Raw genomic sequence first — 57,671 nt, forward strand, 5'->3', positions numbered from 1 at the left:
CAGGCCGCAGCAGTTATGCCCTATTATACGATTGCTTACGGACAAGATCCTTCCGGAAACAATATGGCCAATGGTTACAGTAAATATATGATCACAGATTTGCTAAGAAAAAAGTACAATTACGACGGTGTCGTTTGCACAGACTGGCTGATTACAGCAAATGAGGGTGCTACGCCAGATATTTTTGCCGGTAAACCCTGGGGTGCAGAAGCTTTATCAATCAATGAGAGACATTATAAGGTAATCATGGCTGGTGTAGATCAGTTTGGCGGTAATAACGAGGTAAAACCTATACTGGCAGCTTATCAAATGGGTATCAAAGAATATGGAGAACAGTTTATGCGGGCCCGTTTTGAAACCTCAGCAGTCAGATTACTGAAAAACATTTTCAGAGTAGGCCTTTTTGAGAACCCCTACCTTGACCCTCAGGAAAGTAAAAAGATTGTAGGGAATACAGAATTTATGAAAGCGGGTTACCAGGCACAATTGAAATCTGTTGTCTTACTTAAAAACAAAAGTGCCATCCTGCCAATAGCTAAAAACAAAACCGTATTCGTCCCTAAAATTTATTATCCGGCCTCCAAAGACTGGTGGGGAAACCTGTCGGCGCCCAGATTTGATTACCCTGTAGATATCAATTTAATAAAAAAATATTATAACCTAACTGAAGACCCTGCTAAAGCCGATTTTTCTATTGTATTCGTATCCAGTCCATACAGTGCAAACGGAGGATATGACCTGAATGATAGAAAATCAGGTGGAAATGGCTATGTTCCAATCACTTTACAATATAATACCTATACCGCTTCAAAAACCAGAACACAGAGTATAGCGGCAGGTGATCCTGTAATTGATCCCTCCATAAACAATCGTTCATATCTCAGCAAAAGCATTACCGCCTACAACACCATGGACCTCAGGACCATACTTGACACCAGGGCAATGATGAAAGACAAACCGGTTATTGTAGTTATCAATGCCTCAAAACCAATGATCTTTAGTGAATTTGAAAAACAGGCTGAAGGAATTGTATTACATTTTGGCGTTTCAGGACAAGCCGTGCTTGATATTATTTCAGGAGCGGCCGAACCTTCGGGCTTGCTGCCTGTTCAGATGCCTGCTGACATGCTAACTGTAGAAAAACAATATGAAGATATCCCTTTTGACATGAACTGTCACACAGACACTGAAGGGAATGTTTACAACTTTGGATATGGTTTAAACTGGAAAGGTAAAATCAAAGATCAGCGCACCACTAAATACCAGGCTAAATAAGAATATGAACCTGCGATAACCATTTCAAAGCAATAATGATATTTTACAATAAAGGCAGCCTTAAAAAGGCTGCCTTATTCCATTAATGTTTCTTACTTACGTATTTCTTAAAATAGCCACATTCATTTAATATTTCCTGATAATATCTGGTCTGACTATACTGTGCTTTCAGCTCCGCAAAATATTTACCTGTTGGGATATTGCTGAAATCAAATTGCCACGAATACTTTCTGTCTTTTCCCGGATTATTATATTGTGCATTATAAATTTCGTTACGCTCGCATTTTGCGGCCATATAAGTATATTTTGCCTTTAACTCTTTAGATGCAGCATTTGCCCTTGCAATCAGATAATACTTCTCTGCTACCTTACTATCAGTCACAATCCTTCTGTATGGCATAGGAATAGCAGATGGAGAATCTCCATAACTATCCGTTACAGTAGCAGAATAGTAAAACACACGCGCATTACCATAATGCGTAATATTATAATAAGCATTTGCTAGCAGTGCTGCATTTCTCGATACGTTCTTGCCAGCTGCCAGATCTCCCTTAATCGTTTTTAATGCTTCAAGGAAACCCAGTACCGTAAAATGTTTTTTATCCTTATCAGCCTCAAAATCACAATCGTGACAATCTTTGATATTGATATTGAAAGGATTAGCATACATCACACTCCTGTTTACCGTATCGGCCTCTTTCATGTGTACAATTGCTTCATCCAGTTTTTCCTGATATACCAGTAATATAGCTTGTAAATAGCTGAGCTGCCCTACATTGATCGAATAGTAATTGAGCATGGATTGCTCAAATGCAGTCTTATTTTTCTTATTCAAAAGTGCTTTTGCAGCTTCTATCCTATCATTACTATTGTAAAAACCAATCTCAGGATGAAAGAAATAAGCTTTTAAAACATCTCCCTGTTTTTTATACAAATCTGATAAAATAGTCATGCTCTGACCAATTGCACTTTGAAAACGGAGATTAGGAATAGATTTTTTATTCTTGCTTAAACTGTTCAGCCAGTTCAGCGGCTCAACCATTGCGGCCTCAGTTTTAGCATCTATACGTTTCAGCTGCTGAATATAAAGCAGCCAGTCCAGTAATTTATACTGTGCCATAACCAGCGTATCACGCGCTGGCAATTGTTTTCTTGCTTTACCATAAAACGTCCTTGCCACCGGGTAATTACCCGAAAGTGCATTCAGATAACCCGCTGCCATATTCCAGTAATACGGTTTCTGAGTTTTATCTTCATTTGCAATTTTATTGACCAGGGCCCTTTCCTTTGCTGTTTCTAAACGTTTAGCCTGATTAGACGAGCTTGTATCTTTTAACGGTTGCCCTCCCATTTCCCGTTCATTAACCAATCTGCTTAACAGCAGATCAAGTTTCTCAGATTTTGGGTCAATTGCATAAATCTCTTTAATTGCACGTGCCTCATCTCTACTTGTACCCAGCATATGCCATAAAGTAATTTTCTCTGCACCATCTTTTGCCAGGTTTAAAGTTGCTGTCCAGTCTTTCTCATTCTGAGGATGAAAACTCCATCTGCTTGGGATTTTCATTTCAAAAGAATAATTATAACATAAGCTATACAGATAATTTGCCTGTGCATATTCACCCTTTTGATAATAATAACCTGCAAGATATCCCAGCGTACGGTAATACATCATATTCTTTGGAAAAGAGGCTTCTTCTTTAGCAAAATAAGCTGGCAGCGGCACATCCGTTTTCACCGGACCGGCAGCATGCTGCCGTTGTTTAAAATAGTAATAACGTACCATTTGGAACCAGAGACGCTGTTTAATAAAAGGATCTTTTGCCGCATCAACTGCTTTAAGCAAAGTATTTTCCAATGCCTGCGGCACTTCTTTTACAGGAGTTTTTTCATAAGACCAGTAATCACCCGGACCAACTGCATAACTTTCACATTCTTTAGCTAAAATCAGGTAATCAAAAAATGCGCTCACCTTCCTGCGGTCAGCTTTTGAATTTTTCAAATCAGGTAAACCTACAGGTAAAACATTCAGTTTTCCTTTGTAATAACGTGAAGCAGAGTCAATATTTCCAACACCCGCTGTGATGATCAAAGCTTTTAATGAAGTTGTATCTATTTGACCATCAAACCATGAAGCCCACTCATTCACCACTAACTGGCTATAATGCGTATTGCTATCATCCAGATTATACCCATTATAATAAGTAGTAGAACTGGTGAAGAAAAATGGAGAATAATTACTGTTTACAAAAGCTTCCGGTGCAAAACTGGAAAGTTCATAATCATCATAATAGCCGCCATCACCACAGGCAACCACAATACCTGCAATGGCAAGGGAACAAACACTAAAAATGAGCAGAAACTTCTTTGATATCTTCTGCTTTAAGCGCAGCAGCAGCGTTGGTTGATAATTCATAATATATAATATTGCGTTTTTCAAGATGTGCAAGGTGTTTTGATAATTGATAAGCCGCCTGATCCAGTAATTTCTGGTTTACAGTTTCAAGTTTAAATACATCATTCTCTTTGATATAAACTCCTGAGAGATAAAAACTCTTATTTGCTTTATAAACATTAGACTGTGCTGTCTGCTGAAAATTAGCCCGGTCAGACAATTCCTGCTGGCCAATCTTTCCATAAAGCTGGATCACTTTTCCCTCTCTGATCTGTATTGCCCACGAAAACAAAGGCAAAGCGATATCTAAAGGCAATTGATACAAGGGTAAATACTTAACATACTTAGCTGCATCCGTTGTATTGTAAATAGAGTTCCGCTGTTTTAGATTAGCAGATATCTTACCCATATTATAAAACATTAGCAAGCCCTTATCAACCGGAGGCACACCTGTGCGATCAGCATATTTAATCTGATGCAAACGAATAGTTGCTTCCAGTTGTTTTTTATTCAGCTCTTTAAATGTCTTCAGAAAAGCGAAATAACGATTCTTAGTCCCTGTAGTCCAGTCACAATCTATTTGTACACGCTGATAAGAAATCTTATTCTGTGCAGTAATCTCATTAATTAACCTGTTCACCTTTTCTGCCAGCGGCCCCGTCTGGTCAGGTGATAGTTTTTCAAAAGTTTTATTTGTGATGTAAATAACCGGCACAATGTGGAACTGACTAACGTCCTGATTGATACTAATAATCGCATTCGGACGCACATCACTTTTTTGTTCATCCCAGATCACATCAAATAAGCGAACATACAACTGATTATCCGCAGCACCTTTTAAAAGGTCAGCCTGCGGTTTGTCTAATAGCAATGTAGTTTTCCAATAATAAAAAGCAGAATCAGCTGTAGATATTTTCTTTTTACAACCCGTAAGACAACAGATAATCAGACCTGTAATAACTAATCCTGAAAAAATTATTTTTTGACGCATATCAGCAAATTCATATTTCATCTCCAAATGTGATCCTGGAAATCGCCTAAAGGTAGGCAAATCATATTTATCCGCTTAAAACAAAGCAAATATCAGGGCATGAGCAATAAAAATAATCAGACACAGAGGAACATAAAATCGCGTATCATTTTTGGCAAAAGGCGAAGTTTTATGCTTTTTCATCAATCCTACATAATTAAAATCACCAATTGACCGCAAGAGAAAAATCAATCCGATCATCAGGATACCATATTTCAGATATAAAGGGGTGATCACAAATAAAGTATGAGTTGCTAAACCCGGAAGAACCCGGATACTCAGATTAACCGCTGCAAAAATCAATAACCCAGCGGCAACAAAAAGTGTGGCCCGAACTCCGGGAACAAACAACTTTTGGCCTGAATCGGTTGTCGGCACAGACAATTCTTTACCCCATTGCCCACCAAAGGCCCAATAAATATGGATAAAAGATAAAGTCAGAAAAACAATCGTATTCAATAGAGTCATAAAAATAAGCATTTTCAAAATTACAGATTTTAAGCTTATCTTTTCACAAAAAGCCTTTAGCTAATTATACTACAGTTAAACATGAGATAAAACATGTATCCAACTGAATATTAACAATAAAATTTGAATACACAAAACACATAAGAGCAATAAAAATTTGATAATTCATAAGAATTGACTTATATTTATTATACGGGTTTGTGTATTTATTTATGATTATCCCTCTCTCATGATACCTTTAAGAATTGCAATCGCTGACGAAAACAAAATCTTTAGGAAAGGATTAACAGCGATATTGGAAGACTATGAAAAATTTAACCTTGTTTTAGAAACAGGGAAAGGTCTTGAAATTATTGACCAGCTTGCACTAAAAAAACCGGATGTCATCCTTATGGACATTAAGTTTCCGGACATAGAAGGGTTACAAATGATCAGTCGGATCAGGGCAAAATCAGATCAGGTAAAAATCCTTATCTTATCTGCAAATTACGAAGACAACTGCATTATCAGTGTAATGAAGGCTGGTGCAAACGGCTATCTGTTAAAAGATTCAGAACCAGAAGAAGTCATTCATGCAATCAATGACCTACAAGATAAAGGATTTTATTTCAACGAGTATTTATCAGTTACCTTAATTAAAGATTTACTGGTTCAGCCGCCGGCAACAATTGGCAGTCACGAAGCCATGCTGAATGACCGCGAAATAGATGTCCTTAAATTGATCTGTGAAGAAAGCACGAATATTGAGATTGCTAAAAAGCTATTTCTAAGCGTACGTACTGTAGAAGGTTACCGGACCAGGTTATTTGAAAAAATAGGCTCAAAGAAAATTGCCGGACTGGTTATTTATGCTGTAAAAAACGGGATAATCAGTGTATGATCACCCCGTTATTTTATCCGATTAATCTATTCATCAGATACTTATTCCTTGTTAAACGGCTTCAGAAGCTGGCTCAGCTACAGCCTTCTTGTTCATATTAAAAATGATAAACATAATGGTTACTGATAAAAGTATAAGGATCAGATAACTATAACTCAGATTTCTTTCATCTTTAGCAGGCACTACGTTCACAATCGCATAACTTAAAAACGACACAATTACATAAGTAATCCCACCGGTAAGCCCGCCAGCGATCCCTGCGTTCTTTGGAAATTTCCCCAGACAGAAAGTAAAGTAGTTATTAAAAGTATACCCGGCCCCAACATGGATGATAAAAGCAAAGAAGATCATAGAATATAAATTCGTAATAAAGTTAAGGCTGATGATCATCGTAATTACAAATGCCACCTGTAAACCCACATTCACTACCAGTCTTTTGAAAAATGGCTTATTGATCGTTGCTTTACCAATAAACCCACCTACCATCCAGGCAAAACCTAAAAACAGAGAGCTGTAACCAGCCACAATAGGTGATAAGTTCAAATGATGTTCAATAATGAAAGGTCCTGTCATATTGTAAATCATAACCATACAATAAGCTAGTCCAAGCATCACAATACCTAATGAAAAACTTGCTGTTTTGATCATCGTCAAATAGATGTCTACAATTTTACGGAAACGGAACTCTGTAAAATGTACCAGCGATTCACCGCTATAAATCAGCTCCAGTACAAGCAATACAAGGGCAAATCCACCTAAAAAATAAAAATTAGATTCCCAGCCAAAGGCAGCCTGAAGATAGCCACCAATAAAAGGGGCAACAATCGGACCTGTAGACCATATAATAGAGAAAAGGCTTAGATAATGTTTGAGCTTGTCACCAGCAAAGACGTCTACAAAATAGGCTCTTTTAGCAACAATAATAGCCCCTACCGTAAGTCCGTGAATAATCCGCATCAGGTAAATGAGGTAGATATTATGCGTCACTGCAATTACAAAACTTGCAAGGGCAAAAATCACCAGAGAAATCAAAGAGATTTTGTACCTGCCAAAGCTATCCAGGACACTCCCAATAAAGAGTTGAGAAACCCCGTAACTGATTAGAAAAATACTTAATGTTAGTTGCACCTGGATGCTGCTGACATGCATCTCCCCTGCCATAGTCGGCAATGAGGGAATATAAATATCAGTTGCGAAGCCAGAAAGCGGAAGTAATGCGAAAGCAAGCAGGGTGGCTATCCCCTGGTGTTTTTCTTTTATTGCTGTTGATTTGGAGGTAATCGTTATCATAATAGTGCAAAATTAATACTTTAGCAATTCTGCCAATTACACTAATCAAATAAATGATTACACAATTCAATGATAGCATCATAGATATATGCTATAAAGCGGATCAAATACATCAAAAACAATGATAACAAGAAAATAAGGCGACAAATTATATTACACAATTCAAACAAAAACAAAGATTATACTTTACCACAATGGCATTTTGTTTTCTTTAAACTGATTTGAGTTTAAACTATATCAACGAAACTTACAATCATTTGATTCGTAAGCTTCGTTGAGTTAATTACAATCTTTTAGACTCAAACTTACGTTTTGGCCCTTTATAGTTTAGACATGAATGCTCCAATTTAAGAACACCAAGTTTTACAAGTGTGAAATCAACTACCCATTGGTTTATTAACTGCGTTCTAATAGGTGAACCTGCAAAGGTTATAGGCGAAGTTGTGAGAGAATTAAGATGTGACCTTCTGATATATAGAAATTCATCAATATTCTCAATCTTATTCAATTTGAAATAACTATAGTATAAAAACTTAGTATCATTAGCAAAAATTCTGTCTTCAGATAGTGTATTACAATGATAAAACATATTTCTCTCAATAGCAGAAGTGGAATGCAAAAGGGCATGTGCAGGGGTATCTTTCAATGCAGCAATGACATTTTTGGGGTATCTGATTGCTTGCACTGTCTTATTAAAATAGTCCATTCTAATTTCATGCGAACCGCATAAGGGAACGTTATTTTTTATCATAAAAGCAGAAAGGCGTTCAAATCTATCCGCACAAGGTATATCATCAGAATCCTGCAAAAAGATGAATTTGGCCTTACCTTCATTGATTAATTTGTTACGTATAATATAAGGTCCGACAGGGTTAGGTTTAAAAGAATAAAAGGATGCATTGGGATATTGATACCGAAAATCTAATTCCTGGCCAATCTTAAACTGATCTAGCCCGACAAACACATTGATATTTTCCAAATAGTTTAAAAACGTCATTAAACTACGTAAATAGGCTGCCTCGCCTCTATGTGGGATAATTACATCACAATGATCAACTCCATGAGCTTCAAAAGTTTCGAACGGAATCTGTCTGACAATAATTTTATACAAATTTGAATTACCGTTACCTATATGGTTTAATAAAACATAAAGTAGATTTCCAGTATATAGTTCAACTGTCGAATGCTGCCCGATCATCTTTTTGAAATGATGAAAATCACAGCTAAAGGAGTAAATATATTCATCATGTCTCTCCTGATAAAGTGGTGCTTCTTTTTTTTGTGTTAAAATGACAAATGTATTCTGATCGTTGTAAAAAATAACTTCTAAAGACTTTGTCAACTCATTCATATCTGGGTTAAAAATATCCAGGGGTGGGTCAAATTTCAGACATAATATATAATCATAGTCCTGTTCTAAAAATTCAAAACTTAAAAACATCATATCGTAACAGGTTATCGTTCCATTCTTGTTCCAAAGAATAAAATGGTAGTGACTGTAATCATCAATTAATCTCATAATTTATAGAATTAAAGTAAACCGGTCTGAGAATGCAACTATAAGAATATGCACGATTGCCCACTTGTTAATCTTGTCAAATGACTATAGCATTCTTTCTTTTTAATTTCGTAATCCTTTCTCTGTATTTGTTTATACAGGTCTTCTGTGAATAAGGAACTTTCAACAAGATGTATGATGCGTTCTCCTTTAAATTGTCTATGTGCTTCTTCTTGTAGCTCTTCATTTGTAATAATGAAAATAGTATCTGCAAAATTTGCCATTTGCATGTAACCAACAAGTTTAATAATATGAAATTCGGTTTTTTCCCCTAAATAGATATAAATAGCTTTAACACGGCCTTTAGCTCTCAAAAGCACCTCTATAAACTCTTCATTGAATAGTGAACTGTAATAGAAAAACTCCGCTAGGTACGGGAACTTTTCCATCAGAAAATTTTCGGCAGATACTATTGATATTGCATGTTTATTCCTAAAATAAACATGCAATAAGGCACAGACAATAGGCCCGCAAAAAGGATCACCGACATACCCAGTGGTTTGGAAACCTTCATAATATACCGGATGATACCCTGTAAAATTAGCTTCAATAACATATAATTTCCCCTTTTTAGTAAGGCCAACATCCCATCCTATTAATGAACCTTCCATAAAAGAAGAAGGCAATTTTTGCAAAATTGAATTTACAAATGCCTGAGGCTGATCAAAATCGTTTATTTCATTTGAACCGTTTATTATTAGTGTTAGTCCATATAGAATATCTTTGCCGAAAGTATGTATCCTAAATTCTTTACTGATATTTAACCATTTTTGGACTATCCATTTTTCATTACTAAACGAGTCATTTCTCTGATGATTACGTAATATTTGCTCGAAACCTGTGGTTTTGTCAAAACTGTTAGTCGCACCAGAGCCAAAACTAAGGGTGGCCTTGATGAAGTAACCGGATTTAATCAGCATCCTGATATTTTCTGCCCAATCACTTTTTTCCAGCAGGGCCGTTAAACTTAAGGTTTTTGGCATACAACCTCTTGCATAATGATTAAGAATCAGATATTGGATATATTTATTTTCAGGTCTCCATTTAAATATATGATGTTCATTTATTCCTAATTCAAAACACATAGTTCTGATAATATATGCTCCAATCCAGCCATGCAAATTGTTCAACAAAAAGGTATTCAAAGAAAGTTCAAATGTTCTGTTCATTAGACTTCTTTTTACAATATTCAACTTTGAATTGTTGATATCCAGTATCAATTCTTTTAAAAAATCATTTTCCTTTTCCATGAACTTAAATAATATCAGATAATCAATTTACAGACAAAGTGCAACTTAATCCAGGCCATTAGGGCCAAAATATATTATTGTAATTTTTGGGTATTCTGTTACAGATCCGAATTTTTATATTATGTAAATTCAGTAATCTAAAAATTAATCAATTGAAATTATTTCCATTCTATCCTCAGTCAAATCAAATGGATTGTGGTCCGACCTGTCTAAAAATGATCGCAAAATACTATGGTAAATGCTTTCATCCGCATCAAATGAAAAATTGGACAGGAATCAAGCAGGAAGGTTCATCGATGTTAGATATAATTGATACTGCCAGCACTTTAGGGATCAAGTCTACAGGACTGGAAATTGATATTAAGAAACTCAGGCTGATTGATCTGCCAGTAATTTTACATTGGGATAAACATCATTTTGTTGTCCTATTTAAGATTCAGAATGACTTCTATTTTATAGCAGATCCGGGCATCGGAATTTTAAAACTTAATGAATTGGATTTTTTATGCCACTGGCAGAATCATGAGAAAGTCCATCATCATTCCGGACTACTACTGACGCTATCCATCATTTACTAATATTATGAGGCAAATGTCCTCCAGTAAGCATAATCCATTATCGTAAATTTAATAAGATGTTCAGGCATAGGCTATCGTGCGTAATGAGATAGTTTGTATATTAAATTTATATTATGATTTTTTTAAAAAATCTATTGGAACCTATAACAAACGGCATTGAAGCCGCCAATTTGATAATCCAGTTAATCAAGGCAAAAATCTCCAAAACAACACTTAAAAAAGAAATCGAAGAACATCCTGATTATCCAAGTTTATTAAGTATCAGTGATGTTCTTACAAATCACGGTATTGAGAATACTGCCTTAAAAATCGCTGCAGATCAACTTGCAGATACATCAGATCCTTTCATCATTCAATTGTACGGCAAAGAAGAGATCGCTTTTTTCACCGTCGTAAAAGAGATAAAAAATAATAAAGTTAACTACTTCGACCCCGAAAAACATCATTGGATACTTTCTGACAAAGACGATTTTTTCAAAAGAACAACTGGGATAATCTTATTAGTAGGAAGAGGAGATGAAATTTATGAAAAAGACTATAACAAAAAAATAAAGGCAGAAAAAAGAAAGAAGAGAATCCAATATGCAGGAATTTTCTGTATCCCATTTTTTTTGATTGTCTTTGGTATATTTTATTATATCCAGGAAGGGAACATGATTATTTTTCCATTCTGTTACTTATTGTTAACTATACTAGGCTGTGGATTAGGAACATTACTAGTATGGTACGAAATAGACAGCCACAATCCTTCACTCAATCAAATATGTACAGCAGGGAAAAAGATAAATTGTGGAATAATATTACAATCCGGGGCCTCTAAAATAGCTGGCCTGAGTTGGAGTATTATTGGTCTCGGTTATTTTACCGGTCTACTCCTATTCTTGATTTTTGAAGGACCAGACAATAAAAAAATCTTATTTATGCTGTCCTGGCTAGGCGTATTAACTATTCCATATTTGATATTTTCTATCTATTATCAATGGATAATAGCGAAACAATGGTGCATTTTATGTTTAAGTGTATTGGGCATTTTGGCTTTGCAAACAACTATTTCAGCTCTTGCAGGCTGGTATGGAATAACTAATCTAAATTCAATTACAGCTGGACGGATAATTCAAATACTGATTGCATTTCTTTCTCCCTTGATCATCATCAATGTTTTAGTTACAGCATTGCAGAGTGCAAAACAGAGCAGAGAAAATTACACAAATCTGCAAAAGCTGAAAAGTAACCCGCATGTTTTTAATACGCTCTTAAAAAATCAAAAAGAGATTGCTGAATCACCTGAACATCTGGGTATATTTTTGGGTAACCCCAATGCTAAATATAAAATCATTAAAGTCTGTAACCCTTATTGTGGCCCTTGTGCAGATGCACATAAAGAGATAGAAGAACTCATTGGGATTAATGAAGATTTCCAGCTACAGATATTATTCACTGTAACTAACGAAAAAAATGACATTAAAGCACCACCAGTTAAGCATTTTCTAGCTTTAACTGACAAATATGATAAAGAAACCCTTAAACAAGCACTGGACGACTGGTACCTCGCTGACACAAAAAACTACGAAGCTTTTGCATTAAAATATCCAGTATATGAGGAACTGGAACAACAAGATAAAAAAATCCAAAAAATGAAGAATTGGTGTGACAAAGTTAAAATAGAGTTCACGCCAACCTTTTTCATCTCGATAAATGACGGTGACAATGACAGCTCATCAAAATATTTTCAAATACCCGAAATATATACTGCTAAAGATTTTAAATACCTTTTTATTAAATAAATCTTACATCAATAATCAATTCAAATTTCACCTAAATAATTTCAAACATGATGAATAATCCAAAGTTAATTAAAGTAAATTTTGCGGGAGCAGAAGTACTTACAAGAGAACAATTAAAAAAAGTAACAGGAGGTAATGCGTCTGGATGTGGAACTTATCCTAATTGTACTACGAATTCATGTGTCGCATCATCGGGACCATGTAAAGGACAGACTGGTACCTGTGCTAAAGTAACTGCCGCCGAGGCATGTAGATGTGCAGTAGTTTGTGTGGGGGGTTAAGATGAATTATCTATATCACTTCTTCCAGGCGGGAACTTATTAGTCTCCACCTGGAAGAAATTATCCCGTTCTGATTTTAATTGTTGACAATTCAATTTACAGTTTCCTCCACTAATTTTATCCAGTATCATAAACAAGATCTTTAAATACAAAACAATATTTGAGTCACATATTCATATTAATTACCACTAAGTTAATTTTATTGCAAAATAAATATTTGCAAGCATAAAAATCTATTTTTATTATAAATCAATTTTAGTGGATATGAAACAAAAATTACAATTGTTAATTTTCTTATTTACAATAAACTTCAATCTCAGCGCACAATCTTTATTTAATATTGGCCTTAATATTGGTGACCCTGCCCCACCTCTGAAAGTAAAAGCCTGGATAAATGGTAAGCCTATAAAAAATTTTGAAAAAGGTAAGATTTATGTTATTGATTTTTGGGCTACATGGTGTGTACCCTGCCTGGCATTGATGCCTCATTATTCAGAGTTAGCACATAAATATCAGGATAAAGCTACCTTTTTATCAATTGACATCTATGAAAAAGAGAGCATTCCAATAGCAAAAGTCAAAAAAATAGTAGACAGTATGGGAAAGCGCATGGATTTTACAATAGGCATTGAAGAAAATAAATTCATGAGTAAGAATTGGGCCGATACATCCAAATCATATGGTATACCAAACATATTTATCGTAAATGATGGCAGAATAGCCTGGATTGGACACCCAAAATATGCTGATAGTGTTTTAACAGAAATATTAAATAAAACGTGGAAACCAGAACTTGCAAAGTTAAAGCGCAACGATCAGCTTTATTTAGGAAATTTACAATTGGAGAGTGCAGAAGAACTATATAATAGAATAACCCGGTATAAAATCAATATGGCCGGCAACACTTATGAGCGGGTAACAATTAGTCCCGATTCGGTACTATTGGTAATCGATGAGATGGTTAAAAATGTACCTAATTTGAAATTTCTTCCGAATTTTGTTGGGCGAACATTCCCCGCACTATTACAAACAAACCCGCAAAAAGCCTATGCATATGCCATGGAAGTAATGGCTACACATACCAATTACGATAATCCTCCATATCTTAGTCTGGTTTACCAGATTGAGGAAAATTCTGATAAACTACACATTCCAGAAAACATCTACAGATTAGGAGCAGAATGTTGTCAGGCATGGATTGATTTAGATCCCTACCCGGAGTTAGGTATGACATCAAGTACCTATAAGAGAATGGCAAGTATGTACAGTCTCGCGGGAGACTCATCAAAAGCCGCCGAAGCAGTACAAAAAGCCAAAGACTTCTTAACGGTGAAAGATAAATCCCGAAATCAATAAACCAAATTTTAACAGACAGAACTCAATATACAGATCAAAAAAAGAGGCTATTCCTATAAGGACAACCTCTTTCTTTTGCATTTACACTATTTATTCAACGACTTACCTCCGGTTTGGCAAATCCAGTGTCGCACGTAAAAAATAATAACTTCCTAAAGTTCCCATCTGTACTGAGGCATATTTAAATACGCCAAAATAACTGTTTTCATAGATCTGTTTATCAGGAAAGATATCAAACAGGTTATTCGCTCCCAGGGTAAAGGTTACCGGTTTCACCGTATAACTCAAAGAAAGATCAGTAACGACCTTACCGTTATGAATCTGTTCCTCTCCATAAGGGAAGCTATTCCTGGCAACTTTCCCGAAATATACATTTCTAAGTAACACAGCGAAGTTCTTATAGCCATAATTAAGTGCTAAATTCGTTTTAATCCCTGGTGTGCCTTCCGTAATCAATGTTCTGTCATTCGGAGAAAAGAAAATATCCTCCTGACCTTTTAACAAAACAGGAATATGCAGATCGCCTATAATTTTATTCCGGTTCAGGTTAAAACCTAAAGAAGCGCCATAAGTATGTGCCCCGGATTTGATCTGATAATCAGCTACCACATCTACCCCCATTGTTCTGGTATCAATCGCATTGCTGAAAAAGCGGGCAGAAGATACGCCAAACGGATTAATAATATTTTGTATCTGTTCTACAGGATCACCAAATGCATCATATCCAAAACTTCCGGTCAGTACAATTCTATTTTTGATATCAGTCAGATAGCCATCAACAGAAATATTGAAATTAGTAAAAGGCTGAGCAGTGAAACCAAGGCTATAATTCACGGAAGTTTCCTGTTTTAATTTAGGGATACCCAATGCGTTAGCGACAGGACTATTATTTCTAAAAAAACCAGATTGTCCTAAAGTATTGTCAGGTAAAATATCCGTACTCACAGCACTGAAATATTGCTGATGTAAAGACGGGGCCCTGAATCCATTACTTATTGCTCCCCTGACATTGAATTTAGGAGTAATTTTATAGCGGGTTGCAAACTTACCACTAACAGTAGATCCGAAATCACTGTAATGCTCAAATCTTACTGCCCCACTAACCAGCCATTTAGCAGTCAGGTCTAATTCTGCGTCTGCATATACACCCGTATTACTTCTGCTTTTATGGATCACATTTTCGGGTGAAAAACCATTAAATGACTGTGAACCGCCAGCCAGTCCCGAAGGATTGGAAACAGTCCCGTCACTATTGGTAATCAGCGCATAGTTTTTCCACGAGGCTTCTTCTCCTGCACGGATCTGATAATCATCCACTCTGAATTCGGCACCAAAAGCAAGGTTCAAACCCGAAGCGACATCCAGCTTGCGGCTAAAATCAAGGTTAGTCGTATTTTGCAGAAATTCATGTCCCCCTGCTTTGAAGCTGGTAGGTGATTTTTCTTGCAAAGAAGCATTTACTGTATTGTTAACGGCATAATCAAAACGGTTATCGCCTAAAGTATTACTCAAATCCGCATTCCAGTTTCCCAGTTTCTGCTTCAATCCAAATGCCAGTGACCTGTCATTAATCTTAGAAGTCGTATTAGGCTGATAGCCATTGGGAAAAATACCATATACATTTGCCGAAGCATCGCTTGGTAATCTGCGAAAGCCAAACCCTTCTCCTGTCCTGTAACTATATCCTCCAAAAGCATAAAACTCACTTTTACCTTGGTTAAAAGGAAGACCCAGGTTAAAAAAGGCAGAAAGGTTCTTAATTTTAGCATCACCGATCTGGAAATTAAAATCCTCTCTTGTCAATCCTCCCGCTTTTAGCTGTGCATCATCATAAGCACGCGCTGGGTTAGCTGACTGATCAAAAATCGGCAGATCATGGTCCTGGTTTCTCGTTGTTTTACCGCGGTAAGCTCCTTCGGCAGTCAGGTTAATATAGCCGCCATTTTTACCCAAAGCAGTTCCATAATTCAGATTTAATTGTCCAACCTGACCATCTCCTCTCGAAGTAATACCTCCTGTAGCGCTGGCCAGCAGTTTATCCGTATTTTGTTTCAAGACAATATTAACAACTCCAGCAATAGCATCAGAGCCATATTGTGCAGAGGCGCCATCGCGCAAAACTTCGATCCTTTCAATTGCCGAAGCAGGAATTGCATTCATATCCGTACCTACAGAACCATTTCCCATAGTCCCCTGATTATTCACCAATGAAGTAGTATGTCTTCGTTTTCCATTTACCAGAACTAATAACTGGTCCGGGCCCAGGCCGCGGATACTCGCAGGGTCAATATGCTCACTCCCATCCGAAGAAGACTGGCGGTTAGAATTAAAAGAAGGCGAAGCATATTGCAGCAACTGGTTCAAGTCATTCTGCGGGGCCATCATCTGCAATTTCGGAATATTAAAAACATCCACAGGCACAGCCGTATTCAATCTTGTTCTGCCCGTACTACGTGTACCAACTAATACCACTTCTTCGAGTGCAGAAGATGCAGGCTGTAAACTGATCGCATACTCATTTGAGCTGGTCAGTTTTTCTTTAACAATTTCGTAACCGATAAAATTAACGCCAATAAATTGTGCACTACTGGTTATAGTAATTTTAAAAATACCCTGTGCATTGCTATTGGTCTGTTTGCCATCGGGCGATATCATAATTGTCGCACCAGGCAAAGGGTTATGATGCTGATCGGTAATACGTCCGGTAATGGTACGGTTTTGTGCCCATGTGGAATTGGAAATCAGTAAAAAAAGAAAAGCGCTAATTAATCTCCTCATTCTATTTACCTTTTTTCACCGTCACTTCTACACTCCATTCATTACCGCTGGCGATATGATGTACCTGTGCAAAATTACCCTGATTTAAAGCAAATGATAATTGTAATAGGCTATTCAGATAACTTAAAGGTTTACCTTCAGCTACAGCACCAAAAGTCTGGCTATAAGGCGCATCTCCTTCATATACCCTTTTGCCCTGATGAAAAATCTGCAAATGCAGCACATCACCATATTTAGGGCCAAGCTGTTTGACAAGATCTCCGCTGATATCAGTCCAGACATTACCGTACTGAACATCCAGGATAGAAATACTTCCTTTCAGGACCCCGTTTTCTAAAGTAGCTTTCTGATATGGGATTTCGACAACCTGTTTAGGTAGTTCAGGGCCAACCTGATCGTAAGTAATTGCACCAGAAGCCAGTCTTGCACCAGTAAAGGCATAAACATCACGTCCGTGGAAAGTATATGATTTTTCAGAATCTTTACGGCGGTTTTTCACTTCGTTAATTTCCCGCACTTCTTCAATTCCAAGCGATTGGGCAACCAGCGTCAATGTTCCATTATCAGGGGTAACAATAAATTGTCCGGTTTTAGTTTTAAGTACTACAGATTTCCTGGAAGTCCCTACTCCAGGGTCTACTACAGAAACAAATACAGTTCCGGCAGGATAATAAGGTACAGTCTGTACTAAACGGTAAGCAGCCTCCCAAATGTTATATGCAGGGATTTCGTGGGTAAGATCAAATATTCTAAGATCTGGTGAAACACCAATGGCTACTCCCTTCATTGCAGAGACCGCACCATCTTTAAGGCCAAAGTCCGACTGAAAAACAAGGATCTTATTTTGGGCAAAGGCCAGGTGAGTAATAAACAGTAAAAAAATTAAGGTAAAATTGCGTTTTAGGTTTGTGATCATCAGGTTATATTTAAAGTCTACAAATCTAGTAGAATACACTGGAACTGCAACAAAAAAATTACCTGAAGATCAAAACGTCTATTTGACAAACTTAGCAGGTGAACCTGCCCATTGTGTTTGTTTAGGAATTGTTTCCCCTTTCATCACTAAAGACAAAGCCTGCAGGGTTGCACCCTCTTCAATCGTAGAATCGTATAAAACCACGCTCATTGCACCAATATTACAGTTATCACCAATATGCAGATGTGCCATTTTCATTACACGATCTTCAAAAAGGTGTGTTTGCAATGTACACATATGATTAATTGCTACATGATCACCAATATGTACCAGGTCAAATTCTGTAATTTCACTGGTATCCATATAAACATCCTTTCCTATATCACAACCCATCATCCTGAAAAATATAGGTGCAAATGGCGTTCCCAGTAAAGTATTGACCAGTAAAGGATATACCATATTTTCACACAATGAATTAACCAGTTCATTTTTCCAGACAAACATGCTCCATAAAGGCTGGTTTGCAGGTTTATAAGTACCAATCAATACTTTCTTAAATAAAACAGTTACTAAAGCTGAAACCGCAATCAGTGCAATCAATAACAATGGGGCCAGACAAAGTGTATAAACCAGGTGTCTTCCCGAATGGTCATAATAGTTATCCACTATATGATAAAACAACATCAGGATCACCGAGGTAATCGCATAAGGCAGCGTGATTTTAAAAAGCTCGATCAGCCCGCGCTGAAAGTATAACTTATTGGTAGGTCTGAAAGTTAAATCATCCGAAAACTTCACACTCTCCTGTCTCTTTGGTAAATACATCGGCGGTGCGCCAAGCCACGAAGAATCATTAATATATTTACGCTCTATATTAGCTGGTGGCGTAGACAAGACACCAATCAGGCAGTTACTTCCAATCGTATCACCAGAAGATATTACCGCGCTGTTTCCAATAAAGGTTTTATTCCCAATCGTAATGCGGCGTAAATACATCGTTCCCTGGTGAACTTCCGGAGAGCCCAGACTAACCGAATCTGCCAGAAAACTTCCTGCCCCTATTTTTACAAGGTCAGTAGTAATCTGATTAACAGTCGATATTTCTGTTGCTTTACCAATCCTTGTGCCCATCAGTCTTAACCACGAAGACAGGTATATCGTTGCATAAACAGATCTGAAATAAGTTAAACTCATATTCATCAGGGAATCAACCGCCCACTTCCTGATATATTTAAAGCTGTAAACACTAAAAGGTTCTTCTTTTAACTTACCAATAATCAACCACTTAAACAGTGCTACCGATGCACAGTAAATGATAATATACATGGCAGAAATCGGAATCGAAAGTATCATTGCCCAGCCAAGACCAAAAGAAAGGATTACTTCATAATAAATGACGATAAAAGGGATACTCAATCCAAATGGAAAAAGGAATACAAAACCCAGTGTAACGATAAGCAATGACACATACAGTGCAAAATTCATCGGTTTATTTTGTCCTGAGAACTGCATCGGTTCAATGGCTTTATTAACCCCAACATAGACTGCGGGCGTTCCTTTCCAGTAAGCCCCTGCAGGAATTGTGGTGTCGGGCTGTAACTGAGACAACTCACCAATTCCAGAACCATCTTCCATCACTGCCCCGCAGGAAATCACAGAGCGCGTCCCCACAAAACAATTCTCACCAATAGTCAGACTTCCTATAATCAGGGCTCCGTCCTCAATTTTATAACCTAATAAATGTGATTCTTTTGAAATACTCGAGCCATCACCAATAGTGAGCAGGTCAAATACCCTGATCCTGTCAGAGCCAAGAAATACACGTTTACCAATTTTAGCCCCCATCAGGCTGAAATACCATTTCAGAAATGGTGTTCCGCTCAAAATACCTATCGGACTCAGATCAATCAGTTTCTTTACAATCCAGAAACGCAGAAAATACCAACCCCAAAGCGGGTACCTTCCTGCTTTGAACTTACCGATCAATATCCATTTTGCCAGTATAGACAGGATAATAATAGAAAAGAATATAGCCGAAAAACCAGTTACCCCATAAACAAGCAGATCATATACATTCGTAGCAGATCCAAAATGCCTGATCACAAATGGCCCCATTAATCCGGCAGAACCGATCATAAAAAAGATCAGAACACTAATTAATTGTAATCCGGACACCAATGCTTTCAGACCCGATGATACTTTTAACCTTACAGTTGGTTCACTCTTCTCTTTAGGCAACTGTTGAATATCATCAGCAATATCACTGATCTTTGCAGCCAGCTTCTCCAATGTCCGGCAGGTATAAATATCCTGTACAGAGATTTGAGCAGCTGCCCCTGTTTTTCTTAATTCCGAGACCATCATAGAGGCCACAAGCGAATGCCCGCCCAGGTCAAAGAAGTCATCAGTCACAGAAACTTCCTGTGGCTCAAAATACTTTTTCCATACCTCCAGCAGCATTACTTCTGTAGGGGTGCGCGCTGCCACAAGTTTACGCCCTTCTGCTCTATATTTTTTTACCGGCTGAGGCAGGAGTTTGCGGTCTACCTTACCGCTTGCCAGTAATGGAAATGCATCCATCACCACAAATACAGCAGGAACCATATAAGGGGCCAGTCTTGACTTCAGCTGTATTTTACATGCTTCCTCATTAAAAGTATCTTTCTCCCCTTTCAGAATCAGGTAAGCGACCAGACGCTGCACTTTCTGCTCATCTTCTTTTACAGTAACTACAGCATTTTTAATGCTTTCGATCTGTAATAATTGTGATTCTATCTCCGAAAGTTCAATTCTGTAACCTCTTAACTTAACCTGCAGGTCGATACGGCCTAAAAACTCAATATTTCCATCTCCGTTAAAACGGGCAAGGTCACCACTGCGGTATAAACAAGGCGATACCCCGTCAGGCATTGGAAAAGATGGCTGAATAAACTTTTCGGCAGTAAGTGCAGGCTGATGTAAATAGCCTATAGCTAAACCGGGGCCGCCAATACAAAGCTCGCCCGGTACACCTATGGGTACTGGTAAAAGCTTCTCATCAAGGATACAGGTATAATAGTTTACAGCTGGTTTCCCAATCGTAATTTTATGTAAAGGATCAAAATCAGCATAGGTAGCAATGACCGTTGCTTCTGTAGGCCCATAGGTATTGACAATACGTAAACCACTACTGTGCCATGGCAAAAGTAATTCATGCGGACAGTTCTCTCCGCCAAGGATCAATAAACGCAGTGAAGGTAAAGGGCCCTGCATCATAGAAAGCATCGTTGGTACTGTAGACAATACCGTCAGCTGATGATCATTGATAAATTCACTCAGCTCAGCTCCCGAATGCATCACTGCCTCTGAAACCGGCACTAAAGTAGCTCCCGATCTGAAAGCAAGCCATATTTCTTCTAAAGAGGCATCAAATGCGACAGAAAAAACCTGTGCAACTTTATCTTTAGGGCCTAATTGAAATAAACGCTCCTCCCCTTTAACCAGGTTACTAATAGAAGCATGAGAGATAATTACCCCTTTTGGCCTTCCGGTCGAACCCGAAGTATAGATCATATAAGCAGCATCAGCCACAGTAATATCAACTAAAGGGGCATCAGGTATATTTTTATGCACAGCGAAAGAGCTGTCATCAACTGTAATTACCTCACAGGAAAGCTTAAATGAAGAAGAAGAAGCAGGGTCACTCAGTAAAAATTTAGCGCCGCAGTCTTCCAGAATGAAACTCACCCTGTCTTCCGGATAACCAATATCCAGTGGGACATAAGCAGCTCCGGCTTTAAGAATAGCCAGCATAGAAAGATAAACTTCCGGAGAACGTTTTAATAAAATACCTACGAAATCACCTTTTTGTATTCCTTTAGCTATCAGTACTGCTGCAAGCTGATTGGCAGCATGATTTAATTCTTCGTAAGTAATTTGTCTGCTTGCACTAAATACCGCCCTGTTTTGAGGAAAAACCTGCGCAGTCTGTTCAAACAAAGAATGTAATAACTCTGGAGTTCCAACCTCATTATCGACCAGTCCTGCATTAAAAACAGCAAGACGTTCCAGCTCTTCGGTGTCCATAAAAGTCAGATCTGAGATCAGTACGTCCGGATTTTCGGCTACCTGCTGCAAAACATTCATCAGGTGGGCGTCCGCATTTTTAAAAGAAGCTGCATAAAAAGCAGTGTCACTGCAAGTAAAAACTGAAGAGATAACATCTCCGTTTTCTATACGGATAATACCCTTATATACATTAGCCTGATCGTCACTTTTCCAGATAATCACTAAAGAGAAATCTTCACTGGAACTGGTATAAAAAGCATCAATACGATGCGCAATATGATCACTTAATTCACTGAAAGACATGCCGGTAACCAGTGGATATTCAAATTCCAGAGATGGCCGTTTACTTCCAGATTGTTTATTTTCATCAATGCTCAGTCCGATCTTTACAACATCGTTCAGATAGGCCTGGTATTTATTCAACAGCACATAAACAGCTCCTGTAACAGCACTTAATAAGTTCAAAGTTTGTTTAGAAGACCCGGTTAATTCATTCATTCTATAGCAGCGTATTATTTTAATTCTTGGCTAAAATCAGCTTGTAACTTCCCATTTTAAGGGATCTACAACATAGTTTATTTTTTTCTTATTCCCATGATCCCTTTTTAATTAAATGATGTGACATAAATTATAAGCTGCAAAAAACGATCAGCTAAAATTTACATCTTTCTTAATTACAGGATATCTCAAAACCGGTTCAATTGCGTTTGTTATTACCATTGACAAAAACCAGTCCTAAAGGATTAATCAGCTAAAATTTATATTTTCTAAGTTCATATTTTTATCCTCTTTAAAATATGTAATTAATCACATATTTTAAAGAGGGTGCAAAAATGAACAAAACAAATGATAAAATAATACAGTCAGGCAAGAACAAAATGTGCTTTATAGCGTCAAAAATGTAACAATTTGCAAACCTGCGGGTTGCTTAACGAATAGGATTTGCTTTCACTCCTTCAAAGGTAATTTTTACTGGCTTGATCAGACCATTGGTGTCAAATTCCATCCGATCAATACAGGTTACCCTGTTATTACCGTTAGTTTCACCCAGCGGCCTTCGGTGGTAAACAATATAGTAGTCATTGGTTTGCGGATGTTTAATCACAGAATGGTGTCCGGCACCAGTCGCTACTTTAGGGTCCTGCTGTAAGATCTTATCAATTCTTTTGAAGGGACCCATCGGTGAATCGGCAATCGCATAAGCTACACAATAATCAGGTCCTGTCCACCCTCCTTCAGACCACATAAAGTAATATTTTCCATTCCGCATAAACATATAAGGACCTTCCACATATCCTTTAGGTGTAATTTCATGGAATATTTTACCATCCTCAAAAGGAATAAACCCGGTAAAATCAGCTTTCAGTTTTCCGATATTACAGTGTCCCCAGCCTCCGTAAATTAAGTAATATTGTCCGTCTTTATCTTTAAATACAAACTGGTCAATAGGCTGCGCACCATTATAGAATTTATCAACCAGGGGTTTCCCCAGGTAATCTTTAAACGGGCCTTCTGGTTTATCTGAAACCCCGATACCTATCCCTCCTGTTTCCTGATCACTTTGTATATCATTCGCTCCGAATAAAAGATAATATTTATTATCTTTTTTAATTATTGAGGGTGCCCATACCGCTTTTTTAGCCCATTTGAAATTAGCCGTATCAATAACGTGTTCATGTTTTTCCCATTTCACCAGATCTTTAGAAGAGAAAGCGTCCATAAATACCTGTTCCTCATATTTAGCAGAATAAGTAGGATATACCCAAAATCTGTTTTCAAAGACAGCACCTTCGGGGTCTGCATACCACCCGGGAAAGATTGGGTTTCCGGAAGTTGCGACTGGTTTTTTCTGGGCATACAAACAGGTTCCTATAGCTGAACAAGCTAAAAGTATTAAAATACGTTTCATCAATGAGGTTCTTTGGTTAGGTTTTATAGTTAAAGCACAGCAGCTCCGGCAACTAATTTAAGGGATAATCAATTAGGATCAAACAGATGACTATAAGAAGTCATTGAAAAAGGTTTAATTAAGAAAATGGGGTGACTCTTTTGATCAGAAATTCACCCCAATTTTTTACTGCTGCTTTAATGAATCAGTATTTACTGATTGACCACACCTCCATCTTGAGTATCAAACATGATAAATGGAGAAAAGAGCACTTCTGGATTACTAAAAACCCCACCTGGCTGTATCATTACTGAAAATTCAGTAAAAAGCAGTCCTACAGTTTTCCAATATACATTAGGATTATTAGATAAACGAGGTACAACAACATAGTTTATGAATTGAGCATTACCTCTTGCATTTGGATCTATCGCACTAATATTTCCCTGGAGTCCCTCAGAAATGGCTAGTACGCGATCAAAACGTTCAACATTGTATAACCCATCAAAATAATTCGGATTTAAGTTTATATATTTCACATCTCCAGAAAGATCTGCTGGAATATGATCATACCAAACGCTCATACCAGGAGTTTTTCCAGATACCGGCGTAAAATTAGCGCTCATACGAACATCACGATAGGTTCCAAAAATGTTTTTATGTTCAGCCATACCTTCTAATGACGAAAAACTCTGATAGCCAAAAACAGGACTATTAATATTATACAACTTCATTCTGAATAACACCCGGCCGCGGTCTTTATTTATAATATACCAGCCGCCAATGTTTGAAGTAAACGAATTTGGATTAGGAGCTCTCCCATTCAGCTCTGTACTGATCTTTGATTCAATCATTTCCAGTGCCTTTTGATAAGTTGTTTCTTTATAAGTAGTGATACCTTTTTCAGAAGCATACAAGTAATCGTTTCCAACTTTTATAATTCCTTTTTTATTGGCAAGTGCCGATTCCCTGATTCCTGAAGAATTAATTTTATAACTATCATCTGTAAATAGTATTGCACCTTTATATTCTTGCTGGAGCGATTTGAATCCACTAAAATAACTTTCTTTAGTACCTTTTTCCAGCACATCTAATTCATTATTGAATTTGTTGTATAATGTTGTTAAAGAACTAAAACTTAAAGACTGCTCCCATTTTACTCTTTCAGAATCGGAGAGTGTCGAATTTAACTGATAGTATTTGAAGAAAGTTGCATAATCCTTGAAAGCTAAATAATCATTTTCTAATTTAACCTCCGGGAATTGTTCATGAGATGAGGGAACAGACTGTTTCTTACAAGAGAGGGTAACCAGCGCCAAGCCTAGCGCCAGAATTGTCAATTTCAATTTCATTGTTTTTTTGATTTAGATTTTTTTTGTAAACATTTAATTATTAGTAAAAAACCTCGAAAAGCATCATTTACACTGTAAGTTATTAAAACTAATAATTAATACATTTTTGTTTACGCAAACACAGCTAAATATTACGTAAAATCATTAAAAAATTACGCAAAATACAAATTACATCTATAAGACAATTATTTTTTATTACATAATAATATAAAAACAGCTCATCTTATAAATCGAAAAGATTAACATTAATCGAATTGACAGAAAATAGCTAAAGAATTTAGAACAAATTTAAATTATCTTAAAAAAACACTTATAACAAGACGGGCCATTTCCTAATAAAAATCAGAGAATGGCCCGTCTTGTTACAAATATTATCAACTATCAGATAATATTCTTCTTATTTAAAATCTTGTTATTTTACCGATTCACTCTTTAAAAAAGAGCTCATTCTCACTGCAAATTCATTATGATCAGCTAACCATTTATCAATCGCTGCTTTTTCATCATCAGCTCCATTAAGTGCAGCCATTAACGACCCCAACTGATCATCATCCAATTGAAAATTCCTGAAAAATGAACTCACCTGCGGGTTTGCTTTCACAAAATCCTTGTTCGCAACAGTCTGTAAAGTTTCCACTTTACCAAAAACACCTTTAGGATCACTTAAAAACTTCAATTTATAGGTACTGAAAATATAATGCGGTGACCAGCCGGTAATCACTACTGGTTTCTTTGCATCTATGCTTTTCTTTAAAATCGCAAGCATCGCAGCTTCACTGGCCGATTGCAGTTCATACTTTAATTTATAATCTTTAATAGCGGCTTCTGCTTTATTCATGATTCCTGCACCCGCATCAATTCCTATGATTTTACCTTCAAAAAGAGAAGTATTGGCATTCAATTCATCAATACTGTTAATTTTCACATAATCAGGCACGACTAAACCTATACGTGCATTCGCATAATTTGTACCTAAAACTTCTAGTCTTGCACCAAATTTATCCATATACTCTTTATGGGTAACCGGCATCCAGGCATCCATAAAAACATCTGCATCACCACCAGCCACAGCTGCAAAAATTGGTGCTACATCTGCATTTTTCAATTCTACAGTATAACCTTCATTTTGAAGCAATACTTTTGATAATTGTGTCATTGCAACTCCTTCAGCCCAGTTCACATAACCTATAGTCACTTTTTTTTGGTTACCCGCACTACCACAAGAATACATTAAAGTTGCTGTCAGTGCGATTAATAATCCGCTAATTACTTTTTTCATTTGATTCAATTTAATTTTTTGTTTCCGATACTATTCCCGCAAGGCGGTTTACGACCAGCTTATTCTTCCCTATGCCGCTATTTTTTTCTTTGTATTTCCAAAAGACTGTGTAATACGATCCAGGATAATCGCCAGGATCACTACTGCAATACCACCTTCAAATCCTAATCCTATTTTCAACTGTGTAATTCCTTTCAAAACCACCTCTCCCAGTCCGCCGGCAGCAATCATGGCCGAAATAACCACCATAGAAAGCGCCATCATAATTGTCTGGTTCACACCAGCCAATATCGTTGGCAAGGCTAAAGGCAATTCCACTTTAAAAAGCAATTGTCCTGGCGTTGCCCCAAATGAACGGGTAGCTTCCACTATTTCTTTAGGCACCTGGCTAATTCCCAATGTAGTTAAACGAACTGCAGGGGGCATCGCAAATATAATTGTTGCAAACGCTCCGGGTACTTTCCCCAGTCCAAAGAACAATACTGCCGGTATCAGGTAAACAAAAGCCGGCATTGTCTGCATTAAATCCAGTACCGGGCGCATGATTTTTCCGGCAAGAGGATTTTTAGCAGCCCATATTCCCATCGGTACGCCCATTAATAAAGCTATAAAAGCGGCAGATAAAATCAGCGCCAGAGTTGCCATCGTTTGTCCCCAGTAACCCATTGCCCAAATCAGGGTTAGTCCTAAAATGGTAAATATCGTCACACCCAAACCAGTACGTTTCCAAGCCAGAAAAGCCACCAGTAAGATGATCACATAAAACGGGGGGAACATTAATACCCATTCCACCGAGTCTACAACAGAGATCACAATGATCTTTATGATATTAAATAAGGCTCCAAAATTGCTGGTAAGCCAGTTTATAAATTCTTCTATATAAGGTCCTATATGTATCATATTATATTACTTCGTTTTGTAAATTATCAATTGAATTTCCGTTCACATTTTCCCAGGAAGTCCCGGTGGTTTCTATAAGCAAAGAAGTCTGTGCTACGATTCCAAGCAGTTTATTAGTTTTTATATCGACAATGGGTACTGCCCTACCATTCTCCGCAATAAACGGAAGCATTTGTTCTACGGTAGTTTCCGGATAAGCAACTGGAATATCTTTAATAATAGCCAGTTCTATGGTATGATGGCCTTTAGCTTTCAGTTCAAGAATATCTTTTAGATAAACAAAACCAAGGAAATGTTTATCAACCGAAACCGCTGGTAAAGTAGTCAGTCCTGAAGAACGCATTTTTCTTAAAGTCCCCTCTACCCCATCTTTCTTAAAAATGGCTACTGTTGGTTTATCAAATAAAAGGCTGGCAGCAGTAATGATCGTTTTCCGGTCTACTTTTTCTACAAAAGAGGACACATAGTCATCTGCCGGATTAGTTAAAATATCCTCGGGAGTACCAATCTGAATGACTTCACCATCTTTCATAATGACAATACGGTCACCCAAACGAATAGCTTCGTCAAGATCATGCGTAATAAAAACAATAGTTTTATGCATTTTCTCCTGCAAATCAATCAGTTCGTCCTGCATTTGCGTACGGATCAGCGGATCAAGTGCTGAAAAAGCCTCATCCATTAAAAGGATCTCAGGATCATTGGCCAAAGCCCTCGCTAAGCCAACACGCTGCTGCATTCCACCAGAAAGTTCTGAAGTATTCTGATGCTCATAGCCTTTCAGACTAACCATCTCAATAACTTCCTGAGCTTTTGCTTCCCGCTCTTCTTTTGGAATATCCTGTAACTCTAAACCGAAAGCGACATTTTCCAATACCGTCCGGTGAGGCAACAGACCAAAATTCTGGAAAACCATGGCCATCTCTTTTTTACGGACATTCTGTAACTCCTTATCTCCAAGACTGGTAATATTTACATCGTTCAGAATTACGTTTCCCGAAGTCGGTTCAATCAAGCGGTTAAAACATCTCAGTAAACTGGATTTACCACTTCCTGACAAACCCATAATCACAAAGAATTCACCTTTTTCTATATTGAAACTGGCATTCTTTACCGCTACTGTACAACCTGTTTCTTTCAGGATCTCAGCTTTAGTTTTTCCTTGCTTTAATAGTGCAAGCGCCTTCTCTTTTTCTTTACCGAATATGAGTGTAAGGTCTTCTATCTTAAGTTTAGACATAGTATAGATGTTATATGTTAAAAATAATAACCGATATTAATGTTGAACCGGCTGCTCCATTTTGAATCCGGGTTACCTGTTGATAATCCGTTTTGCCAGTCTGGCCCTAACCAGGGCTGATTTTTTCCTGCTGCCCAGTCTACATAGGTCACCAGATTCCCTGCATTGATCATACAGCCTAATACATTCATCTGTGTATCTTTGAAATCTGCCTGAGGCTTATTCATATAAGAATAGTTCTCATAAAAGACAAGCGACTTTATTGGGCCCAGTTTAACTGGCTGTGTATAAGCAAAAGATGCAGTATGCAGGTAAGCTTTTCGGGCTACATCGTACGATGAACCATAGGCTGCCAGCTGTACTATATTTTTATACTGAACCGAATCAGATAAATTATACTGATAGTACATAGACTGTAGCTTAACATTAACCCTGCCAAAAGTCAGGTCTGTATGTAAAGCAGCGGCCCATCTTGCGCCCATTCTCCCTGTAGGAACATTATATACTCCGCCAAGCATCCCCGAAACACCAATCTTTTTATCTTCTGCCAGCAGATATTCTGTTTTGATATTACCCTGATTAACTTCTTTATTTCTGCCCGCAACATCATAAGAATAACGGGAAGGATCTGTTTCAGATTTATCTCCAAAATTCAGCTCCATAGCATTTTTAAAGAAAGCAATATCATAGACCCAGCGGTTTCTGCGCTGATGAAAATTAACTCCCATAGAGAATTTATCTTCGAAACCTACATAATATGGAAGGTTAAAAAACCAGTTATGTGAGTTATAGGCTGTATTACCAAATGGATTCTGAACCAGTCCTATATCCATGCGGGTACTATCATTGAAATGATATCTTACATAACCTTCTTTCAGAAAACTCCCTCCAAAATCTTTGGAGTAAAAGCGATATTCTGCGTGGAAATCTAATTTTTTATAAGCGACGTCTGCATTGATCCGGAACATATCCAGGCCAAAATCACCGCCTCTTTTCACTTGTTCTTTTTTCCAGGAAGAAAGATTGTAGTTGAATCTTAATGCACCGCCGATTTTCAGTACCGGTTTGTCTGGACGCTGAGGGATAATCGTTGTATCCTTTTTTACTGATGTAGAGTCTTGCGCTATTAATGTAATGGGTAAAATAACGGTAAATACTATACAGCTTAATAAATGCTGTAATCTTATTTTCATAATTTTTTATTCCTTTTTCAATAGTCATAAAACTTGCAGGAGAAGCTTGTTCAAGGCTTAAGAGCGAATAGACCCGTGCAGGTTTTATATAAATAATTTATATATGCAGGCCGAATTGCCGCATACCATAAAATGCTTTAAATAAAACATTAACTAACAAATATCCCGGGCGTAAATACCCTGAATATTTAAACAGAAATTGTGCTGTTTCTTTCTAGAATTTAACGCTCAGATGGCGTCTTTAACAGCGGACGTTTAAACTAAAAACATTACAAAGGTAAGCAAAATTTATGTGTTTTTAGCCCCTGTGACCAATATTGGCTTAGAACCGACCCGATTTTACGGTCCGAAATCAAGAAAAAAAACAATTAATTTAAGCCGGTTTTAAGGCTTAAAAAAGACGAATAATTCTAAGCCGGTTTCACAGAAAAAACCATGCACCATCAATTATTGATATGCTCAAAAAAAAGTGGGCATACGTAAAATAAAGAATGATTTTTGCGCATATCCACCCCTATCGAAAGGCTTTGTTTTCCCTTGAATACGGATCATAATTTCAGCTGTTCAGGGCAGTCAATCCGGCTCTTGAACAAGGGGCAAAAATCACACCTTTAAAATAGACGGTATTTTATTTTGTTTTTTTTTATTTTTCGAAATATTCAAAGCTGAAATTTAGCAAATCTGGCTCCGGACCGGACTCTTTTACCGATTTTTTATCCGCAGCTAAGAACTGTTTAAAGATGCTTAATGAGAGGGGTAATCCGTTTTCCATATTAAACACCAGATGGTCCCGGCGGGCACCTACTGTTTTGTCCAGAATCAGGTTCCCCTGTTCATCTTTGAAAAAGCTTTCCGTCATGATATTTATTTCATCATCATCCGGATGCTCCTTATAATGGATCGTAAATAGCAATTCCCAGTTCGTATTAGAATAAATGGTTGCCGGTGAAGACAGTTTATCGTTCGGCTTATTTACTTTATGAAAAACCCTGCCTTTGCGGATATAGCGGTCTCTGGAATGATTACCAACAGCAATCACCGTATCCCCTGCATAATAAAATCTATTGATACGGCTCCCATGGTTTATAAACTCATAGGGGTGCCCCATCTTTACAGGTCACAAAAAAGGTATCTTTTAGCCTACGCATTTCCGTCCATTGCCCTCTCATAAAAACCTCTTTATAGCAATACGGCCCGATTACTATACAAAGATAGTACATCGGGCCGTAATAGAGGACCTGTCTAAAAACAGGTCCTGAATATAATCAATAAGCTATTTCAGCAAATACTTATTTCTCTAATTTCTCAATCCATTTCCTTGCATTTACAAAGGCTTCCATCCATGGAGAAACTTCATCTTTACGTCCCTGTGGATAATTAGCCCAGTGCCATTGGAACAATGAACGCTCAATATGCGGCATCATCACCAAATGTCTTCCTGTCTGGTCACATAACATGGCTGTATTGTAATCAGATCCGTTAGGGTTAGCCGGATAGCTTTCATAAGCATATTTGGATACGATATTGTATTTCCCTTCTGCATATGGCATCTGGAACTTACCTTCACCATGTGAAATCCATACCCCTAAAGTACTTCCTGCTAAAGTAGAAAGCATTACTGAGTTATTTTCCTGTATCGTTAATGACGTAAAACCACTCTCATGTTTCGCACTGTCATTATGCAGCATTTTAGGTTTTTCTTCATGATCTTCATTGATCAGGCCAAGCTCTATAAACAACTGACAGCCATTACAAATACCAACAGATAAAGTATCTTCACGTTTAAAGAAGTTCTCCAGTGCATTTTTCGCTTTCTCATTGTACAAGAACGCTCCTGCCCAGCCTTTAGCCGACCCTAACACATCCGAGTTAGAGAATCCACCTACAGCACCGATAAACTGAATATCTTCCAGTGTCTCTCTGCCTGAGATTAAGTCAGTCATATGTACATCTTTCACATCAAAACCAGCCAAATACATCGCATTTGCTAATTCTCTTTCAGAGTTACTACCTTTTTCACGGATAACTGCCGCTTTAGGTCTTGGTTTAGATGGATCAATAACTGGCTTCCTTCCATCAAAACTCAATGGGAAGCTATAGTTTAATACATGGTTTTTATAGTTATCAAAACGCTCTTTAGCTTTAACAGGACCACTTTGTTTCTGATCAAGCAGGTAAGAAGTTTTAAACCATACATCACGTAAATGATCAATATCAAAACTCCATTGACCAGCAGTATTTTTAACTGTTAACTCAGCGTTCTCAGTTACGTTACCTATTTTATGGTAAACTACCCCATTAGCTTCAAGAACTGCTTCAGCAGTCGCATCCGCCTGGAATACGATACCGATATTCTCCGCAAAAAGTGTTTCTATAATATCCTGATCTCCTAAAACAGAAAGATCAAGGGAAGCACCCAGGTTGCGGTCTGCAAAACACAATTCCAAGAGTGTAGTAATTAAACCACCGCTACCTATATCATGTCCTGCCTGGATTTTACCAGCTTTAATTAATTCCTGTAAAGTATTAAAAGTAGTTTTGAATTGTCCTGCATCTAAAACGTCAGGCGTTTCAGTACCTATTTTATTTAAGATCTGTGCAAATGACGATCCACCTAATTTATAACGGTCTGCTGAAAGATTGATATAATAGATTGCACCACCATTTTTGCGTAAAACAGGCTCTACAACTGCGGTAATATCATCACAATGACCAGCAGCAGAGATAATCACTGTACCTGGTGCGATAACCTCACCGTCTTTATATTTTTGTTTCATTGATAAAGAGTCTTTACCAGTAGGGATATTAATACCTAAACTGATCGCAAACTCTGAACAAGCTTTTACTGCTTTATATAAACGGGCATCTTCACCTTCGTTTTTACAGGCCCACATCCAGTTGGCCGAAAGTGAAATACTTTCCAGACCATCTTTTAAAGGAGCCCAAACGATATTAGAAAGAGATTCAGCAATGGCATTTCTGCTACCTGCAGCCGGATCAATCAATGCTGAAAGCGGTGCATGACCGATTGAAGTGGCAATACCGTCTTTACCCTGAAAATCCAATGCCATTACCCCACAGTTATTCAGTGGTAATTGTAAAGGACCTGCACATTGCTGTTTAGCTACACGGCCACCCACACAACGGTCAACTTTATTAGTTAACCAGTCTTTACTTGCTACAGCCTCTAATTGTAATACCTGCTCCAGGTAAGTACTCAGCTGAGCAGTATCATAAGCTACCGGCTCATATTTCCTGTCTACTGTTTTATCCTGCATGATTACCTTTGGAGAACTGCCAAACATATCTTCCATTTTCAGATCCATTGGTTTAGATCCGTTAGTAGCCGACTCAAAAGTAAAACGGTGATCTCCGGTCACTTCACCTACAGTATACATTGGAGCCCTTTCACGGTCCGCAATTTTTTGCAGGGTATCTATATTTTCTTTACTGATCACTAGCCCCATACGTTCCTGAGACTCGTTCCCAATAATTTCTTTCGCTGAAAGCGTTGGATCACCTACCGGCAATTTATCCAGATCAATCTTTCCGCCGGTTTCTTCAACCAGTTCCGAAAGACAGTTCAGGTGACCACCTGCTCCATGATCATGGATAGATACAATCGTATTGTGATCGCTTTCTACCATACCACGTACTGCATTGGCAACTCTTTTCTGCATTTCAGGATTAGAACGCTGAATCGCATTCAATTCAATACCTGAACCTAAAGCTCCTGTATCGGCAGATGATACCGCAGCACCACCCATTCCTATTCTATAATTTTCTCCGCCTAATACAACGATTTTATCATTCAGTGCAGGTTTTGCTTTTTTAGCCTGATCAGCCTTTCCATAACCTACCCCGCCTGCCTGCATAATTACTTTATCATAACCCAGCTTTCTTGCGTCTTCTTCATGCTCAAAAGTCAGGATTGAACCTGTGATCAGCGGCTGACCGAATTTGTTACCAAAATCAGAAGCCCCGTTCGAAGCTTTAATCAGGATATCCATTGGGGTCTGATATAACCAGTCTCTTTCATTCACTGCTTTTTCCCATGGACGATTTTCTTCCAGACGAGAGAAAGAAGTCATATAAACAGCTGTTCCTGCCAAAGGCAATGAACCCTGTCCACCTGCTAACCTGTCTCTGATTTCACCACCAGAACCAGTTGCTGCACCATTGAATGGTTCTACAGTAGTAGGAAAGTTATGTGTTTCTGCTTTCAGTGAGATTACTGAATCAAAATCTTTCAATTCATAGTATTCCGGTACATCAGCTCTTTTAGGTGCAAACTGCTGAACTCTCGGGCCTTTAACGAAGGCTACGTTATCTTTATATGCTGAAACAATGCCATTAGGGTTTGTTTCAGATGTTTTACGGATAAGTTTGAATAATGACAAAGGCTGTTCTTCCCCATCAATCACAAAGGTACCGTTGAAAATCTTGTGACGGCAATGTTCTGAGTTAACCTGAGAAAAACCGAATACTTCGGAATCTGTTAATTTACGTCCCAGTTTCTCTGCTAACCTGTTTAAATAATCTACTTCTTCTTCACTTAATGAAAGACCTTCCTGTTGATTATACGCTGCTACATCATCAATTTCCAGGATAGATTCTGGCTGGATGCTGATTGTATAGATTTCCTGATTAAGCTCGCTGTATTTCTGGAACAGCATCGGGTCAAAATCAGTAAAGTCTGCAGACGTATTTTTAAATTCCTCAATTCTGATGATCCCATGAATATCCATATTCTGGGTAATTTCAACAGCATTCGTGCTCCATGGAGTTATCATTGCAGCGCGCGGACCAATAAAGAACTCCGTTAAAACGGTTTCTTGTTTGAATTGGGCCCCGCCAAACAGCCAAGTTAACTTTGAAATATCTGACGATGAGAGAGTTTGCTCTGATTGTAAAGCAAAAACGGTATTATGCTCGTTGGAGAAGAAATAAATCATGGTATGTTTTTATGGCGCAAATTTAATTTAAAAAAATTCTATGCCGTTATATATTGCAAAAATAGATGCAACAATTTGCAAATTCTACTTTAATATGTAGAATCACAGGGGTTTTTATCATTTCCATTTATTCACCTGTTCGCTTTTCTGCTCAAATTCGGAAGATAAAGACTGCATTCTTGATTTCAGCAGTAACTTTCTCCCCTCCAAAGTTCTTGTAAATATCAAATTGCACGGGCCTACCAAAGCTTTCCACTGTACTTTGAGATATTCTGCAAGGTTTTTATTTCTTGCCAGGATTTCTGGTACCGCGTGATAATCTTTTTGTCTGAAAACAGAAAACAGCCAGCTTTTTCGAACCATTATATATCTTGGGTTATCCATGATATCAACAACTTCTTTTAAGGCATTGATGAACACAGAATTTTCGAACGTTGTCCCTCCTTTCAAATGACAGTAAACAGCACCATAATTATCATGGACGGCAATAATCTCTAATTGTGAAGGATCAGACTGGATTGCTTTAGCTTTAATCAGTGATTTTAATATCGCATTAGAGATCTGAAACATATCTTTTGATATATCACGGTATTTTAAATATAACCTCAAAGCTTTATAAAGCTGTCTTCCAAAGTAAATAAAGCCTAAAACCCCTGCAAGGATCAACCAGTTAAAGAAAGAATCCAGATTTTTCATCTGCCTTAAAGAGCGAAAGAATAACCGGATCATATCCATTCCGAAACTCATCAAACCAAAAAACAACTCCGCTAAAAGATAAGCGAGTGTTTTATTCAGATACATCTTTTTCTGTTTTTGGTAGGGTTTCTTCTCCGAAAAGGGGATTTTAATTTCTTCTACAAGTTCTACACCGGCCTTTAATGCGCTATTCCAATTTTCTTTCAAAGATGCCCTGTCACCGGCATAATACAGAGTTTCCTGATTTCTGGTCGCGATTTCCCCGGCACTGTGAATTCTTTGAGGAATATTTAAGCGGCCTATCCCATTCTCAATTCCTGCTTCCTTTTTAAATGAAACCCCTGCAAATCCTTTGAACCTTCGTTTCAGCATTTCAAAATCTTCACCACCTGTGGCCGAAGTTGGATCTATACAGACTAAATGCCAGATATTCCCTGTTTTACCAGGATTATCCTTTTGCGTTCTTATCGCCCTGCCTCTCATCTGATTAGACAAAACAAAAGAGCCTACAAAACTTGCCAGGATTAATGAATTGATCGCTGGTGCATCCCATCCCTCTCCCAACAAAGATTTAGTACCAATCAGCACTTCAATACCACCAGACTGAAAAACAGCAGTGACCAGTTTTATAATTGAATTTCTCAGCTTTCCATCGGCTTGAATTAACAGATAATCTGCATCAAATGGCAAGGCCGATACACTAACCTGTAAAAACCCCTCTGCTTTTGACAATACTTCAAAACAGGCATAAGCACTTTTAGGAAGAATAACAATAGAACCTGTCAATACACCTATTTTCATTTGCGCAGGATTATCCCTTCTCAGCTTCTCAAAAATTGGCATTACCCCCATTTTGTTCAGCACCATTGCATGTTCAGCAGAATTCACATAAAATTCTTTCCTAATATAGTCCGAAAGGATTACCATTCTCAGTGCTGCACCCAACTGCTGATATTCAAAATCAGCAATCTCTTTAATACTATTTAACTTATTGGTACTTGAAGTTAAGAAACCTGTTACCTTTTTATTATGCCATAAATTGATCTGTTTGCCATTAACAATTCCGTAATGTGTTAAACGGTTCCTGAGTTTTTCACGATGTTCATCAAACTCCTTAAAATATTCACCATTAAAAAGATAGAACTGCAATATGTTTTCCATCCGGGTATAATCCAATATCGGAATCTCAAATTTTGAACCTCCGGCAACTTCCAGGTGCTGATCCGGTATCTCTGCTCCGCTGGCTTTCAGAAAAATCAGGCAGGCAGCATAAACAGAGAAATTTCCATAAATCCATTCCAGGTGCGCAGTTGGGTTTATCCATACAGTCCAGGTCTTTAATGCTGTGATTAAAGTTTCATCAGCCTTTATCTCTAAATACAAATCAGAAACAGACTGCCTGAAAGATTTTATACGCTGCTCATCCTCCGCAGTTGGCAACGTAAAATGAATATAATCCTGATGCGGGCATAAATCATTTTCTATCACTAGTTCGGGGACAGAGATTTCAATATCTACAGGCCCGTTAAGTTCCAGATATCTTTGCCATTCATTTACAGAAACATCATATGGAGGGGTTGCTGTCAGGCCAACAATAACAGGATTAAGTTGATCTTTAACTTTAGTCAGTGTTTTCCACCACTCATTTTTCAGATGATGTGCTTCATCTACTATAACCGTATTGATATTTTGGGCGATCAGCCCTTTAACAATCTGAGCCAGATTTTTATCATCGCTATCTTCTAAAAACCGTTTGGCTTTTCTGGTCCCTTTGATTGCTTTGGTTTTTGCATCAATCTCATCGCTTTCAAGTTCCGTTTCAGGATGAACTGCAATTTCAAGTTCCGTTTCGGACTCTATGTCAATTTCAGACTCGTTAATGCGCAAATTATTACAAGCCGCGTGCAGTGCCTGATAAGTTACAACTGTCATCAAACAAGGTTTCCGGATATCCGTTGATATCCAGTCTGGTATCTGATCAGTTTGTAAAAACAGTTCGCTGAATCTTTGTATCCACTGCTGTCTGATCGCAACTGTTGGCGCCAGGATCAAAACGGGTCTATTGAGTCTTAGTGCAACCTCTAATCCCAGGATCGTCTTTCCAGAACCCGGAGGGGCAATTACATGCAGATGTCCATCTCTTAAATAATGATCAAGTCTGTCAAAAACGCGCTGCTGATATTTTCTCCAGCTATATTTAAACCTGATCCCTTTTGGAAATTCTGTCAATACCTGTCTCTTGTCTATTAATGACTCCAAATCTAATCTATTATTGATCCAAATCTTAACGCACGTTTAATTTTAAATCTTACCCCTTACCTCTTTTAATTTCATGGTCATTTGTTCTGCACCGGCAACGATCCACTGCTCATACTCTTCAATCGCTTTGAGTCTCAGTTCATCTGAAAGATAACCTTCCTCTACCATTTGAGTCGAGCCGGCAACTTTTGACCAGATACCAATCCGCTGTAAAAAGTTATCATCCTGCTTGCGATAAACCTCTTCGGCATTCAAGACTTCAATCTCCTGAAAACCAGTCTCCTCAAAATAACCGGCCAGATCTTCCGCAATATGATTATTCATCCCTGCATCAGCACGCCATTTTAAAAAGGTCCGGTAAAAAGCTAACATACTTTCTGGCGGCTGAGGCTCCCAGCTCAACTGCTCATGGTTATAATCCAGAACAGAAAGCTGTCCGCCTGGTTTTAACAAAGACTTCAATTTCTGTAAAGCTTCTTTTGGATTGTTTAACCATTGCAAAGTACGTGCAGAAACAATCAGGTCAAATTTCTCTTCCGGCTCATAACTAAACAAATCGTGATGAAGCAATTCAAGGTTCAGGGTCGTTTGATAACTTTCTTTACCACTAACAATAAACTTCTCTGTATTATCAATTCCAATAACAAACCCTTCAGGGCCTACTCTTTCGGCAATATCTTTTGATATCGCGCCTGTTCCGCAACCAATATCCAGCACACGGAGCCCCTGTTTCAGAACAGGGATTAAGGTCGCATAGTCCTTCTCTAAACTCCTGTTATCAAATATCTTATTTGTGGTCTGATGATCGCGCTGGATAGTTTTATTCATATCGTAAGTTACAAGAATTACCACAAAAACAAATAAAATACATTTAACACGAAATCAATAATACAATAATGGCCAGAATAAATTCAGGCCATTATTGTATTATTGATTTATAATTAAGTTTAATCGCTTATTATTATCAATTAGTAATCAGCGGATTCGCATTCAGCTCAAGCTGAGGAATATTAAACAAATAATAAGGACTATTCGGTTTAAATGCCGTTTTATCAGGAAACCTCAAAGTAGTATGCTGTTCTGCCTGTACCGTTTTAGTCTTTCCATCAGGAGTAACAATGGTGACCAGCTTAGGCTGCCCTTTGTCATCTACATAAGCAGAACGCTGTACAGAAGCCTGAGTCCTTAAAATATCAGAAAGTGAGAAACCCTCCCCCCATAATTCCTTTCTTCTTTCTATCAGGATCGCATTAATAACATCATCTGCAGTTTTTCCGGCAAGCACAAACTGGTCAGCTCTTCTGGCCGTACGTAACTCATTTAAATACTGAACCGCCTTACTCAAATCAGAATTTCTTGCAAATCCTTCCGCTTGTATCAGAACCATTTCTGCCGAACGCATCAGTACAATATCCCCAGTCTGATCCTGACGCATTTTAAACTTCGCATAACGCAGAAAGCCTTCTCTGCCAGGCCATCCATCCCAGGCAAACAATTGGGTACGGATATCATTATCATCAAATAAAGATTTAAAATTCGGGTCGGCCATAAAACTATAATAGCCAGATGCTTCAGAACTTACATCCAGGTATTGAAAAGTATAACTGGCATTGCTTTGATTCGGGGTCTGGCCCTGTCCCCAGATCCACTCGTTATTCTTCAAATCATTAAAACCTAAATAATAATCTGCCGGGGCCATAAAAGTATAGTTTGCCCTCGCTTCTCCTGCTTTTTGTGCAGCAAGATCCCATTTGCCCATATTCAGATAAGTTCTGGCTTGTAAACCATGCACCACATCAATATTGATTTTATATTTAGCAGTCCTGGAATATTTAGCCAATAGAGTTTCTGCCTGCGTTAAATCGGCTGTAATTAATTTATACACATCTTCCAGGCTAGACTTTGCTTTACCATTTGTCGAAGCCACGGTTGGTTCAGTATAGATAGGTACCGCTTTTGCCTGTGGATCTTTCAGATAAGTAAACTGATAATAAGTAGCCAGGTTCAAATAGCTATTCGCACGTAAAGCATAAGCCTGTCCTTTAACCTGCGCTTTTTTATCCGCCGATCCGCTTGCTGCATCAGTCTTGGCAATAATATTATTGCAGTTATCAATTACCTTATATAAGATAGTCCATACCGCTTCTAAACGGCTTTGATTATTAGCTCCGTTAAAAGCATAAGCATCTGCATAGCCATATTTATTGGGGTTCACTGCAATATCATTTCCCATTGCATCACTGGTTCTTAATATCGTCGTATAACCGGGATTTGCATAAGTGAAAAATTGTTCATGCATATAAGCCCAGGTACCATTTAAAACAGCTTCTATATTGGCTACATCCGTATAAATTGCAGATTCTGGTACGTCCCTGGAAGATGATGTCGTCAGCTCTTTCTTACACCCGGTAAAGGACAAAAGTAAAGTACCAACTAGTATTGAAGTAATTATCCTGATATTCATATTGAAATAATTAGAGGTCATTGTTAAAAAGTCACGTTAATTCCTGCAGAAACAGTACGCATTGCAGGGTATCTGAAATAAGTTGATCCGCTGATTGTCTGCTCAGGGTCCATTCCTTTATGTCCATAAAAAGTAAGCAGGTTTTCACCAGTCAGCGTAACCCTCAGGTTTTGAACACCCAGTCTGCCTGATACTTTTTTCGGCAGATTATAGCCAAGCGTTACCGTTTTTAATCTTGCATAAGTTGCGCTGTACAACTGACGGGTAGAGGTTTGAGTCCAGCCCAGGTTATCTGTAGTTAATCGTGGTACATCTGTATTTGGATTTTCAGGCGTCCAGTGATTTAACATTTCTTCTGACCAGGTTCCTCCGGTACGGTTACCATTATGCAATAATGAAGCGTAGTCACGATCTAATACCTTACCACCTAAACTGTAAGCCAGCATAGCCGATAGTTCGAACTGCTTATAATTGAAAGTATTCGTTATCCCTCCCAGTACATCCGGCAGAGAAGTACCTTCCAGATAAAATGACGCCTGGGTATAATCATTCGTTTTAACTTTTTCTCCTTTACCATTGTCCTTATACCATAAAGGGTCTCCATTTGCAGGATCTACTCCAGCCCATTCTTTGATATAAAAATCATTAATAGAACCACCAACCCTTAATAATTTTGTGCCTGCAATCTGATTATTCTGTGGTAAATCTGTAATCTTGTTTTTGTAATGCGTTGCATTGATACTGAAAGTCCATTTAAAATCAGTGGTCAGTACAGGAACTGCATTAAGCTGTATTTCTATCCCCGTATTTTTCAAGGCACCAATATTGGCATCAATAGATTTGAAACCAGTTGAAAGTGCTTTAGGCAAACTAAACAGCAGGTTTTTGGAAGCTCTGTTGAAATACTCTACCGAACCGGAGATACGGTCTTTTAAGATGCCGAAATCTACCCCAATATTCAGGTTAAGATTCGTTTCCCATTTTAAATCGGGCGTAGCCAAACGTTTAGTTACTAATCCGTTTTCTCCAAGATTGTTATAAATTGAATATAAACCATCATAAGCATAAAAAGTACCGATATCATCATTTCCCTGCGCACCATAACTCGCTCTGAAAGTCAGGTTATTTAACCAGACAGAATTACTCAGGAATTCTTCTTTAGAAGCTCTCCATGAACCACCCAGCGACCAGAATGTCCCCCATCTTGTTTCCGGAGAAAATCTTGATGAACCATCTGTGCGTAAAGATCCTGAGAAAAAGTATTTACTTTTATAATCATACTCTGCTCTTCCAAAAAAACTCAATAACCTGTAATTATCAGCAAATCCATTGAAATCATTCAGCTGAGCTGCTGCATCCGGTTCATATAGATTTGGCAATACAAATCCCTGACGGCTTCCGGATATCTGTCTGACATTATCACTATAAAACTCCTGGCCTGCCAGCAAGTTCAGATGATGGTCTTCATGGATAGTTTTTTCATATGTAAAGATATTATTCCAGGTAAAGGAATATTCACGGTTATTATTTCTTGAAACTGAACCTCTGATCGGTGCATTTTCCCCTAACAAAGGATTGGTGTAAAAATTCCTGTTGATATTCTTATAATCGCCGCTATAAGAAGTTTTAAACTTCAGCCCCGGCAGCATACTGGCTTCCAGGAAAGTCCTGATCGATGCATTATCCGTTAAGATCTCATTTCTATCCAGATCAGTTGTCGCTGCGAGATTAGATCTCGGCATCGCTGAACTTGGTCTGTAATTACCAAAATCAAATGCTTTATTACCCTTTTCATCAAATATAAATGAGCCATCAGGATTACGCTGATACACCGGATAGAAACTTGGTATAGACCTGGAAACCAGGATAATATTCGCTGTATTGCTATCCTCAGACTGCGGGTAATCCTGTTTAGTATTAGAAGCCGAGAGGTTTAAACCTGCTTTAAGCCATTTTTTTGCCTGCGTCGTTAAGTTTACCCTTGCATTATATCTTTTAAAACCAGAGCCAATCGCTATACCTTTATCATTCAGGTAACCACCAGAAATAAAGTACTGGCTTTTCTCACTACCACCGCTAAAATTCAGGTCTGCCTGCGTGCGGCTTGCATTTCTTTCTAAAACATCACGCCATTGATCATCCCATAAAGGTGCAGCACCAGGAACAATTTTACCATCCAGCCCTACGGGCTCAGGATAATTTGCCCCATAAGGATTAATCCCTAAAGCTTTAGTTATCCTGCTGCTTGCACTTGTTCTGGCCTGTGCATCAGTTAAACCATTAGTCAGTTGTTTATTTCTTAAAGCGAGCCAGTAACTTTCAAAATACTGGTCCGTATTCATTTGCTTATAATCCTTCACCGCACGGTTTGAAACCCCACGGCTAAAGCTGGCATTAATCCTTGTTCCATCAGAGGACCTGCCGGTTTTGGTGGTGATAATAATCACCCCGTTTGCTCCTCTTGATCCGTATAAAGCGCTTGAAGATGCATCTTTAAGCACACTTATAGATGCAATATCACTTACATTAATAGAATTAATATCTCCCTGAAAAGGCGCACCATCCACCACATACAAAGGGGCACTCGACGCATTGATAGATCCAATACCCCTTATCCTGATCGTAGCCTGAGTACCTGGCTGTCCACTTGCCGAAGCAACCTGTATACCAGGAGCCAGTCCCTGTAAAGCCTTACTAATATTGGAGACCTGTCTGTTTTCTAATTGTTCTCCTTTGATCTGAGATAAGGAACCCACAAAACCTGATCGTTTTACAGTACCGTAAGCCACAACCAGGACTTCGTTCAGTTCGCCCGGTGTACTTATCAAAATTACATTCATCAAACCATCAGCAGCAGGAATTTCCCTGGTTTCATAGCCAAGATAAGAGAAAACCAGGATCTCATTGACAGAAACCCCGGAGATCATAAATCTTCCGTCTCCATCTGTAATCGTGCCTTTATCTTTTCCTTTAACACGTACTGTGGCCCCTATAACCGGCAAACCAGACTCATCAATCACCCTGCCTCTGTAAACAACAGGATCTGCATTCATGGCTGCGAAATTAGGCGTACGCAGCTCTTTGCGCTTAATAATAACTGTTTTTTCTTCAATGGTATAAGTTAACGGCAAGCCTTCTAAACAGACATTCAAGGCTTCTTCGAGCGTTACATTACTCACTTTGATATTAATCCTTTTATCCTGCTGAATAAGGTTCGCATTAAAAATAAAATCATAACCCGTTTGGTGGCGGATTTCTTTAAAAACCTTCTCTATTAAAACGTTTTTTTCATTCAGTGAAACTTTTTGCGCATAACCTGCGGCACTCACCTGCATAAAGGTGGCGATTAATATGATGATGGTCAGTCTCATATAGAGGAGAATATTACGGGCAGGAGAAAGCCCCACACCATTTTTCTTGGTATATATTTTATACATTTGTTTAGGTCGGTTTCACGATTTGCCTTTATGTTTCGAAGCTTCGGCATTTCGCGGGTTAATTATTATTTTTTTAATTATCAGACTTAAACCAGGAGTTTCCAGCTTCTGGTTTTTTTGTAAACACTATTTAGTCACCACTACCCTCCTTCCCTGAACTTTAAAATGAACTTCCCCTGTTAACTCCATCACTTTCAGTATAGAAACAATACTTTTCTGACGGGATATCCACCCATGTAAGGTCACATCCTGCGGAGCAGAATGATCATAAACAACCTCTACATTATACCATCTTGCCAGCTGACGCATAGCACCGCGAAAATCATTTTGTCCTAAATTGAAATCCCCGTTTTTCCAGGCTATGGCATTATCCGTATCTACATTAAGTATGCTGATCTTCTCTGTTACAGCGGACTCCTGGCCGGGTTTTAGAATTTCATAGTTATTATTAACCGTAACTTTGATTGATCCTTCCAGTAAAGTTGTTTTGATAGCAGGCTCATCACCATAACTATTGATATTAAAATGCGTTCCCAGAACCTCAGCAACCTGTTTGCCCGTCACAATGATAAAAGGCCTGGACCGGTCATGGGCTACCTCAAAATAAGCCTCTCCGGTTAAGGTTACACGACGTGTTTTAAGCCCCGAAAAAGTGGATGGATAAGTTAATTTAGAAGCAGCATTTAACCATACTTTAGTACCATCTGGTAAATTTAACTGCCACTGTCCGCCCTGCGGTGTTTCAATTGTATTTGGGACAGAAGCAACGTCTCCGTTCTTTTTATCATCTGCACGGTAAACCAATTGCCCGTCTCTGGTTTTAGTAATCACTGTCCCCTGCTGCTCAATGACATTACCATTGACGGCATCGTCAAGTGCAATCCGGCTTCCATTTCCAAGGGTTAGAAAAGCTTTGTTTTTTCCGGATGGAACATCATTCACATAAATACTATGCCCGGTAGCTGCCACAGGCGATAAACGTAAATAGAAAAATAAAATCAGCGAAGCTGCCAGCAGAATTGATGCAGCTGCAATATATTTAAGGACAGAAAATCTTTTGACGGGCCGTGCTGCTAATTTTGCTTCCAGCCGGGTCCATACCAAAGCCAGATCTTCTGCTGTTTCCTCTTCGCTCAGTCCGGGAATATCACTGCCATCTTCTTTCAGGAACCAGGCTTCCAGTATAGCTTCTTCTGCAGGTGTACATTGGCCAGCAACATATTTATTTAAAAGCGTCCTAAGTTCTTTTTCATTCATATTTTTCCAGCTATAAATTGAATAGGTTTAGCCACTATACAAGATACAGCCCAAAAAGGCTTAGGGGGTAAAAAAGATATAAATTAAATTCTGAAAGCCAGAAGCAAAAATAGCAGGATAAACATATCCAGCTTAACCCTCAATATTTTCAAGGCATGCTGTATATGTTTTCTCACCGTTTGTTCAGATAAATCAAGTTTTTCGGCAATTTCACGGTGGCTGAAACTTTCATTTCTGGAGAGTTTAAAAACAGCCTGCATTTTTTTAGGTAATACAGCAATTTCTTTATCAATAATCAGGCGAAGCTCCCTTTCCCTCAGCGCGTGGTCGGTGACATATTCACCCTGATCAATAAGCTGCTGCACAGAAGCGATGTAAGTTGAAACTATCCGTTGATGAGAAAGTAAATTGAATATTCTATTGCGTACTGCAGCATAAAGAAAAGGGCCCAGATTAGCTGAATAAGAAAGAGTTTCCCTTTTAGTCCATAGATTGGAGAACACTTCGTGGATGATATCTTTCGCATCATCTCTGTCCTTTGTCCATTTATAAGCATGTCTGTGCAATAAGGATTTATACCGCTCATAAATTTCAGTAAAAGCCAGCCGATCACCAGACCTGAGCAAAGCCGCCAGCTCAGTATCTGTTAATTTGCTGTAATCTGAAAATTCATAGAAACCCATACGCTAATTCCGACGCTGAATCCAAATATATCTATTATTTCAACAAAATTTCATATAAAACAAATAGTGAGATTAATTCATGTAACCGTGCGATATTTAAGCAAACACTGCTTAAATATCGCCAACTTACATTCATTTGTAATATTTGATAATCCTGCCCTGTAAATCACATTCCATTTTTATATTTGAGAATTATTTCCATTCTTATGAGTTCAGATAAATTATTACAGCAAATTGCTTTCATCCACGAAATCGATAAACTTAAATATATACAGCGCAAAACCCGTCTTTTTAATAGTGACAGAAGAGAAAATGATGCAGAACATAGCTGGCATCTTGCTATGATGTCGCTTATCCTTGCAGAACACGCTAATGAGCCGGTAGATACTTTAAAAGTTTTAAAAATGCTGCTGATCCATGATGTGGTAGAGATTGATTCGGGTGATGTCTTTTTATACGACACCATTGTAAACCACGACAATACCATTGCAGAGCGTAAAGCAGCAGAAAGGATCTTTGGTTTACTACCTGAAGAACAGGCAAAAGAATTTATTGCAATCTGGGAAGAATTTGAAACCGGTGATACTGCAGAAGCCAGATTTGCCCGTTCCATGGACAGGTTTGAACCTATCTTACAAAACGTATCTAACCAGGGGGGCACCTGGACAGAATATGATGTCCCTTATGATACAGTGATGCAGAAAACCAGCAAAATCCAGCATGGTTCTAAAGTAATATGGGATTTCACAGAAACCCTGATCGATGACAGCGTAGAAAAAGGATATATCAGAAAAACAGACGATCAGTAAAATTTCAGGAGCAATAAAATTTCAGGTACGCCCGAAATTTTATTTCTTATTTTCTGCTGACCATATACAGTTTATCTTCACTGATTAAAAATGCGCCTTCAACCCGGGACCTGAATCTTTCCGGGACTTCTGAATACTTAAGGAGATAGGCACCTGAAAAATCATCATCCTGCGAAAACAAGACTGCCCCACTCGAAACTGCCGCTACAAATTTCAACACTTCTTTGTTGTAAACTAAATTGTAAAAACCTCTGCCGCTCCAAAAATAACAGACACTGCCGCCCGTAGGGCTGCCCCATCCACGCAGCGGATTAAAGCAATGGGAGTTAAACTCATCTTTGGAGAAATGAGCTATGTATATTGGTTTTGATTGGTTTAGCCAGGGCTGAAAAGGTAAAATCTGATCTTTAAGCAAAAGACCGTTTTTAGCAAGATCTGCACTATCTTTTTTCGTCTGGGTATCAGATAAAATTTTGCCTTTTTTATTAAAAGTGATATAATGGCTCTGTCCACGGTACTTTTCGTTTTGAGGCCCTCCGGATTTTGTTTCAACCTTAAACACATCCTGTACAGTATCTAAATAAACATTTCCCTCATAAGTCACATAATTTACTGGCAGTTGCGATGCCGTACCAATAGATAAGCTTGAAGAATCAACCACATTGGTATTCCCATTCTTTGACTGGATAAATCCAGGTAAAGGAACTCTTTTAAGTTCGTAGTTTGCAGAAGAAGCCCCCTGATCAAGGCTTTTATAGGACCTGGTATAAAAAAGACTAGCGAGGTTATTAGCTGCTACAATTAAAAAAGGAATGACAATAATTACGGCAAGGCCGATGAGTATTTTCGTTCTTCTTCTCATGAAGAGCTAAAATTGAGATAAGAGGAAATCTTCACTATCCGGCTTCCCATAAGCGTCAGCTTCTGTTAAATGGCCATCCTGTCCGCTTACCCTGGTCAGTTTCTTTCCCTGTCTGAAGACTAATTGTAAACCATGCTCCTGATCCCAGTCACAGGCACAGGCAACCTGAACATAAAGATCTTCCTGCTCATACAACCTTCTGGTCACATAGATTTCTGTAGGCTGTACAAATTTCCAGACCTCACTTTCGCTGGTGATCGCCCTTAGTTCATCATCTGCCTCATCAGGTTCCATTGCTTCCAGAAAATCCATACAGTTTTTATAGACAAGGTGTGTTACAGCGTCCCTGTCCTGAGTAGTCAGTGCTAAAAAATGCTGTAATGCTTCATCAGCTTCTGCTAAAAAAGTTTCATCATGTTCACGGTCGTAATCTGTAAAACTGATACCTACCTTTTCCTGATCAAAAAATGGAATGGCAACTTCTTCCCCTATCCACCAGTCCGGAAGGCTGTCATCTTCAGTTAAAGTACCAATTACCTTTGATATGATCTTTTCTCCCATTTCCTTTTTTTTCGAAAAATTAAGCATTTTTATTAAGAAATCCATCATTTGAATTAATTGAAGCGAAATCAGTATTTACAGACAGGTTCAGCACTTCAACCGCAGCCCCCCCTCTATTTAAGTACAAAAAAAACCGGAAAACAGGCAAAACAAGACAACATGAATTGATGATTACAGGCTAATACAAAAAAGCCCGCCGTTTTAGGGCAGGCTATTTTGCTGTAAATATTATTTTTTGCTTTCAGTATATAAAGCTTTACCGTCTTTGGATATTCCAAATTCCCAAAGACCATTTTTCTTTTCTAAGAAAGAGGTACTGCCAGGAGTAGTACTTGCATAAGAAGTTTCTGATTTCCGGGTTAAAATAAAATTACCTTCTTTAGCAAAAACCTCAGCCTGCTTTTTGTCATCAGCAATCACAACTCCAGCAATCATGCTCCCTTTAGGGTCAGATAGTTTTAAGGGTAATTCAAATACGCGGATACAAGCCTTTTTAATTGTACTCCAGGTATAACCGGCAGAGGCTTTGCAACCATGCGCATCAGCATCTCCGCCAACCATAGCTACAGGAGCTGCTGCCGAAGAGGAAAATTGTGCTAATACATCTTTTGTATTTTTACCTGCACCGGTCTCTCCCTTATAATTTACATTATCTATTTTCCATTTTTTACCATTTTTGAGCAGTACCACATCATCTTTCCAGGTGATATTATTCTGATCTTTGTTTTTAAATTCTACCGAAGCAATAGCTTTATCCCCTTCTATTCTAATATCCCCAATCTTAAAACCTGTATAACCCTGACTTAAACTGGTAAAAATATCACCCTCAATCACAGCTGGTTTTTCAGTTGATCTGGAGTTTCTGATTTTTTCAGCAGATTCGGCCTCTTTAGCAAGGGCCTTATCAATCAGGGCCGACAAGGAGTCCGAAAGCAATCCCTTATCAGCACTTACATATTTACCACTATAATGTTTGTAAAATGAGTCAACTACCCCAGTGACTGCATTGTTTTTAGAATTGCTGCAGCCAAAAAAAATTGTGACAGCAATCAGAGACGATAATAGAATTTTAATTTTCATAAATTTATATTTGGTTTTAGGTGAAGAGCCTTATCCAATATAAGAAAATACCTGTAAAAAACCATATATAATCTCCTTAAAATTAACGGTTTAGCAACTGAACAATGACAAGTTATTCCATATTTCCAGAATAAATCGTTTTTCCGTCCTTTAACTCTCCAAGTCTCCAGACGTTATTTCTTTTCTCCAGAAATACACCTCCTTCAACAGCTTCAGTTTCGTAAGCTGTCAAAGATTTCTTATTCAATACCCAGCTTGTTTTTTGTGTAAATACTTCCGCCTTTTTCTGATCATCTGAAAAGATAACACTGGCAATTGAAGTTCTGTCCATACTTCTTAATTTGAAAGGTAATTCAAAAACGCGGATACATCCCTTTTTGATATTACTCCATTGGTATTGACTGCCAGCAGACAAGCGGCAACGCTGATCATCAGCATCGGTACGGACCAGGGTAATAGGGGTCAGAAATTGTGCTAAAACATCTTTGGTACTTTTTCCTACAGCACGTTCCCCTTTATAACGAACATTATCAATTTTCCATTCCCCATTTTCTTTGATCAGTTCTATTTCGTCTTTCCAGGTTTCCAGACCCAATTTATTATTGGTAAATTCTACCATTACCGCAGCCCTATTATCATTAATTTTAGTCTTCCCTATTTCATAAGAAGTAAAACTTTCGGACAGGCTGGTAAAGATATCCCCTTCAATCATGGCGGGTTTATCTGTAGATCTGATAGCTTTCAGCTCTTTAGCAGATTTGACCTCTTCTGCAATTGCTTTATCGACCAGAGCTGATAAAGAGGCAGATAGCAATTTTTTATCCACGTCTTCGAACGGCCCTTTATGCTTGACATAAAAAGCATTAATTACTTTGTTAATCTCATTATTTTTGAAAGGATTACAACTGAACAAGAGCGCTGTTACAATCAATGATAACAGGATTTTTAATTTCATATAGCTTAATTATTTTTTTTGAATGATTTAAACAGTTTTAATAATGTTATAAACGCCTTTAAGGCCAGATACCCCTATTTAGGACAGGAAATATTTTACATTTGTATCGATTATGAAAAGAAATATTTATCTCCTTTTACTTTTGGTTAGTTTACCGTTCATCAGCCAGGCTCACGGTTATTGGTTTGACATTAAAGGCTCAGGAAAAGCGAATCAGCCTGTTCAGATTCAAATTTGTTTTGGAGAAATAGACGAATACAACATACGTCACCGCGAAACCGGGCCGGAACTGATACAATTGGGCGATTTCAAAATCACTGTAATTGATGCGCATGGCAAAAAAACAAGTATACAGATACACCCTAAAGCAGATTGCTGGGAAGGGACATTTATACCTAAAGAAAAGGGTGTTTACCAGATTCTGGGGATCAATGAGACGCTTCCTGTAGTAGACCGCTCTAAGACTGGTGGAAAAAATGTCCGCCCTATCGATTATTTATGTGCAGCTTACCAGGTAGAACAGAGCGGATATATCTCCGGTCCCGTACAGTTTTTAGATATAGTGACCTCAAAAAGAGAAAAACTGGTCGTTGTCAAAGCTTTCAATAACGGTCATCCGGCAAGCAGCACCACCAAATTACGGGTTTTCAATCCTGAAAACTGGGAAAAATCACTGGAAATTGATGAACACGGAGAGGCTGTTTTTATGCCAGCAATGAAAGGTTTATATATTATCAGAGAGGATTTCACTGTACCGGTGACAGGTACTTATCAGGGTTTACCTTACACAAGTATCCGCCACCGCTGCAATTACAGTTTATTAGTCAATTAAATTAGAACCTTACAGTCAGGTTAGCCAGATAACGGGCAGGGCTCTGAGGCGTTAAGCGTACAGACCATGCCTTTTCGCTGGTTAGGTTATCCACTTTAACACCAATTCTAAAACGGCGCTGATCATAGAAAACAGTCGCGTCAAACATGGTATATGCAGGGATAATTACCTTAGAAGTGGTTGTATTTGTCTGAAAAGAAGAACTTCCTGCATTTCCGCCAAAGCCAGCACCAAAACCTTTGAGCTGTCCATGCTGGAATTTATAGCTCAACCAGAAATTAACCATTTTGTCAGGACCAGATAAAGCTGGTCTTAAACCCTCAACCGAAGGTGCTGCGTCAATAAACTTACTGTCATTATACGCATAACCCGCTATAATGTTGAAACCTGGAAATGGATTGGCAGTCAGTTCAAATTCAACCCCTCTGCTTTTTTGATTTCCATCCTGGATCTGATAACCAGCATTAGCCACATCATCACGGGTCATATTTTTTACTTTAATATCGTAGTAGCTAATGGTACCGACTAATTTATGATCAAAAATATCTGCCTTAATCCCTGTTTCAAATTGATTGGCCTCTTCTGGTTTGAAAACATTCCCGTTCACATCAGCACCGGATTTATTGGTAAAGGAGTTCATATAACTTCCAAAAAGAGACACTCTGTCTTTAATCAATTGATAAACCAAACCCAATTTAGGAGACAGCGCGGTTTGGCCATAGGCACCTTTATTGACATCCGTAACTTTATTAGTTACACCGTCAGCCTGATAACGGTCCAGACGAAGACTTAACATCGCTAAAAGTCTTTCACTAACATTGAATACGTTAGATGCATAAACCGCATAGCTATTATCAGCATTGGATTCATTTCTGACTACAGTCGATTTTGGGTTGAAAGCCAGATCGTCAATAGTTTTTCTGCTGATCCCTGAATCAGCTCCAGGATTTACAAAATTAACTTTTGGCCCGGTTACATGTACGCGGTCAAAAACATTGGTATTGTTATAAAAATCAAGCCCGATAACTACGCGGTTCCGGTGAGAACCGATTTTAAAATCACCCGTAAAATTCTGCTGAAGATCAGTCGCAGTAAATGCAGTATATCCTCTCATCACCAATGGGCTTAGTTCTGTATCAGATACGCCGTTTAAGGCAGAAATATATCCTCTGATAATTGTGCTTGCTCTGGACATTACGGTTTGTGAAGTCCAGTTTTCGGACATCTTATAATTAAACTGTGCAAATACGTTCACCATTTGCGTCCGGTAAGCCAGGTCATTGCTTCCAAACAATTTATCATAAGGGAAGCCCATATCCCTGATATTCTGAATTTTGACACTTCCGTCCTTAGCTGTATTCTTTGTATATGGATTAAAACGCACTACAGAAGTACCTTCAGCTTTTCCATATTCCACATCAAACAACATAGAAAGTTTATCGGTAATCTGGTAAGAGAAACTTGGTGCAATACTTAAGCTTTTTGTAAATCCGGCATCCTGAAAACTGTTTTCATAGGTACCTGCCCCGTTTAAACGGAACAATACAGTTTTATCTGCATTTAAAGGTGTATTGATGTCAAAAGCCATACGTTTATAATCCCAGCTTCCGCCAAATAAAGAAACTTCACCACCAACCCCGTTATAAGGTTTCTTGGTTACCCGGTTAAACAAACCGCCATAACTCGATAAGTTAGTTCCAAATAAGGTTGCAGAAGGGCCTTTAATGGCCTCTATACGTTCCAGATTTGCAGGATCGATAGCCGTATAGGCAAAACCAGCAACCCCATTTCTTACCATAGGCTCTGTTTCAAAACCCCGGGAACGGAAGGTTACCCTTCCCTGGTTGGCCAGCATAGGGATACCTGAACCTGAAACGTTTTTAGCAATACTGCCTAAATCAACTGCCAGCTGTTCCTGAATCAGTTCTTTAGGAACAGAAATATAAACCTGTGGATTTTCCAGGTTTTTTAGCGGAAGGCGCGCAATATAGACACTCTCCTTTTTAGAGAATTTATTGGCAGTACCGCCAATACTCACTTCCTGTAAAGCCTGAACATTTTCTTTAGCAAGCTGATAATTGGAATGAGCGGTCTGTCCGGCAATCACAGTTACAGACAAATCTTTTTGAGCGGCTCCAAGCATTTGAACCCTGATGGTATAATTTCCCGGGGTTACTTTTTTAAAGGTATAATTACCATGATCATCGGTCAGGGTATTTTTATGCAGTTCTACCAGTGAAACTGAAACCGATCCGGCTGGCTGACCATCAACTAAAGCGACTTTTCCGTCAATATTTCCCGTTGTTTGGGCAAAACTGGTATAAAAACCTGATAACAGCAAAGTAGTAAATAAAAATTTCATCAAATAATGTGTGTGTTGGTGTGAATATTACACCGGCAAATATAGAGCTTTATTTATATTAAGTCTAAATAGAAGACGGATAATCTCTCTCTTTGTAGTCAAAAAAATTGAGTCCCGATTCTTGTAATTTCAGCCCGGTATTTTGTGAATTGGGTCGTTCCAAAACAAATCCAGCACCCTATATTCTGATCTTTGTCACATTCAAATAATGAAAAGGAGATTTATACCATGACCCTAAAAGCGAAAACAACATCCTCGGTAAGAAAAATATATGACCTGATCAAATTAGCACCTGTTATATTGATCGTTCTGATTGCACTGTTATCCTGCGGATTGATATTTTTATAGAATCCGCAAGATAAACTGATTTATCAATTGGAATAGGATTACGATTTGTAAATGACATTTATATAAATCTATACCCCTATTTTTGTCTAAATGTCTACTTCAGGTTACAGATCTTTCAGGTTATATGGATATCCTAGTTTTGGGTTAATCCTGATCCTGCTATTTTTCCTGATTAATCCCTACGAAAGATCAATTCACAGCTGGAGACAATTCTCTTTCCTGGATTTCATTTTTGTAGATGTCCTGCTGACGATGTCTTATGCTGCCCTATTATTTGAAACCGGCATACAACTAACTTTAAGGCTCAATAAAAGACTCCCCTGGGAAAGGAAAATCATGACCAGGTTTGTGGTCCAGTTTCTTTTGCATATTTCACTGATCTCGATCACCCTGATCCCCATTTTCCAGATCGAACTGCCCAGTAAGTTCGCTGCCGATCAGCTTTTATTCCGGCAGATTATTATTTTTAGTTTCATCTTTTCTTTACTGGCTACTGCGGTATTTGCCGCTGAACATTTTTTCCATAAATGGAAAGACAACCAGTTAGAAACCTCGGTGATGAGACAACATGCCACACAAGCACAGCTGGATGCATTAAAGCTTCAGTTAGATCCGCATTTTTTGTTCAATAATTTAAGCACCCTTGCCTCTCTTATTCCCGACAATCCGGCGCTGTCCGTTGATTATGTAATCAAATTATCTTCTATTTACCGCTATATGCTGACCAACCGGCCACAGAATATCATTTCTATCAAAGCCGAGCTGGAATTTATCAATGCCTACCTATTTTTATATCAGACCCGTTATGGTAAAGCGATACGGATTAAGATCTCAGATATTGAAGAATTAAGTACTAAAGGCATTGCCCCTTTAACACTACAGTTACTTATCGAAAATGCAATTAAACATAATTCCTTCTCCGCTGAATCACCTTTAACAATTGACATCTTCTCAAAAGATAAGAAATGGCTCATTGTAAAAAACAATAAATCCCTTAAACTGACCAGGGACCCTGGTTCACAGTTAGGATTGAAAAATATCAGGGAACGATACCTGCTTTTAGGTGACGGGGAACCTGTAATAAATAATCAGGACGACTACTTTGAAGTAAAAATACCGTTATTACTATTAAATAGTAATAACCACTGACCATTATTGACCATACAAAATCAGATATGCTTAGCGTTTTAATAATAGAAGATGAAATCCCGAATGCATTAAGGTTAAAAGAAATGCTGCTCAAACTGGATAATACGATAGAAATTATCGGACAATTACAGACCATCAGGGCCAGTATGCAATGGCTCAATGAAAATAAACATCCTGATTTGATCTGTATGGATATCCGTTTAACGGACGGATTAAGTTTTGAGCTTTTTAATCAGCTTGAAATCCAGTCGCAGGTTATCTTTATTACCGCTTATGATGAATATGCACTCCGGGCTTTTGAAGTCAATGGTATTGACTATCTGTTAAAACCACTGGAAGCTGCCAAATTGGAGAACAGTATCCGTAAGGTTAAAAATATGATCGGCAAGGCTGATCATTCCGGGATGCAGGAAATTCTCCAGAAGATAGAAATCAAAGAAAATGTTTACCGTTCCCGTTTTCTGGTCTCCTACCGTGATATGTTTGTGCCTGTAATCACCGCTGATATTGCTTATTTCACCTCAGAAAATAAAAAGAATTACCTGACTACACATCAGGGACAGCGTTATATGATTGAACAGACGCTCGAAGAACTTGAACATGAATTAAATCCACAGGATTTTTTCAGGATCAGCCGTCAGTATATTGTTTCGGTCAGGTCTATTCACAAAATTTATCAGTCTTTTAATGGCAAATTGAAAATAGAACTGATCCCTGCAAATGAGGATAGTATTTTAGTAAGCCGTGACCGTTCGGCAGGTTTAAAAAAGTGGCTGAACAGTTCTTTTTAAAGACCGCTTAAGCGGCGGTCTCATTGACAGATTAAAATATTTATTTAGATCATTGCTTAAACATTTAGCGTAAATTGCCTGTGCATGGACTCTAATGACGTAAAAATATCCCGCAAAAAACCAATTTTTCCGGTTACTCCTGAACTCCAGAAGTACCTGAGGACTTATCAGCGCGATTCAAAACTTCCTATTACCTATAACGATTTGTTAGTCTTTAACGAAGCTTATCCGATTATGGATAAATATGGAAAAGATTCACTTTGGGAAGGCCCTATTTATCCTGCAGACCAGATTGAACACTTACATAACGGGTTAAAAGTTATTTATGCCAATTTAAAGGCATCGGGTAACCTGCGCATTGTTCAGCATAAGTATATCGAAAAAATTGAATACTGCACTTTCGGGAATACACATCCCTTCCGGATCAAAATTGTGAACCGCTTAAATGATGTATATGATTATTTCTATGTTAAAAAGGCAGATGCGTCAAGGATTTACGGTTTAGAGCTGGAAGAGATTCTGTCTCCAAATCAGGTGAATTACTTAGTGGATGGGGAAACGCTTATTGAAGAACATGTTGCCGGAATTCCGGGAGACGTTTTTGCAAAAATGTATCTGCATAATCCGGAGTATAATCCAACAAGGATCGCCAAAGAATTTGTAAAGTTTAATGAACGTTGCCTGGTCATGTTATTAGGCGATATGAGAGCTTATAATTTTGTGGTACAGATTACCCCCGACTTTGACGACATCCAGTTCAGGATCAGGGCTATCGACTTTGATCAGCAATTTTATGAAGGAAATATCAAAGTATATCTCGCCCAGTTTTTCAAAGAGAACCTTCCTTATGTAAAAATGTGTATGGAGCAGTTGACTGATAAAACTTATCTGCAATATCAGCAGGAAGAAAAATCGTCTATATTACACCGTGTCCGTAGTGAACGTCATCGCCTCGCTGATTTACGCGACGTATCAAATACAGAAATCCTAACCACACCCGAAAATATAAAAACACTGATTCAAGGCATGTCTGAACATTTTGCAGATCTGAATTATCTGGAATGCAAGACTATGACAGACATTGTAGAACTGAATATCAAGAATATTATCAGACAGGTCAAACTATAAAATATAGCTTTCAAATTAAACTATGGTATTACAATCCGGCACTGTCTTATGGGTATTTGACTATGAATTTCCCGAATTCACTCTTTTAGAGAAAATTGGAATGCTGTTTTCGGGGGTTAATCCATTACATAAACATTCAGGTACGGTCTATCTCACGCAGGATCAGCTTCGTTTAGCCGCGCAGGACGATGAATTAATTATTCCGCTGAGGGATATTACCCAGCTTTATATGGGTTTTGACGAAATCTATAAAGTAACCTATGTTAAAAGCATGGGTACTTTCTGGCAGCCTGTCAGAATAGTTTATGACCAGGGCAATGAAACTAAAACAGTATACCTGGTCATTGATCTGAATTATTTATCATCCGGTAACAACCAGTGGTTCGGCATGCTTAAAGAAATGCTTTCTTAATTTAAATACTGGCTTATTTCAATTAGCAGCCGGGTCCAGCACCAGTTTACTCCAGCCGCCTTCGCCTGTATTTTTCAGTTCTTTTTTCCGCTCTTCCAGGATTTTCTGCATTTTACTATTATAAGCCCAGCAGGTACTTTGCCTGATCAGCAATATATCTGAAAGTTTATGAGAAGAGATTTTTCCTTTGGTAGAATAGACCAGGAAAAGCATATAAAAAGCCTTATTAATCGGGATCTTGCTATTCTGAAAAATCGTGTATGCAATGACAGATTCATCATAACCACATTTGGTACATCTCCTGCTATAAGGTAAAAAACCAGCCAGAAAGGTTGTATTTGTACACTTACGACAAGTATATCCCTTTGCCCATTTCAACTCGGAAAGATATTTAAAACAGGTTTCCCGGTCAGGATAAATCTTACTGAATTCAGCAAAATCTACTTCGTAAGACATTACCCTTGCTTTGGTCACTTTCTCAATGTCCACATGCAATTCCCTATTGTTCTTTTGCAACCTTGCATTCATTGAAGAAATTTCTTCATTCTGCTTTTCAATAATCGCCGCTTTTGACCTGACTTCCCTGGTACGCTCATCTACCAAAGTACTCAGTTCATTGTTCAGGGTATCTTTTAAGGTCCTTACACTTTCGCCGATTGCGAAAGAAACCAGGATCATTTCAAACACAAAACAGAAACTTAAACTGTAATAACTGACCGGCCCATAGGGCATCCAGCTCACCCCCAGCAACAACAGGATCTTGATGAGAAATCCGGCAACCAGAAAACTATAACCGATCACAAAAAAGGTAGCAGGCCGGTAACCGTCCCTTAAAACCTTAATCCCAGTCACATAAGCGGCTAGTAATGGAATAAATTCTACCAGTTTATAATTGA

At 38.2% G+C, this 57,671-nt stretch carries 40 protein-coding genes (2 of these 40 running past the window's edge); 11 read left to right on the forward strand and 29 right to left on the reverse strand.

The window, feature by feature from the left end; all coding sequences use genetic code 11:
* Positions 1-1,275, forward strand: the 3' portion of a protein-coding gene (locus tag HDE68_RS15155; RefSeq protein ID WP_183883054.1) for a glycoside hydrolase family 3 protein. It extends 1,035 nt beyond the left edge of the window; 1,275 of the gene's 2,310 nt are visible here — the last part of the coding sequence; its start codon lies off the left edge, out of view; its stop codon occupies positions 1,273-1,275.
* Positions 1,276-1,357: 82 nt separating this feature from the next.
* Here HDE68_RS15155 and HDE68_RS15160 read toward each other — a convergent pair whose 3' ends face one another.
* From HDE68_RS15160 to HDE68_RS15170, 3 genes are all read right to left on the reverse strand, one after another.
* A complete protein-coding gene (locus HDE68_RS15160; RefSeq protein WP_183883055.1) occupies positions 1,358-3,691 on the reverse strand; it encodes a hypothetical protein in 2,334 nt (777 codons plus the stop codon).
* Positions 3,621-4,661: a hypothetical protein gene (locus HDE68_RS15165; protein WP_183883056.1), complete on the reverse strand. Its 1,041-nt coding sequence runs from the start codon at positions 4,659-4,661 to the stop codon at positions 3,621-3,623. The genes HDE68_RS15160 and HDE68_RS15165 overlap by 71 nt, the downstream gene beginning before the upstream one ends.
* A 75-nt stretch (positions 4,662-4,736) precedes the next feature.
* Positions 4,737-5,168 carry a DUF3995 domain-containing protein gene (locus HDE68_RS15170; protein WP_183883057.1) on the reverse strand — a complete coding sequence of 144 codons (432 nt, stop codon included), beginning with the start codon at positions 5,166-5,168 and terminating at the stop codon, positions 4,737-4,739.
* A gap of 229 nt (positions 5,169-5,397) precedes the next feature.
* Between HDE68_RS15170 and HDE68_RS15175 the strand changes: the two genes are divergently transcribed.
* Positions 5,398-6,048 (forward strand): response regulator transcription factor, encoded by a 651-nt coding sequence (locus HDE68_RS15175; RefSeq protein ID WP_183883058.1) that lies wholly within the window; start codon positions 5,398-5,400, stop codon positions 6,046-6,048.
* 51 nt (positions 6,049-6,099) lie between these two features.
* On the opposite strand, the gene HDE68_RS15180 is transcribed toward HDE68_RS15175, so the two are convergent.
* The 3 genes from HDE68_RS15180 to HDE68_RS15190 form a co-directional block, all read right to left on the reverse strand.
* Positions 6,100-7,338, reverse strand: a complete 1,239-nt coding sequence (locus HDE68_RS15180; protein WP_183883059.1) for an MFS transporter — start codon at positions 7,336-7,338, stop codon at positions 6,100-6,102.
* A 283-nt stretch (positions 7,339-7,621) separates the two neighbouring features.
* Positions 7,622-8,857, reverse strand: a complete 1,236-nt coding sequence (locus tag HDE68_RS15185; RefSeq protein ID WP_183883060.1) for a glycosyltransferase family A protein — start codon at positions 8,855-8,857, stop codon at positions 7,622-7,624.
* 38 nt (positions 8,858-8,895) lie between these two features.
* The gene (locus HDE68_RS15190; protein WP_183883061.1) at positions 8,896-10,146 is read right to left on the reverse strand and encodes a hypothetical protein; all 1,251 of its coding nucleotides are present in this window, start codon (positions 10,144-10,146) and stop codon (positions 8,896-8,898) included.
* Between the two features lie 152 nt (positions 10,147-10,298).
* On the opposite strand from HDE68_RS15190, the gene HDE68_RS15195 reads away from it, so the two are divergent.
* The 3 genes from HDE68_RS15195 to HDE68_RS15205 all read left to right on the forward strand — a co-directional run bounded on the left by HDE68_RS15195 (position 10,299) and on the right by HDE68_RS15205 (position 14,145).
* Entirely contained in the window at positions 10,299-10,724 is a 426-nt protein-coding gene (locus HDE68_RS15195; protein ID WP_183883062.1) for a cysteine peptidase family C39 domain-containing protein, read from the forward strand.
* Between the two features lie 113 nt (positions 10,725-10,837).
* On the forward strand, positions 10,838-12,508 hold the full coding sequence (locus HDE68_RS15200) for a vitamin K epoxide reductase family protein (protein ID WP_183883063.1): 1,671 nt from the start codon (positions 10,838-10,840) through the stop codon (positions 12,506-12,508).
* Positions 12,509-13,053: 545 nt separating this feature from the next.
* Positions 13,054-14,145 (forward strand): TlpA family protein disulfide reductase, encoded by a 1,092-nt coding sequence (locus HDE68_RS15205; protein ID WP_183883064.1) that lies wholly within the window; start codon positions 13,054-13,056, stop codon positions 14,143-14,145.
* A gap of 102 nt (positions 14,146-14,247) precedes the next feature.
* On the opposite strand, the gene HDE68_RS15210 is transcribed toward HDE68_RS15205, so the two are convergent.
* The 17 genes from HDE68_RS15210 to HDE68_RS15290 all read right to left on the reverse strand — a co-directional run bounded on the left by HDE68_RS15210 (position 14,248) and on the right by HDE68_RS15290 (position 45,486).
* Entirely contained in the window at positions 14,248-16,923 is a 2,676-nt protein-coding gene (locus tag HDE68_RS15210) for a TonB-dependent receptor (RefSeq protein ID WP_183883065.1), read from the reverse strand.
* Between the two features lies 1 nt (position 16,924).
* Positions 16,925-17,839 carry an S-adenosyl-l-methionine hydroxide adenosyltransferase family protein gene (locus HDE68_RS15215; RefSeq protein WP_183883066.1) on the reverse strand — a complete coding sequence of 305 codons (915 nt, stop codon included), beginning with the start codon at positions 17,837-17,839 and terminating at the stop codon, positions 16,925-16,927.
* Between the two features lie 78 nt (positions 17,840-17,917).
* Positions 17,918-22,384, reverse strand: a complete 4,467-nt coding sequence (locus HDE68_RS15220; RefSeq protein WP_183883067.1) for a Pls/PosA family non-ribosomal peptide synthetase — start codon at positions 22,382-22,384, stop codon at positions 17,918-17,920.
* 430 nt (positions 22,385-22,814) lie between these two features.
* Entirely contained in the window at positions 22,815-23,795 is a 981-nt protein-coding gene (locus HDE68_RS15225; protein ID WP_183883068.1) for a glycoside hydrolase family 43 protein, read from the reverse strand.
* A 191-nt stretch (positions 23,796-23,986) separates the two neighbouring features.
* Complete coding sequence (locus HDE68_RS15230) at positions 23,987-25,123, reverse strand: hypothetical protein (protein WP_183883069.1); 1,137 nt, start codon at positions 25,121-25,123, stop codon at positions 23,987-23,989.
* A 412-nt stretch (positions 25,124-25,535) separates the two neighbouring features.
* The gene (locus HDE68_RS15235) at positions 25,536-26,402 is read right to left on the reverse strand and encodes a glycine betaine ABC transporter substrate-binding protein (RefSeq protein WP_183883070.1); all 867 of its coding nucleotides are present in this window, start codon (positions 26,400-26,402) and stop codon (positions 25,536-25,538) included.
* A 69-nt stretch (positions 26,403-26,471) separates the two neighbouring features.
* Positions 26,472-27,302 (reverse strand): ABC transporter permease, encoded by an 831-nt coding sequence (locus HDE68_RS15240; RefSeq protein WP_183883071.1) that lies wholly within the window; start codon positions 27,300-27,302, stop codon positions 26,472-26,474.
* Position 27,303: 1 nt separating this feature from the next.
* Positions 27,304-28,542, reverse strand: coding sequence for a glycine betaine/L-proline ABC transporter ATP-binding protein (locus HDE68_RS15245; protein ID WP_183883072.1), 1,239 nt, complete (start codon positions 28,540-28,542; stop codon positions 27,304-27,306).
* Between the two features lie 17 nt (positions 28,543-28,559).
* Positions 28,560-29,735: a hypothetical protein gene (locus HDE68_RS15250; protein WP_221300747.1), complete on the reverse strand. Its 1,176-nt coding sequence runs from the start codon at positions 29,733-29,735 to the stop codon at positions 28,560-28,562.
* Between the two features lie 643 nt (positions 29,736-30,378).
* Positions 30,379-30,843 carry a hypothetical protein gene (locus HDE68_RS15255; RefSeq protein ID WP_183883073.1) on the reverse strand — a complete coding sequence of 155 codons (465 nt, stop codon included), beginning with the start codon at positions 30,841-30,843 and terminating at the stop codon, positions 30,379-30,381.
* Between the two features lie 181 nt (positions 30,844-31,024).
* Positions 31,025-34,690: a phosphoribosylformylglycinamidine synthase gene (purL, locus tag HDE68_RS15260; protein WP_183883074.1), complete on the reverse strand. Its 3,666-nt coding sequence runs from the start codon at positions 34,688-34,690 to the stop codon at positions 31,025-31,027.
* Positions 34,691-34,807: 117 nt separating this feature from the next.
* Complete coding sequence (locus HDE68_RS15265) at positions 34,808-37,645, reverse strand: DEAD/DEAH box helicase family protein (RefSeq protein ID WP_260171774.1); 2,838 nt, start codon at positions 37,643-37,645, stop codon at positions 34,808-34,810.
* A 42-nt stretch (positions 37,646-37,687) separates the two neighbouring features.
* Positions 37,688-38,473 carry a methyltransferase domain-containing protein gene (locus HDE68_RS15270; protein WP_183883075.1) on the reverse strand — a complete coding sequence of 262 codons (786 nt, stop codon included), beginning with the start codon at positions 38,471-38,473 and terminating at the stop codon, positions 37,688-37,690.
* A gap of 136 nt (positions 38,474-38,609) precedes the next feature.
* Entirely contained in the window at positions 38,610-40,109 is a 1,500-nt protein-coding gene (locus HDE68_RS15275) for a RagB/SusD family nutrient uptake outer membrane protein (RefSeq protein WP_183883076.1), read from the reverse strand.
* 23 nt (positions 40,110-40,132) lie between these two features.
* Positions 40,133-43,546 (reverse strand): TonB-dependent receptor, encoded by a 3,414-nt coding sequence (locus HDE68_RS15280; RefSeq protein WP_183883077.1) that lies wholly within the window; start codon positions 43,544-43,546, stop codon positions 40,133-40,135.
* Between the two features lie 126 nt (positions 43,547-43,672).
* Positions 43,673-44,803, reverse strand: coding sequence for a FecR family protein (locus tag HDE68_RS15285; RefSeq protein ID WP_183883078.1), 1,131 nt, complete (start codon positions 44,801-44,803; stop codon positions 43,673-43,675).
* A gap of 83 nt (positions 44,804-44,886) precedes the next feature.
* The gene (locus HDE68_RS15290) at positions 44,887-45,486 is read right to left on the reverse strand and encodes an RNA polymerase sigma factor (protein WP_183883079.1); all 600 of its coding nucleotides are present in this window, start codon (positions 45,484-45,486) and stop codon (positions 44,887-44,889) included.
* A gap of 206 nt (positions 45,487-45,692) precedes the next feature.
* Here HDE68_RS15290 and HDE68_RS15295 point away from each other — a divergent pair, with 206 nt between their 5' ends.
* Positions 45,693-46,295 carry an HD domain-containing protein gene (locus HDE68_RS15295; protein WP_183883080.1) on the forward strand — a complete coding sequence of 201 codons (603 nt, stop codon included), beginning with the start codon at positions 45,693-45,695 and terminating at the stop codon, positions 46,293-46,295.
* A 46-nt stretch (positions 46,296-46,341) separates the two neighbouring features.
* Here the strand turns inward: HDE68_RS15295 and HDE68_RS15300 are convergent, their stop codons facing one another.
* The 4 genes from HDE68_RS15300 to HDE68_RS15315 all read right to left on the reverse strand — a co-directional run bounded on the left by HDE68_RS15300 (position 46,342) and on the right by HDE68_RS15315 (position 49,753).
* The gene (locus HDE68_RS15300) at positions 46,342-47,157 is read right to left on the reverse strand and encodes a hypothetical protein (protein WP_183883081.1); all 816 of its coding nucleotides are present in this window, start codon (positions 47,155-47,157) and stop codon (positions 46,342-46,344) included.
* Between the two features lie 6 nt (positions 47,158-47,163).
* Positions 47,164-47,718 carry a DUF6985 domain-containing protein gene (locus HDE68_RS15305; protein WP_183883082.1) on the reverse strand — a complete coding sequence of 185 codons (555 nt, stop codon included), beginning with the start codon at positions 47,716-47,718 and terminating at the stop codon, positions 47,164-47,166.
* Positions 47,719-47,946: 228 nt separating this feature from the next.
* Complete coding sequence (locus tag HDE68_RS15310; RefSeq protein WP_183883083.1) at positions 47,947-48,798, reverse strand: DUF3828 domain-containing protein; 852 nt, start codon at positions 48,796-48,798, stop codon at positions 47,947-47,949.
* 112 nt (positions 48,799-48,910) lie between these two features.
* Positions 48,911-49,753 carry a DUF3828 domain-containing protein gene (locus tag HDE68_RS15315; RefSeq protein WP_183883084.1) on the reverse strand — a complete coding sequence of 281 codons (843 nt, stop codon included), beginning with the start codon at positions 49,751-49,753 and terminating at the stop codon, positions 48,911-48,913.
* 112 nt (positions 49,754-49,865) lie between these two features.
* Here HDE68_RS15315 and HDE68_RS15320 point away from each other — a divergent pair, with 112 nt between their 5' ends.
* The gene (locus HDE68_RS15320) at positions 49,866-50,585 is read left to right on the forward strand and encodes a hypothetical protein (protein WP_183883085.1); all 720 of its coding nucleotides are present in this window, start codon (positions 49,866-49,868) and stop codon (positions 50,583-50,585) included.
* Between the two features lies 1 nt (position 50,586).
* On the opposite strand, the gene HDE68_RS15325 is transcribed toward HDE68_RS15320, so the two are convergent.
* A complete protein-coding gene (locus HDE68_RS15325) occupies positions 50,587-52,947 on the reverse strand; it encodes a TonB-dependent receptor (RefSeq protein WP_183883086.1) in 2,361 nt (786 codons plus the stop codon).
* 438 nt (positions 52,948-53,385) lie between these two features.
* Between HDE68_RS15325 and HDE68_RS15330 the strand changes: the two genes are divergently transcribed.
* From HDE68_RS15330 to HDE68_RS15345, 4 genes are all read left to right on the forward strand, one after another.
* A complete protein-coding gene (locus HDE68_RS15330) occupies positions 53,386-54,444 on the forward strand; it encodes a sensor histidine kinase (RefSeq protein ID WP_183883087.1) in 1,059 nt (352 codons plus the stop codon).
* A 26-nt stretch (positions 54,445-54,470) separates the two neighbouring features.
* Positions 54,471-55,235, forward strand: coding sequence for a LytR/AlgR family response regulator transcription factor (locus tag HDE68_RS15335; RefSeq protein ID WP_183883088.1), 765 nt, complete (start codon positions 54,471-54,473; stop codon positions 55,233-55,235).
* A gap of 84 nt (positions 55,236-55,319) precedes the next feature.
* Entirely contained in the window at positions 55,320-56,363 is a 1,044-nt protein-coding gene (locus HDE68_RS15340) for a hypothetical protein (RefSeq protein WP_183883089.1), read from the forward strand.
* Between the two features lie 22 nt (positions 56,364-56,385).
* The gene (locus HDE68_RS15345; RefSeq protein ID WP_183883090.1) at positions 56,386-56,775 is read left to right on the forward strand and encodes a hypothetical protein; all 390 of its coding nucleotides are present in this window, start codon (positions 56,386-56,388) and stop codon (positions 56,773-56,775) included.
* 18 nt (positions 56,776-56,793) lie between these two features.
* Here HDE68_RS15345 and HDE68_RS15350 read toward each other — a convergent pair whose 3' ends face one another.
* Positions 56,794-57,671, reverse strand: the 3' portion of a protein-coding gene (locus HDE68_RS15350) for a 7TM diverse intracellular signaling domain-containing protein (protein WP_260171775.1). The gene runs 862 nt beyond the window's last position; 878 of the gene's 1,740 nt are visible here — the last part of the coding sequence; the start codon falls outside the window, past its right edge; it ends in the stop codon at positions 56,794-56,796.

The sequence above is a fragment of the Pedobacter cryoconitis genome (assembly GCF_014200605.1).
GTDB classification, from domain to species: Bacteria; Bacteroidota; Bacteroidia; order Sphingobacteriales; family Sphingobacteriaceae; genus Pedobacter; species Pedobacter cryoconitis_B.

What these genes read in the sequence shown, in the direction of transcription:
- HDE68_RS15205 (WP_183883064.1), top strand. Translation starts at nt 13,054, where the DNA reads ATGAAACAAAAATTACAATTGTTAATTTTCTTATTTACAATAAACTTC.
- HDE68_RS15285 (WP_183883078.1), bottom strand. Translation starts at nt 44,803, where the DNA reads ATGAATGAAAAAGAACTTAGGACGCTTTTAAATAAATATGTTGCTGGC.
- HDE68_RS15240 (WP_183883071.1), bottom strand. Translation starts at nt 27,302, where the DNA reads ATGATACATATAGGACCTTATATAGAAGAATTTATAAACTGGCTTACC.
- HDE68_RS15230 (WP_183883069.1), bottom strand. Translation starts at nt 25,123, where the DNA reads ATGAAATTGAAATTGACAATTCTGGCGCTAGGCTTGGCGCTGGTTACC.
- HDE68_RS15170 (WP_183883057.1), bottom strand. Translation starts at nt 5,168, where the DNA reads ATGACTCTATTGAATACGATTGTTTTTCTGACTTTATCTTTTATCCAT.
- HDE68_RS15210 (WP_183883065.1), bottom strand. Translation starts at nt 16,923, where the DNA reads ATGAGGAGATTAATTAGCGCTTTTCTTTTTTTACTGATTTCCAATTCC.
- HDE68_RS15295 (WP_183883080.1), top strand. Translation starts at nt 45,693, where the DNA reads ATGAGTTCAGATAAATTATTACAGCAAATTGCTTTCATCCACGAAATC.
- HDE68_RS15340 (WP_183883089.1), top strand. Translation starts at nt 55,320, where the DNA reads ATGGACTCTAATGACGTAAAAATATCCCGCAAAAAACCAATTTTTCCG.
- HDE68_RS15290 (WP_183883079.1), bottom strand. Translation starts at nt 45,486, where the DNA reads ATGGGTTTCTATGAATTTTCAGATTACAGCAAATTAACAGATACTGAG.
- HDE68_RS15310 (WP_183883083.1), bottom strand. Translation starts at nt 48,798, where the DNA reads ATGAAAATTAAAATTCTATTATCGTCTCTGATTGCTGTCACAATTTTT.
- HDE68_RS15175 (WP_183883058.1), top strand. Translation starts at nt 5,398, where the DNA reads ATGATACCTTTAAGAATTGCAATCGCTGACGAAAACAAAATCTTTAGG.
- HDE68_RS15275 (WP_183883076.1), bottom strand. Translation starts at nt 40,109, where the DNA reads ATGAATATCAGGATAATTACTTCAATACTAGTTGGTACTTTACTTTTG.
- HDE68_RS15165 (WP_183883056.1), bottom strand. Translation starts at nt 4,661, where the DNA reads ATGCGTCAAAAAATAATTTTTTCAGGATTAGTTATTACAGGTCTGATT.
- HDE68_RS15315 (WP_183883084.1), bottom strand. Translation starts at nt 49,753, where the DNA reads ATGAAATTAAAAATCCTGTTATCATTGATTGTAACAGCGCTCTTGTTC.
- HDE68_RS15180 (WP_183883059.1), bottom strand. Translation starts at nt 7,338, where the DNA reads ATGATAACGATTACCTCCAAATCAACAGCAATAAAAGAAAAACACCAG.
- HDE68_RS15215 (WP_183883066.1), bottom strand. Translation starts at nt 17,839, where the DNA reads ATGATCACAAACCTAAAACGCAATTTTACCTTAATTTTTTTACTGTTT.
- HDE68_RS15160 (WP_183883055.1), bottom strand. Translation starts at nt 3,691, where the DNA reads ATGAATTATCAACCAACGCTGCTGCTGCGCTTAAAGCAGAAGATATCA.
- HDE68_RS15225 (WP_183883068.1), bottom strand. Translation starts at nt 23,795, where the DNA reads ATGAAACGTATTTTAATACTTTTAGCTTGTTCAGCTATAGGAACCTGT.
- HDE68_RS15305 (WP_183883082.1), bottom strand. Translation starts at nt 47,718, where the DNA reads ATGGGAGAAAAGATCATATCAAAGGTAATTGGTACTTTAACTGAAGAT.
- HDE68_RS15300 (WP_183883081.1), bottom strand. Translation starts at nt 47,157, where the DNA reads ATGAGAAGAAGAACGAAAATACTCATCGGCCTTGCCGTAATTATTGTC.
- HDE68_RS15330 (WP_183883087.1), top strand. Translation starts at nt 53,386, where the DNA reads ATGTCTACTTCAGGTTACAGATCTTTCAGGTTATATGGATATCCTAGT.
- HDE68_RS15270 (WP_183883075.1), bottom strand. Translation starts at nt 38,473, where the DNA reads ATGAATAAAACTATCCAGCGCGATCATCAGACCACAAATAAGATATTT.
- HDE68_RS15200 (WP_183883063.1), top strand. Translation starts at nt 10,838, where the DNA reads ATGATTTTTTTAAAAAATCTATTGGAACCTATAACAAACGGCATTGAA.
- HDE68_RS15325 (WP_183883086.1), bottom strand. Translation starts at nt 52,947, where the DNA reads ATGAAATTTTTATTTACTACTTTGCTGTTATCAGGTTTTTATACCAGT.
- HDE68_RS15220 (WP_183883067.1), bottom strand. Translation starts at nt 22,384, where the DNA reads ATGAATGAATTAACCGGGTCTTCTAAACAAACTTTGAACTTATTAAGT.
- HDE68_RS15185 (WP_183883060.1), bottom strand. Translation starts at nt 8,857, where the DNA reads ATGAGATTAATTGATGATTACAGTCACTACCATTTTATTCTTTGGAAC.
- HDE68_RS15280 (WP_183883077.1), bottom strand. Translation starts at nt 43,546, where the DNA reads ATGTATAAAATATATACCAAGAAAAATGGTGTGGGGCTTTCTCCTGCC.
- HDE68_RS15255 (WP_183883073.1), bottom strand. Translation starts at nt 30,843, where the DNA reads ATGGGGCACCCCTATGAGTTTATAAACCATGGGAGCCGTATCAATAGA.
- HDE68_RS15235 (WP_183883070.1), bottom strand. Translation starts at nt 26,402, where the DNA reads ATGAAAAAAGTAATTAGCGGATTATTAATCGCACTGACAGCAACTTTA.
- HDE68_RS15335 (WP_183883088.1), top strand. Translation starts at nt 54,471, where the DNA reads ATGCTTAGCGTTTTAATAATAGAAGATGAAATCCCGAATGCATTAAGG.
- HDE68_RS15320 (WP_183883085.1), top strand. Translation starts at nt 49,866, where the DNA reads ATGAAAAGAAATATTTATCTCCTTTTACTTTTGGTTAGTTTACCGTTC.
- HDE68_RS15345 (WP_183883090.1), top strand. Translation starts at nt 56,386, where the DNA reads ATGGTATTACAATCCGGCACTGTCTTATGGGTATTTGACTATGAATTT.
- HDE68_RS15245 (WP_183883072.1), bottom strand. Translation starts at nt 28,542, where the DNA reads ATGTCTAAACTTAAGATAGAAGACCTTACACTCATATTCGGTAAAGAA.
- HDE68_RS15190 (WP_183883061.1), bottom strand. Translation starts at nt 10,146, where the DNA reads ATGGAAAAGGAAAATGATTTTTTAAAAGAATTGATACTGGATATCAAC.
- HDE68_RS15250 (WP_221300747.1), bottom strand. Translation starts at nt 29,735, where the DNA reads ATGAAAATAAGATTACAGCATTTATTAAGCTGTATAGTATTTACCGTT.
- purL (WP_183883074.1), bottom strand. Translation starts at nt 34,690, where the DNA reads ATGATTTATTTCTTCTCCAACGAGCATAATACCGTTTTTGCTTTACAA.